This window comes from Streptococcus rupicaprae (assembly GCF_040545225.1).
Lineage (GTDB): Bacteria > Bacillota > Bacilli > Lactobacillales > Streptococcaceae > Streptococcus > Streptococcus rupicaprae.
Window position 1 is genome coordinate 1 of the sequence record NZ_JBEPLO010000018.1, and the last position, 56,310, is coordinate 56,310.

Annotated in this window: 51 protein-coding genes and 3 pseudogenes; 37 read left to right on the plus strand and 17 right to left on the minus strand. The window is 45.0% G+C overall.

Annotated elements, in window-relative coordinates; translation table 11 throughout:
• Positions 1-175: 175 nt before the first annotated feature.
• From ABID29_RS08100 to ABID29_RS08115, 4 genes are all read right to left on the minus strand, one after another.
• The gene (locus ABID29_RS08100) at positions 176-706 is read right to left on the minus strand and encodes a hypothetical protein (protein ID WP_354365655.1); all 531 of its coding nucleotides are present in this window, start codon (positions 704-706) and stop codon (positions 176-178) included.
• A 15-nt stretch (positions 707-721) separates the two neighbouring features.
• Positions 722-2,269: a colicin E5-related ribonuclease gene (locus ABID29_RS08105; RefSeq protein ID WP_354365656.1), complete on the minus strand. Its 1,548-nt coding sequence runs from the start codon at positions 2,267-2,269 to the stop codon at positions 722-724.
• A gap of 90 nt (positions 2,270-2,359) precedes the next feature.
• Positions 2,360-2,557, minus strand: coding sequence for a hypothetical protein (locus ABID29_RS08110; protein WP_354365657.1), 198 nt, complete (start codon positions 2,555-2,557; stop codon positions 2,360-2,362).
• 105 nt (positions 2,558-2,662) lie between these two features.
• On the minus strand, positions 2,663-2,872 hold the full coding sequence (locus ABID29_RS08115; RefSeq protein WP_354365658.1) for a hypothetical protein: 210 nt from the start codon (positions 2,870-2,872) through the stop codon (positions 2,663-2,665).
• A gap of 198 nt (positions 2,873-3,070) precedes the next feature.
• On the opposite strand from ABID29_RS08115, the gene ABID29_RS08120 reads away from it, so the two are divergent.
• The 8 genes from ABID29_RS08120 (at position 3,071) to adhE (ending at position 13,644) form a co-directional block, all read left to right on the plus strand.
• Complete coding sequence (locus tag ABID29_RS08120; RefSeq protein WP_354365659.1) at positions 3,071-3,532, plus strand: BlaI/MecI/CopY family transcriptional regulator; 462 nt, start codon at positions 3,071-3,073, stop codon at positions 3,530-3,532.
• A complete protein-coding gene (locus tag ABID29_RS08125) occupies positions 3,516-5,771 on the plus strand; it encodes a heavy metal translocating P-type ATPase (protein WP_435533161.1) in 2,256 nt (751 codons plus the stop codon). Before ABID29_RS08120 ends, ABID29_RS08125 begins: the two co-directional genes overlap by 17 nt.
• Before the next feature lie 255 nt (positions 5,772-6,026).
• On the plus strand, positions 6,027-6,353 hold the full coding sequence (locus ABID29_RS08130) for a hypothetical protein (protein WP_354365661.1): 327 nt from the start codon (positions 6,027-6,029) through the stop codon (positions 6,351-6,353).
• 3 nt (positions 6,354-6,356) lie between these two features.
• The gene (locus ABID29_RS08135; protein WP_354365662.1) at positions 6,357-6,608 is read left to right on the plus strand and encodes a hypothetical protein; all 252 of its coding nucleotides are present in this window, start codon (positions 6,357-6,359) and stop codon (positions 6,606-6,608) included.
• Positions 6,568-6,864: a hypothetical protein gene (locus ABID29_RS08140; protein WP_354365663.1), complete on the plus strand. Its 297-nt coding sequence runs from the start codon at positions 6,568-6,570 to the stop codon at positions 6,862-6,864. Before ABID29_RS08135 ends, ABID29_RS08140 begins: the two co-directional genes overlap by 41 nt.
• Positions 6,865-7,013: 149 nt before the next feature.
• Positions 7,014-8,036, plus strand: coding sequence for an alcohol dehydrogenase AdhP (gene adhP / locus ABID29_RS08145; RefSeq protein WP_168548942.1), 1,023 nt, complete (start codon positions 7,014-7,016; stop codon positions 8,034-8,036).
• Positions 8,037-8,444: 408 nt separating this feature from the next.
• Positions 8,445-10,607 carry a hypothetical protein gene (locus ABID29_RS08150; RefSeq protein WP_354365664.1) on the plus strand — a complete coding sequence of 721 codons (2,163 nt, stop codon included), beginning with the start codon at positions 8,445-8,447 and terminating at the stop codon, positions 10,605-10,607.
• 394 nt (positions 10,608-11,001) lie between these two features.
• Positions 11,002-13,644: a bifunctional acetaldehyde-CoA/alcohol dehydrogenase gene (gene adhE / locus ABID29_RS08155; RefSeq protein WP_354365665.1), complete on the plus strand. Its 2,643-nt coding sequence runs from the start codon at positions 11,002-11,004 to the stop codon at positions 13,642-13,644.
• A 239-nt stretch (positions 13,645-13,883) separates the two neighbouring features.
• Here the strand turns inward: adhE and ABID29_RS08160 are convergent, their stop codons facing one another.
• Positions 13,884-14,477 (minus strand): helix-turn-helix domain-containing protein, encoded by a 594-nt coding sequence (locus ABID29_RS08160; protein ID WP_354365666.1) that lies wholly within the window; start codon positions 14,475-14,477, stop codon positions 13,884-13,886.
• A 298-nt stretch (positions 14,478-14,775) separates the two neighbouring features.
• On the opposite strand from ABID29_RS08160, the gene hisS reads away from it, so the two are divergent.
• Genes hisS through ABID29_RS08175 form a run of 3 tightly spaced genes read left to right on the plus strand, consistent with a single transcriptional unit; the run spans position 14,776 to position 17,134 of the window.
• The gene (hisS, locus tag ABID29_RS08165; protein WP_354365667.1) at positions 14,776-16,053 is read left to right on the plus strand and encodes a histidine--tRNA ligase; all 1,278 of its coding nucleotides are present in this window, start codon (positions 14,776-14,778) and stop codon (positions 16,051-16,053) included.
• Positions 16,054-16,080: 27 nt separating this feature from the next.
• A complete protein-coding gene (locus ABID29_RS08170; protein WP_354365668.1) occupies positions 16,081-16,956 on the plus strand; it encodes a hypothetical protein in 876 nt (291 codons plus the stop codon).
• Positions 16,931-17,134, plus strand: coding sequence for a hypothetical protein (locus ABID29_RS08175; RefSeq protein WP_354365669.1), 204 nt, complete (start codon positions 16,931-16,933; stop codon positions 17,132-17,134). Before ABID29_RS08170 ends, ABID29_RS08175 begins: the two co-directional genes overlap by 26 nt.
• 156 nt (positions 17,135-17,290) lie before the next feature.
• On the opposite strand, the gene ABID29_RS08180 is transcribed toward ABID29_RS08175, so the two are convergent.
• The 4 genes from ABID29_RS08180 to ABID29_RS08195 form a co-directional block, all read right to left on the minus strand.
• Positions 17,291-18,289 carry an aldo/keto reductase gene (locus tag ABID29_RS08180; RefSeq protein ID WP_354365670.1) on the minus strand — a complete coding sequence of 333 codons (999 nt, stop codon included), beginning with the start codon at positions 18,287-18,289 and terminating at the stop codon, positions 17,291-17,293.
• Between the two features lie 6 nt (positions 18,290-18,295).
• Positions 18,296-19,453, minus strand: coding sequence for an MFS transporter (locus tag ABID29_RS08185; protein ID WP_354365671.1), 1,158 nt, complete (start codon positions 19,451-19,453; stop codon positions 18,296-18,298).
• Between the two features lie 183 nt (positions 19,454-19,636).
• On the minus strand, positions 19,637-21,064 hold the full coding sequence (locus tag ABID29_RS08190; RefSeq protein ID WP_354365703.1) for a 6-phospho-beta-glucosidase: 1,428 nt from the start codon (positions 21,062-21,064) through the stop codon (positions 19,637-19,639).
• 55 nt (positions 21,065-21,119) lie between these two features.
• Positions 21,120-22,976 carry a beta-glucoside-specific PTS transporter subunit IIABC gene (locus ABID29_RS08195; protein WP_354365672.1) on the minus strand — a complete coding sequence of 619 codons (1,857 nt, stop codon included), beginning with the start codon at positions 22,974-22,976 and terminating at the stop codon, positions 21,120-21,122.
• A 143-nt stretch (positions 22,977-23,119) separates the two neighbouring features.
• Here ABID29_RS08195 and ABID29_RS08200 point away from each other — a divergent pair, with 143 nt between their 5' ends.
• On the plus strand, positions 23,120-23,971 hold the full coding sequence (locus tag ABID29_RS08200) for a MurR/RpiR family transcriptional regulator (RefSeq protein ID WP_354365673.1): 852 nt from the start codon (positions 23,120-23,122) through the stop codon (positions 23,969-23,971).
• Between the two features lie 63 nt (positions 23,972-24,034).
• Here ABID29_RS08200 and ABID29_RS08205 read toward each other — a convergent pair whose 3' ends face one another.
• A complete protein-coding gene (locus ABID29_RS08205) occupies positions 24,035-24,829 on the minus strand; it encodes an MBL fold metallo-hydrolase (protein ID WP_354365674.1) in 795 nt (264 codons plus the stop codon).
• A gap of 272 nt (positions 24,830-25,101) precedes the next feature.
• Here ABID29_RS08205 and aspS point away from each other — a divergent pair, with 272 nt between their 5' ends.
• From aspS to galE, 5 genes are read left to right on the plus strand one after another with little or no spacing between them, the layout of a single operon-like run.
• Positions 25,102-26,859 carry an aspartate--tRNA ligase gene (gene aspS, locus ABID29_RS08210; protein WP_354365675.1) on the plus strand — a complete coding sequence of 586 codons (1,758 nt, stop codon included), beginning with the start codon at positions 25,102-25,104 and terminating at the stop codon, positions 26,857-26,859.
• On the plus strand, positions 26,846-27,787 hold the full coding sequence (locus tag ABID29_RS08215; RefSeq protein WP_354365676.1) for a YitT family protein: 942 nt from the start codon (positions 26,846-26,848) through the stop codon (positions 27,785-27,787). The genes aspS and ABID29_RS08215 overlap by 14 nt, the downstream gene beginning before the upstream one ends.
• 18 nt (positions 27,788-27,805) lie before the next feature.
• On the plus strand, positions 27,806-28,690 hold the full coding sequence (locus ABID29_RS08220) for a YitT family protein (protein ID WP_354365677.1): 885 nt from the start codon (positions 27,806-27,808) through the stop codon (positions 28,688-28,690).
• Positions 28,691-28,715: 25 nt separating this feature from the next.
• Positions 28,716-29,174, plus strand: a complete 459-nt coding sequence (nrdI, locus tag ABID29_RS08225; RefSeq protein ID WP_354365678.1) for a class Ib ribonucleoside-diphosphate reductase assembly flavoprotein NrdI — start codon at positions 28,716-28,718, stop codon at positions 29,172-29,174.
• Between the two features lie 52 nt (positions 29,175-29,226).
• Complete coding sequence (galE, locus tag ABID29_RS08230; protein WP_354365679.1) at positions 29,227-30,243, plus strand: UDP-glucose 4-epimerase GalE; 1,017 nt, start codon at positions 29,227-29,229, stop codon at positions 30,241-30,243.
• Between the two features lie 122 nt (positions 30,244-30,365).
• Here the strand turns inward: galE and ABID29_RS08235 are convergent, their stop codons facing one another.
• A complete protein-coding gene (locus ABID29_RS08235) occupies positions 30,366-32,771 on the minus strand; it encodes a YSIRK-type signal peptide-containing protein (RefSeq protein WP_354365680.1) in 2,406 nt (801 codons plus the stop codon).
• 214 nt (positions 32,772-32,985) lie between these two features.
• On the opposite strand from ABID29_RS08235, the pseudogene ABID29_RS08240 reads away from it, so the two are divergent.
• Positions 32,986-34,398: pseudogene (locus tag ABID29_RS08240) on the plus strand (IS3 family transposase).
• Between the two features lie 125 nt (positions 34,399-34,523).
• On the opposite strand, the gene argS reads toward ABID29_RS08240, so the two are convergent.
• A complete protein-coding gene (gene argS, locus ABID29_RS08245) occupies positions 34,524-36,212 on the minus strand; it encodes an arginine--tRNA ligase (RefSeq protein ID WP_354365681.1) in 1,689 nt (562 codons plus the stop codon).
• Between the two features lie 131 nt (positions 36,213-36,343).
• Here argS and argR point away from each other — a divergent pair, with 131 nt between their 5' ends.
• The 13 genes from argR to ABID29_RS08310 all read left to right on the plus strand — a co-directional run bounded on the left by argR (position 36,344) and on the right by ABID29_RS08310 (position 49,128).
• Entirely contained in the window at positions 36,344-36,805 is a 462-nt protein-coding gene (gene argR / locus ABID29_RS08250) for an arginine repressor (RefSeq protein WP_354365682.1), read from the plus strand.
• Position 36,806: 1 nt separating this feature from the next.
• On the plus strand, positions 36,807-39,362 hold the full coding sequence (mutS, locus tag ABID29_RS08255; RefSeq protein WP_354365683.1) for a DNA mismatch repair protein MutS: 2,556 nt from the start codon (positions 36,807-36,809) through the stop codon (positions 39,360-39,362).
• Between the two features lies 1 nt (position 39,363).
• Complete coding sequence (locus ABID29_RS08260; protein ID WP_354365684.1) at positions 39,364-39,783, plus strand: hypothetical protein; 420 nt, start codon at positions 39,364-39,366, stop codon at positions 39,781-39,783.
• A 130-nt stretch (positions 39,784-39,913) separates the two neighbouring features.
• Entirely contained in the window at positions 39,914-40,357 is a 444-nt protein-coding gene (locus ABID29_RS08265; RefSeq protein ID WP_354365685.1) for a LytTR family DNA-binding domain-containing protein, read from the plus strand.
• Complete coding sequence (locus tag ABID29_RS08270; protein ID WP_354365686.1) at positions 40,354-40,800, plus strand: DUF3021 domain-containing protein; 447 nt, start codon at positions 40,354-40,356, stop codon at positions 40,798-40,800. The genes ABID29_RS08265 and ABID29_RS08270 overlap by 4 nt, the downstream gene beginning before the upstream one ends.
• A gap of 230 nt (positions 40,801-41,030) precedes the next feature.
• Positions 41,031-43,001, plus strand: a complete 1,971-nt coding sequence (gene mutL, locus ABID29_RS08275; RefSeq protein ID WP_354365687.1) for a DNA mismatch repair endonuclease MutL — start codon at positions 41,031-41,033, stop codon at positions 42,999-43,001.
• 187 nt (positions 43,002-43,188) lie between these two features.
• Positions 43,189-43,563, plus strand: coding sequence for a helix-turn-helix domain-containing protein (locus tag ABID29_RS08280; RefSeq protein ID WP_354365688.1), 375 nt, complete (start codon positions 43,189-43,191; stop codon positions 43,561-43,563).
• Positions 43,564-43,573: 10 nt separating this feature from the next.
• Positions 43,574-44,224, plus strand: coding sequence for a CPBP family intramembrane glutamic endopeptidase (locus tag ABID29_RS08285; protein ID WP_354365689.1), 651 nt, complete (start codon positions 43,574-43,576; stop codon positions 44,222-44,224).
• Positions 44,225-44,360: 136 nt separating this feature from the next.
• Entirely contained in the window at positions 44,361-45,587 is a 1,227-nt protein-coding gene (locus tag ABID29_RS08290) for an MDR family MFS transporter (protein WP_354365690.1), read from the plus strand.
• Between the two features lie 12 nt (positions 45,588-45,599).
• Positions 45,600-46,199 (plus strand): Holliday junction branch migration protein RuvA, encoded by a 600-nt coding sequence (gene ruvA, locus ABID29_RS08295; protein WP_354365691.1) that lies wholly within the window; start codon positions 45,600-45,602, stop codon positions 46,197-46,199.
• A 228-nt stretch (positions 46,200-46,427) separates the two neighbouring features.
• A complete protein-coding gene (locus ABID29_RS08300) occupies positions 46,428-46,649 on the plus strand; it encodes a hypothetical protein (RefSeq protein ID WP_354365692.1) in 222 nt (73 codons plus the stop codon).
• A gap of 17 nt (positions 46,650-46,666) precedes the next feature.
• Positions 46,667-47,365: a hypothetical protein gene (locus ABID29_RS08305; protein ID WP_354365693.1), complete on the plus strand. Its 699-nt coding sequence runs from the start codon at positions 46,667-46,669 to the stop codon at positions 47,363-47,365.
• Positions 47,366-47,583: 218 nt separating this feature from the next.
• Positions 47,584-49,128: a BCCT family transporter gene (locus ABID29_RS08310; RefSeq protein WP_435533160.1), complete on the plus strand. Its 1,545-nt coding sequence runs from the start codon at positions 47,584-47,586 to the stop codon at positions 49,126-49,128.
• A gap of 94 nt (positions 49,129-49,222) precedes the next feature.
• Here the strand turns inward: ABID29_RS08310 and ABID29_RS08315 are convergent, their stop codons facing one another.
• Positions 49,223-50,419 (minus strand): LysM peptidoglycan-binding domain-containing protein, encoded by a 1,197-nt coding sequence (locus ABID29_RS08315; RefSeq protein ID WP_354365695.1) that lies wholly within the window; start codon positions 50,417-50,419, stop codon positions 49,223-49,225.
• A gap of 242 nt (positions 50,420-50,661) precedes the next feature.
• Here ABID29_RS08315 and ABID29_RS08320 point away from each other — a divergent pair, with 242 nt between their 5' ends.
• From ABID29_RS08320 to rpsI, 6 genes are all read left to right on the plus strand, one after another.
• The gene (locus ABID29_RS08320) at positions 50,662-51,252 is read left to right on the plus strand and encodes an SP0191 family lipoprotein (protein WP_354365696.1); all 591 of its coding nucleotides are present in this window, start codon (positions 50,662-50,664) and stop codon (positions 51,250-51,252) included.
• A gap of 76 nt (positions 51,253-51,328) precedes the next feature.
• Complete coding sequence (locus ABID29_RS08325; RefSeq protein WP_354365697.1) at positions 51,329-51,598, plus strand: IreB family regulatory phosphoprotein; 270 nt, start codon at positions 51,329-51,331, stop codon at positions 51,596-51,598.
• Complete coding sequence (gene ruvX, locus ABID29_RS08330; RefSeq protein WP_354365698.1) at positions 51,595-52,014, plus strand: Holliday junction resolvase RuvX; 420 nt, start codon at positions 51,595-51,597, stop codon at positions 52,012-52,014. Before ABID29_RS08325 ends, ruvX begins: the two co-directional genes overlap by 4 nt.
• 11 nt (positions 52,015-52,025) lie before the next feature.
• On the plus strand, positions 52,026-52,337 hold the full coding sequence (locus tag ABID29_RS08335; protein ID WP_354365699.1) for a DUF1292 domain-containing protein: 312 nt from the start codon (positions 52,026-52,028) through the stop codon (positions 52,335-52,337).
• A 320-nt stretch (positions 52,338-52,657) separates the two neighbouring features.
• Complete coding sequence (rplM, locus tag ABID29_RS08340; RefSeq protein ID WP_027972471.1) at positions 52,658-53,104, plus strand: 50S ribosomal protein L13; 447 nt, start codon at positions 52,658-52,660, stop codon at positions 53,102-53,104.
• A gap of 19 nt (positions 53,105-53,123) precedes the next feature.
• Complete coding sequence (gene rpsI, locus ABID29_RS08345) at positions 53,124-53,516, plus strand: 30S ribosomal protein S9 (protein WP_354365700.1); 393 nt, start codon at positions 53,124-53,126, stop codon at positions 53,514-53,516.
• Between the two features lie 138 nt (positions 53,517-53,654).
• On the opposite strand, the pseudogene ABID29_RS08350 reads toward rpsI, so the two are convergent.
• From ABID29_RS08350 to ABID29_RS08365, 4 genes and pseudogenes are all read right to left on the minus strand, one after another.
• Positions 53,655-53,903: pseudogene (locus ABID29_RS08350) on the minus strand (tyrosine-type recombinase/integrase); the annotation flags it as partial.
• Positions 53,904-54,246: 343 nt separating this feature from the next.
• A complete protein-coding gene (locus ABID29_RS08355; RefSeq protein ID WP_354365701.1) occupies positions 54,247-54,753 on the minus strand; it encodes a hypothetical protein in 507 nt (168 codons plus the stop codon).
• A gap of 10 nt (positions 54,754-54,763) precedes the next feature.
• Positions 54,764-55,270, minus strand: coding sequence for a hypothetical protein (locus tag ABID29_RS08360; RefSeq protein WP_354365702.1), 507 nt, complete (start codon positions 55,268-55,270; stop codon positions 54,764-54,766).
• A gap of 320 nt (positions 55,271-55,590) precedes the next feature.
• A pseudogene (locus ABID29_RS08365) lies at positions 55,591-56,310 on the minus strand (hypothetical protein); the annotation flags it as partial.

Sequence of the window (56,310 nt, forward strand, 5' to 3'; positions counted from 1 at the left end):
CATGAATCTCACAAAATTGGCCAAGAATCTAGGCTCAAAAACTTCAAAAACTCAAAAACCACACAGTGATTCTTTCATCTTGATTGTTTTCAAGATAGAAGTCACTGTGTGGTTTGATTTTGAGGCTAGTTTTTGCCCGGCCTCGAGGAGGTTGTTGTAACTGTTCATGTAATTTCTAATCACTATTTACTTCAAAGCAAAAGTATCCATAAGGTAAATCTTCGTCTTTCAAATCACAGAGTTCATATAACCACTTCATCATTTGAGGAATGCCTCGTTCCATCAAGAACTGTTTGTAGGTCAAAATAGCACTTCTAAAACTGTCAATATCGCCATATTGAACCAAGAAGTTACTTCTCTTTAAATCTTCATCAGTGACATAATTGTCTAAAAGATTATATTCCGCACCTGGCCAGCCCCAGAATTTATTTTCTAGCCAAAATTTCTCAGCTTCTTCATCCGAAACATTGTCTCGACACTCGATATAGAATCCTCCAAAATCAAATTCTTCTTGCCAACCATTGGTCTGTGCATTTTTATAAAACGGGATGATACTTATATACCTCGGCAATTCATCTTGTATAAGTAATTCATCAAGTAAGTTGAACAAAGAAAGCAAGGTAGGATAAAAACGATATTTTCCCTCATAATACACTGTATGTTTATAAACAATCTGATTAATTGATCCTTCTTTTTTTACAATCATAGTTCTCCTCCATAACTAATTTAGCCATTCCAAATCATTCAAGTCTGCGATTTGGATAACTTTTTTTGTAACATCATCAACAGCGACATAATGAATGTCATTTACATAGTAATTTGTTACTGTGTTACCTGTAGCTTTATTGATAGAAGTGCTTGTCTTTGTCGGATTATTAATTGTATCAGCAATTTTTTGATTCGTCCACCCTCTTTGTGCTGGCTGATTCTTATAGTTAGGTAACTTGAATTTGTCACTAAAAACAATATCATCAGCTTTGACTAGTTTTTTATTCTTGTCAATCGCATTAATGGGGCGACTGACATCTCCAACCTTATCCGCCGCCTTCCATCGACCATCAGCCTGTTTGATAAAGGTAGAGGCTGTTTTCAGTGTTCGTCCTGTGTCAAAAGCAACCTCTCCGCCTTTTGCAACCCAAGTGCCGACCGTTGCTCCCTTGGTGGATTTTGCAGCGGTAACAGCCGCATGGCTCGACTTGATGGTGCTGGTTGTGCGATTGATCGTTCCTACCGCTTTAGTGACATCATGAGCGGTATCCGCACCTTTTAAGAGCTTGCTCCCTGGAACAACACTAGCAGCCAACCAACCTGCCGCTGCGAGGCGGTTGGCCTTGTCTCCGGTGACGGGGTCTTTTCCAGCAATGACACGGTAAGCATCGTTTACGCCAAGGTATTCTAGGGCAAGTTGCTCCCCTACTTTAAGGGTGGAATCAATGCTATGTTTGTTATTAGCTTTGACATCTGGTTTCCCATGTTTGTAGTAAGACGAAGACACAATGGTCCCTATACCAGCGGCGCTGAAGTCTATCTGGTAGGTGTTGAGGGTTTGCCCCTTGACACCTGTTGGTGTACTAGAGATGAGTTCGCGAGTTGGTAGGTTTTTAGGGTCTTTGGCTTGCTTGATGAGCTTAGGGATAGCTGAAGTGTTTCCAGACGAGATGTCCCGAATGGTTTTGGACCCGTCTGTTTGACTGGTTGAAGGCTTCTTAGTGATTGAAGAACTCGGCCGCCTTACAGGCTTCGGAGTCGGTTTAGCAGCTGGTTTAGTTGCCGGAGTCGGATTGGACGCCGTAAAGGTCGGACTGCTCACTGGTGGGGTGTAGACCGGAGCTGCTGGACGTGCTTGTGCTGGTGGCGCATAAGGTAGCTTGATAGGAGTTGGTTGGGGGCTAGGTTTGGGTGCGGTCGGCTTTTTGCCAACGCCCCATCTTTCCACTTGAACCTTTTGGTAAAAGCTCGTCCCTGTCTGGACGAAGACTTCTTCAAGATTCCTCACCTCATCGTCTGCGCTTTTGTAGAAATAGTCCCTGAAGAACTTGTCCCGTTGTAGGGTTTGATAGAAGTAAGCCTTGAGCTTGCGATCTTCTACACTGGCCCGTTGATAGAAGACTTCTGGTAGGTCCAGCGCATCTTCGCTGGCAAAGTAGGTCTTGAGCAAGCTGTCGCTGGTCAGGTTCTTGTAAAAATACTCCTTTAAGCGCTCATCGCTCTCCAGCTTGGTGTAGAAATAGCGCTCCAGCTCAGCCAAGGTTTCGGGTTTCCCCGACAAAATCCAGTCAATCTCGTCCTGAAGAACGGTCGGCTCTGGTGCGAGGGCGTCCTCCCACTCGGCTGTTTCGACAGGGTTGCTAGGGTCTTCTTACTCGATCCAGTCTGTTGAGAAGTGAGGTAATAGATCCTCTGTTTCCTGTGCTTGAGTCTCCATGATATCTGTGTTAGCACTTGACTCAGTATCTGGTCGGCTCTCGCTATCTGAAGCGGATAGTGATTCTTTTTCGGTCGCTGGAGCCTTGTCGGTTGTCTGAGGATTATTTCCCGAAGAAAGATCTCTGCCCACAGGTGTCTCTATCTCTGCGTCTTTGGTAGTCCATTCGTCCTTGGTTGTAGAGGCGAGATTAGACGAGTTATCTTGGGCTACTGCTTGGTCAGAGAGCTGCGAGGCTCAGTCAATTTGAACTTCTGTTGGCTCCACAACACTTTTTTCAGAATGGCTGATTTTCTTGTCCTTAGCACTGACACTGGATGACAACTTTTCCCCCGTTATGGCATGGTCTAGCACAGGAGGGCTGGTCTCCTGGGCTTTTACGGGGGCAACTTGTCCCAGCAGGGCCAAGATTGGCAACAAAAGCATGAAACATTTCCCCTTGTTCATAGGCTTTTCCTTATTAATTGTTAGTCCTCAAACGCCTTTGAAGATTAAATGAACTATACTAAAAAGTTTTGAGATAAGCAAGTGATTGAACAAGATTATTCTCGTTTTTGAGTAAAAACCGATGGTTACCCTTGACAAACTTCGATGACAGTTGTAAACTATCTATAGTGATTACATTTGTCATCGAAAGGAGGAGCTATGGAAAAAGAAGTCATGTCTAAGGCAGAGTGGCAGGTCATGCGGGTGCTCTGGGCCAATCCTGGTGCAACAAGCTCAGCGGTGATTGCGCATCTGAGTTCAGCCTTTAATTGGCAGGGGGTGACGGTCAAGACCCTCCTGCGTAGGCTCAGGGACAAGGGTCTGCTGACAGCGGAAAAAGAGACTGGCAAGTACCGCTATAGGGCCTTGGTTAGCGAGCAGGATAAACTGGTGCAGGAGATTAAGACGCTCCAATCTAGCGTTTGCACGACCAAGCAGGTGGACCTGCTTAAGGTTTTGCTGGAATTAGGAGAGTTCAGCCGAGCAGACTTAGAAGAAGTCAGCCGATTGGCTCTGGCCAAGAGGGAACAGGCGCCAGATCGAGTGATTTGTCAGTGCATAGCAGGCCAATGTACCTGCGGTCAACATGGAGGAGGATGTCATGATGCAAGAGAGATATAAGGTTAATGGCATGAGTTGTGCTTCCTGCGCAGCTAGGGTAGAGCGAACGGTTAGTCAATTGGCCGATGTGGCCAGCGCCCAGGTCAATTTTGCGACGGAGTATTTGACCGTCGAAAGCCATCAAGCGGATTTTGACTGGCAGACTGTCGTAGATGCGGTCGCTGAGGCTGGTTATGAAGCCATTCCTAAGACAAAGAATCAGCGCCAAGCCTATCAAGCGGATCAAGGTTATCAGGAGAAACAGAGCAAGGCTTTGAAAAGCAAGACGATTTGGGCTATCGCCTTCGCTCTGCCCTTGCTCTATCTCTCGATGGGGAGTATGCTGGGCTTGCCAGTTCCAAACCAACTATCCCCAGATCAGGCTCCCATGGCTTTTGCGTTAGTGCAATTAGCTCTAACCATGCCTGTCATGTGGCTTGGACGCGATTTTTACCAGAGAGGCTTTCGTAATCTCCTCAAGGCCCACCCAAACATGGATAGCCTGATCGCTGTGGGGACTGGTGCGGCCTTTCTCTATGGGCTTTATGCTGTTTGGGCTATTGGCCAGGGGGAGAATCATTTTGCGCACCATCTCTATTTTGAGTCGGTAGGAGTGATTATCAGCTTGATTTTACTGGGAAAATTTTTGGAGCTGAGGGCCAAACGCCAGACCTCTCAGGCCATTGAGCGCCTAATGGACTTGTCTCCTAAGACAGCGACGGTGGTGCGTCGTGGACAGGCGGTCGAGATTGATACAGAGGATATTCGGTTGGGCGATGTGGTACGGGTCAAGCCTGGTGGCATCATCCCTGTGGATGGACGGGTGCTCGTGGGCGAAACGGCTGTGGATGAGTCCATGATTACGGGCGAGAGCATGCCAGTCAATAAGGCTGTAGGCGACACGGTAATCAGCGCGACCATCAATCAGCATGGCAGCATTGACTACGAAGCAACCAAGGTAGGGGAGGATACGACTCTCTCCAAAATCATTCAACTGGTCGAAGAAGCACAGGGGTCTAAGGCACCGATTGCAGCCTTGGCCGATAAGATTTCGCTTTATTTTGTTCCAGTGGTTATCGGTTTGGCGCTTCTAGCCAGTGTCTTCTGGTTTTTTGTTAAAGACGGGGACCTCAGTTTTGCTCTTCAAATCTTTGTGGCTGTCTTAGTCATCGCTTGTCCATGTGCGCTGGGCCTAGCAACGCCTACGGCCATCATGGTCGGGACCGGTAAGGGAGCGGAGCATGGGGTTCTGGTCAAGTCAGGTCAGGCCTTAGAGACAGCTCATCATGTGGATACCATCGTCTTAGACAAGACAGGAACCATTACAGAAGGCAAGCCCCAAGTAACAGATGTGCTTGCTATGGCACCATGGCAGGAAAGGGATATCTTAGCGCTAGCAGCTGCCTGCGAAGCCGGTTCAGAACATCCTGTGGCACGTGCGATTTTAAGCCACGCGGCAACTCTTTGGCAGGAAAAGGCAGAGCAGCCCCCTTTAACCGTGACAGATTTCCAGGCCATCCCAGGCAAGGGTATTGTCGGCCGCTACCATCAAGCTCCGGTAGCTTTTGGCAATGAAAAGCTTATGACCGAGCAAGCTGTAGCTATCGATGGTCTCAGCCAGATAGCGCAAAGTCTGGCCGAGGCAGGTAAGACACCGATTTACCTGGCTCTTGACCAGCAGGTGATTGGCCTGATTGCTGTCGCAGATCAAATCAAAGAAACCAGCCGAGCCGCTATCGCTGAAATGCAAGCCATGGGGCTGGAGGTGGTCATGTTGACAGGGGATCACGAGGCGACTGCTCAAGCTATCGCTAAAGAAGTCGGGATTGCCCAAGTATTCAGCCAAGTCTTGCCCAAGGATAAGGCACAGATTGTCAAAGACTTGCAGGCTTCTGGTCGCCAGGTCGCCATGGTCGGCGATGGGATCAACGATGCGCCTGCTCTGGTACAGGCCAATCTCGGCTTGGCTATCGGTTCGGGAACGGATGTTGCGATAGAGTCGGCAGACATGGTGCTGATGCGGGCCAACCTTCAAGACGTCTTGACAGCCCTCAAGTTGAGTCGGGTGACCTTAAGAACCATCAAAGAGAATCTTTTCTGGGCCTTTGCCTACAACTTGCTGGGGATTCCAGTAGCTATGGGCCTCCTCTACCTTTTCGGTGGTCCGCTGCTGGATCCTATGCTAGCCGGGCTTGCCATGAGTCTGAGTTCTGTCTCTGTCTTGGCCAATGCCCTCCGACTGAAGAGACGGAAACTGTAACCACTGCCTTAGCGGTCTGACTCTTAAACTAGAGATGAGGCTCTTGAGGTCTTTAATCAATTTTTGTTCCATTCCAGCGGGCACCAGATTTATTTTGGCGGTTATCCAGCAATCCAACTTTTCTGATCTTTTGCTGAAAAGTGGGGAAGAGTTGACAAAGGCTCCTTGCCTTGGTAAACTAGCTGACAAGACAAGGCGTTTGGTGTGACAGGTTAAGATGACTGGTTGGATGAACAATTTAGCGAGGTATTTTTAATGGTGGAGAAACAGGCTCAGTACCACAGACGATCAATCGGCGATTATGACCTCCTTGTCCATGAGGACTTGCGTTTGGCTAAGCAGGTTGGTGAACGGCAGGCTTGGCTGGTCTTCTCCCGAGATGGCCAGGCCCTTCATGCCTGTTTGTCCTACGACGCTGAGGCTCAGGCCTTGCAGATTGACCCCCGTTGGCAGGTCGGATTGACCTTCAAGGACAACTTGGTCTCTATTTATCCAGATTATGACCAGGAGCAGAGTCCTTTCGAGGACGATGGAACAGATCTTCCATATTCAAAAGCCCATTTTACTTATCGATTGGAGTAAGCTATGACAGAAAAAAACTATCATCAGATGGCGTTTTACGGAAAAAACATCTTTATAGACGAATCCTTTGGTTTTCACGTGGATGAAGAAGCAAAGACCTTGCTGGTTATTGAGAAGAACTACACAGACTTCAATGCCGTTCTGATCTATCAAGAAGAAGACCAGAGCATCAAGATTTTGCCACGTTGGCAGAGTCATTTCTTGCTCAAGGGAGATGCGATTTACATTTCTCGCGAGGGGCATGGCAATGGCTGAGCAGGCGAGCAAGCAAACCATTACGATTGGGGATTGGCAGGTCACTTTTCCGCAGGACATCACCATCTTTAGGGAGCAAGAGGAGTGGTTGGTCTTTACGGAACTCGTCAGGGTTCTTCATGCCAAGCTAACCTATGATACTAAGAATCAGGGCTTGTCCGTTCAGATCCTGACGAATGAATTTGCTTTTGTACTGGAAAATAGAACCCTTGGGATTGAACGACAAAATCCTCGTGGAAGCTTATTTAACTGTTAGAAGAGGTTGGGAATGACCACCTCTTTTTTGTTAAAAAGTTTGAACCATAGAACTTTTTTGATAAAAAAATCACAAAATAATTGAATTCGGTTCCAAAAAGTATTATAATAAATTTGAAAATGAAAACCATTCCAAAAGGAGGAAAGAAAATGAAAGCAGTAGTTGTAAATCCAGAAGGGACCTATGTGGAAGTTGCGGAGCACGCCATTCGTGCCCTAGAAGCAGGTGAAGCCCTTGTAGACATTGAGTATTGTGGGGTCTGCCATACAGACTTGCACGTAGCTCAAGGAGACTTTGGCAAGGTGCCTGGACGTGTTCTTGGTCACGAAGGGATTGGTGTTGTCCGCGAAGTAGCTCCAGATGTGACCAGCCTCAAGCCTGGCGACCGCGTATCTGTTGCCTGGTTCTTTGAAGGCTGTGGTCACTGCGAATACTGTACAACCGGTAATGAAACCCTTTGCCGTACCGTTAAAAACGCAGGTTACTCTGTTGACGGAGGCATGGCAGAGCAGTGTATCGTAACAGCTGACTATGCCGTTAAGGTGCCAGAGGGGCTTGATCCTGCTCAGGCAAGCTCCATCACTTGTGCTGGGGTAACCACTTACAAGGCCATCAAATGCGCTAAACCAACACCAGGCCAATGGGTAGCCATCTACGGAGCAGGTGGTCTTGGAAACTTAGCCATTCAATACGCTAAAAATGTCTTCAACTGCCACGTGGTAGCCATTGACATTAACCAAGACAAGTTAGACTTGGCTCTTGAAAGTGGAGCAGACTTTGTCGTTAACGGTCGTGAAGTAGAAGATGTTGCTGGCCTTATCCAAGAAAAGACTGGTGGTGTTCATATTGCAGTTGTTACCGCAGTTTCTAAGGTAGCCTTCAACCAAGCCATTGACTCTGTTCGTGCAGCTGGTAAGGTTGTCGCTGTCGGCTTACCATCAGAAACCATGGATGTTCCAATCGTCAAGACTGTCCTTGATGGCATCGAAATCATTGGTTCTTTGGTTGGTACCCGTAAGGATTTGGAAGAAGCCTTCCAATTTGGAGCAGAAGGTAAGGTTGTTCCAGTTGTTGAAAAACGCCCAGTAGAAGATGCTGTTGCGGTCTTTGATGAAATGGCTGCAGGCACGATCCAAGGTCGTATGGTATTGGACTTCACCCACTCACACTAATTTAAAATGTCAAAACCCGAGCAAGCAGTAAAAGGCTTGTTCGGGTTTTGTCTGTTCACTTTATTGGCACTAGTGGTTCTCTGCAAGGGAAAGAATCTACTTGGGAATGTGGTCTGGTCGTTTAAGGAATAAATAGTCAAAAAGCGATTGATTACGACTGGTATTGGATCAAGTCAGACCTTGATTGGGTGTAGGTATTCTTGCTTCAGGGATGAGTTGCGTTTAGGGGAAAATAGTAAAGACATGAAGGGGTATTTGAACATCTCTAAATACTGAAAAATTAATTAATTTAGTCTACAAGGATTTTTATCAATCTTGCATATATTTATTGATTGCACTAAATAAAGTTGGTATAATAAATAAAAATAGTAATTTCAAAGAAATTTAGATTTATCTAGGAGATTTATCATGAGAAAATCCTTAAAACATATACCTATTCTACTGATTTCGGCTAGTTTAGGTATCGCGGTACCGATGTTGTCTACAGACTTTCCAGTCAATAAAGTTTATGCTGAGGAAATCAGTGTTGCTGGAGAGCAAGAACAACGTCAAGAAGCAATAAGAGAAGTGCAAAATAAGCGAGATGAGGTTTTAGATAAGCTTCGGCAGCTGACTGGAAATGAAGAAGCGAAGTCTATCCTTGATCAGCGGTTTTATTGGTTGGCAGACTTGAATAATGATTCGGAGTTGGTGGCTCATTTGAATAAACGATTGAAACAGTTAGATACAGAATTGTTTAAGATAAGCCTACTTGAAGAAGTTTATAATCGCCTGAAAGCTTACAATGAACAAACTCAATCGGAACAGCGTTTCAATTTTTTAGACCTTTATCGGGGAGTACCTTACATTGAACAAGAACTGCCACGTTATTCTTTTGCAGAAGTAGGCATGTTGGACACAGAATTACTAGCTCAATTGAATTGGTTGGCTGTTCTTAACGATGAGACAAGCCTTATTCGTTATCAGCATAGTATCTTATCTCGTTTGACGACATTAGAGGCGTCCATTGAAGAGTTTAAGCCCGTTCGTGACAAGTATAATGAACTTATTCGTTATTTCAACAATCAACCTGAGGAGGTCCGCAAGCAACAGTATCATGACTTTATGGCAGATGCTGTACAGAAGTTAAGCTACACCGTAAGCTATAAAACGTCGTTTAGTCCAGCACATGCTGAGTCGGGCTATATTGGGGAACAAGCTGAAGTTTTAAATCGTCTCAATCGTTTGGAACATCGCATTAAAGGGCAGCTCCTCACTTCAGACCAACTTCAGCGGATTCAAGCTGAATTAGATCAGAAAAAAGCTGACAGTATAACTAAATTGCAAACACTCCCTCATATTAATTTTAAAGGGAAGCCTGAACTACTGGATGTGAACGATTACCGTTATACCACAGTGGGTTCTAGTAATGCTCAGCATTTGCCAGAAGAGATTACCGCAGAAGAGGCTGAAGCTTTTAAAGCTAATAAATTAGAGAATTGGGATAAGTTGCTATATCAAATGACGCTGATGAGTGATAGATTGGAAGCACTTAATCAATTAAATGACCGCTACCAATTAGGACATGAATATGACTTTACCTTTGTGACAGAAGTTCATGCATTCGAAGCTAAACCAGTGAGTCCAATGCCTAGTCGAGTATTGACGACAGATGAGTTTATTGCTGAACACATTTCAGTGAGTAAGCACTATCTTAGGGATATTGAGAAAGGTATTCATCTGATTGGTTATGAACCGTTCACGGATGAGTCTTACCTGAATCAGTTGGCAAACCTCGCTGATCAGAAACTGGCGTTTTGGACGAAAAAACTTGAGACTGAACAAGAATTGGTGACAATTTATAATAAAATTATAGATAAAATTAATCAACTCCCTAAAGAGCAACGTCACAAAGTTTGGTTGGAATTGATTTATCCCAAAAAACATCGTATTACCTACTTGGTTGATGCCATTGCTTTGGAATCGGTGACGGATGAGGCAAGTCTGACAGTTGAACGTTCAGAGATTTTAGAACTTTTGACGATATTTGAGTCTAGACTGGATGGTTTATTGAACAAATCAGAGCAACAACCTCATCAGACAACGCCTTCAGAAGATACAGAGACTGCTTCTAGCAAACAAACGAGTCCAAAACCTCAGAATTCCTCTGGAACAAATACTGTTAATCAGGGGAATTCTCAGAGTAATCAGGGGTTGACGTCATCACCAACTCGTGCAGAGAGCAGGAGAACCTCGGCGATCATTTCCACCGATTCAGCAAATTTAAGGACCAATTTAAATCAGCAAGCATCCTCAGGTTCGACGAATCTTGGCTTCATAAATCCTCGAAAGGGAGATATATCAGATGATAGACAGTATTCTTCGCAGTTATCTCCGAGGGAAATCTCAATTTCTTCTAGTCAGACAGAAGGTGGACAGTCAGCCCAGTCAGTTTTGTCTGACGCTAAAGTTAGTAACAAGAAAAAAACTCTACTTCCTAAAACCAGTGAAGACAAGAGTTGCTTGATTTTTGCCGGTATAGCCCTGCTCGTAGTTAGCCTTGGTCTGATAAAGCCCTCTTATCGACTATAGTATAGGATAATTTGCTAAACGATTGCTGTACTTGCCCTCAAAAATTGGATAATTTACTTAGTTAAAGGATTTAGTTCTGTATTGGGCAGGACTAAGTCCTTTTAGTCTTGTTCGGTTTTTGTCTGTTTATTTTATTGATAGAGATTCTCCAAAACCTCTTGAAACCATTTTCAAAAAATGTTAGAATTGAAAAAGAGACAAGAAATCGCTTCCAAAGATTGTGAAAATAAAAACTTTTGAAAAAGGAGGTGACCAAATAGAAAGGGGGAGTAAGGAGGAGAAAAAACCTCAAAAAAAGATTGTGAAACATGTTGAAAACTATTTACATTTTTTTGGAAATGTAGTACAATAATATTGTGAACAAATTAACAAACTCATAAAAAGGAGTCTATACATGAGTGATAAAGCAAAAAAAGTTGCTGTAGAAGATGTGAATCAAGCGATTGATACCTTGGTTCAAAAAGGGCTAGTTGCCTTGGACGAAATGCGCAAGCTCAATCAAGAGCAAGTGGACTATATTGTTGCGAAAGCTTCTGTAGCTGCCCTTGATGCCCATGGTGAATTAGCCATGCACGCCTATGAGGAAACAGGGCGCGGTGTTTTCGAAGATAAAGCAACTAAAAACCTCTTTGCCTGTGAGCACGTGGTGAACAACATGCGTCACCAAAAAACAGTGGGGATTATCGAAGAAGATGATGTTAAGGGTTTGACCTTGATTGCTGAACCTGTCGGAGTTATTTGTGGTATCACACCAACAACAAACCCTACTTCAACAGCGATTTTTAAGGCTTTGATTTCCCTTAAAACACGTAATCCAATCATCTTTGCTTTCCACCCATCGGCTCAAAAATCGTCAGCGCATGCTGCTCAAATCGTTCGTGACGCTGCCATTGCTGCCGGTGCTCCTGAAAACTGTGTGCAGTGGATTGAAACCCCATCTCTTGAGGCAACTAACGCCTTGATGAATCACCCAGGGATTGCCACTATTTTGGCAACTGGTGGTAATGCTATGGTTAAGGCGGCCTATTCTTGCGGTAAACCAGCTCTCGGTGTAGGTGCGGGTAACGTTCCAGCTTATGTTGAAAAATCAGCTAACATCCGTCAAGCGGCACATGACATCGTGATGTCTAAATCCTTTGATAATGGGATGGTGTGTGCGTCTGAGCAAGCAGTCATTATCGATAATGAGATTTATGATGAGTTTGTCACAGAATTCAAGTCTTACCACACTTACTTCGTCAACAAGAAGGAAAAAGCCCTTCTTGAAGAATTCTGTTTCGGTGCTAAAGCCAACAGCAAAAACTGTGCCGGTGCGAAACTCAATCCAGATATCGTTGGGAAGCCAGCAGCATGGATTGCGGAGCAGGCAGGTTTCTCTGTACCAGAAGGGACCAACATCCTTGCTGCAGAATGTAAAGAAGTTGGTGAAAACGAGCCATTGACACGTGAGAAATTATCGCCTGTTATCGCTGTTTTAAGAGCTGAAACACGTGAAGACGGTCTTGAAAAAGCGCGTCAAATGGTTGAATTCCATGGTCTTGGACACTCAGCTGCCATCCATACAAAAGACGAAGACCTCGCCAAAGAATTTGGTGGCATCGTGCGCGCTATCCGTGTTATTTGGAACTCTCCTTCTACCTTCGGTGGTATCGGTGACGTTTACAATGCCTTCTTACCTTCATTGACTCTGGGTTGTGGTTCATACGGCAGCAACTCAGTATCTGGTAACGTTAGTGCTGTAAATCTCTTGAACATCAAAAAAGTAGGAAGACGTAGAAATAATATGCAATGGTTTAAAGTTCCTTCAAAAACATATTTCGAGCGTGATTCGATCGAATACTTGCAAAAATGTCGTGACGTTGAACGCGTTATGATTGTGACTGACAAAGCCATGGTTGAACTTGGATTCTTGGATCGTATCTTGGAGCAACTTCATCTTCGTCGTAACAAGGTAACTTACCAAATCTTTGCTGAAGTGGAACCAGATCCAGATATCACCACCGTTTATAAAGGTACTGAGCTCATGCGTACCTTCAAACCTGACACAATTATTGCTCTTGGTGGTGGTTCTCCGATGGATGCAGCTAAGGTTATGTGGCTCTTCTACGAACAACCAGAAGTGGACTTCCATGACCTTGTTCAAAAATTCATGGATATCCGTAAACGTGCCTTCAAGTTCCCAGAACTCGGTAAGAAAACGAAGTTTATTGCCATCCCAACAACATCTGGTACTGGTTCTGAAGTGACCCCATTTGCGGTTATCTCAGATAAAGAAAACAACCGTAAGTATCCAATCGCTGACTACTCATTGACCCCAACCGTTGCTATTGTTGACCCAGCACTTGTCATGACCGTGCCTGGCTTCATCGCGGCAGATACTGGTATGGACGTCTTGACCCATGCGACAGAAGCTTATGTGTCTCAAATGGCTAATGACTTTACAGACGGTTTGGCTCTTCAAGCCATCAAGATTGTCTTTGAATACTTGGAGCGCTCTGTGAAAGAAGCGGACTTTGAGTCTCGTGAGAAAATGCATAATGCATCCACTATGGCTGGTATGGCCTTTGCCAATGCCTTCCTCGGTATTTCTCACTCCATGGCGCATAAGATCGGTGCTCGCTTCCACACGGTTCACGGCCGTACCAACGCCATTCTCTTGCCATACGTTATCCGCTACAATGGTACACGTCCTGCCAAGACTGCGACATGGCCTAAGTACAACTACTACCGTGCGGATGAGAAGTATCAAGATATTGCAAAATTGCTCGGACTTCCAGCATCAACACCAGAAGAAGCTGTGGAATCTTATGCTAAAGCGGTCTATGACCTTGGTTGCCGCCTCGGTATCGAGATGAACCTTAAGGCTCAAGGTGTGGATGAGGACGAACTGAAGAAATATTCTCGTGAATTGGCACTTCTTGCCTACGAGGACCAATGTTCTCCAGCCAACCCACGCTTGCCAATGGTTGACCATATGCAAGAAATCATCGAAGATGCTTACTACGGTTATGGTGAGCGTCCAGGCCGTCGCAAATAATACGTGACTCCAACCTAGCTAGAGAAATCTGGCTAGGTTTTCTTGGTGTGTGTAGGCCAAAAAATTGTTAGAAAGACAAGGTTGCTTGCAGCAAAGAAATTGCTCAAGGTTTATGAAACCATAAAAACCCTAGCGCTTGACTGTTGAAACAGCAACGCTAGAGTTTGGCTTAAAACTTGTCTGGCATTTGTTGTGTAGCTTCCATAGAAGCGATAGTCCTACTCGGAAGTTTAGATCATTTAGGGCAAAGGAAAGAGTTTAAGAGTGATGAAAGCTACGAGGACCACAATAGTTGCACTGATCAGGGCAAACATTAGGACAATGAGAGGTTTCTGATAAGGAGCCTTGGCTTTCTCTTCTCGTTTCTGGAGAGAGTCTAGCAGATGACCGTTAGAAACAGCCAGGATCTCCTTATAGGTTTGGACATCGTACTTATTTTTAAAACGCTCAATGCGGTTGGCAAAATAGATAGTTGGAAGGAACTGTAGGACGAGGATTAAGACTCCCCACCATTCTAAAAAATAGACAAGAGGAAAACCAGTGAGCATCATGCTAAGCATGCCAATTAGCATGAAGTAGGTATCTTTATCGAACTGCTTCGGTTCAGAGTGTTGAACGATGGTTTTCATTTCTTCAAGATCTCCTTTGATTAAGTCATCAAGGCTCACCTGAAAGATCTGACTGAGTAGGATTAGGCTTTGCACATCGGGATAGGTATGATTATTTTCCCAGTTGGAAATAGTCTGCCTTGTCACGTAAATCTGTTCAGCCAAATCTTCTTGGGAGAGCTTAGCAATTTTACGGTAATGGACTAGGTGTTGTCCGAGTTTCATGAGGCCTCCTTTCTGTTTCCAGTATAACGAATAGGACTAAAATCGGTCTATCAAATGTCTTTGACATTTGACAATTAGCTATATCAGATTATATCATAGCTTGACAGTTCCTTGACAACCTTGTCAAGGAACTGGTTGAGACTAATAAGAAAAGGGAAAAATTCCTTTTCTTACTAGTTTAAATCCCCTATTTTTTATGATAAAATAAGACAACACTGATCTTTTGAAAACCCATCTGTGGTTGAACTCAGAGAGCTGTTTGAACAGATAATAGATGTACTAGAGGAAAGGAATGCCAATGAAACTTCAAAAACCCAAAGGAACCCAAGATATTTTGCCAGGTCAGTCTGAACGTTGGCAATATGTCGAAACAGTGGCGCGTGAGACGTTTGCCAGCTACAATTATGCAGAGATCCGGACACCGCTTTTTGAGCATTACGAGGTTTTTGCCCGTTCGGTTGGCGATACGACTGATATCGTGACCAAGGAAATGTACGACTTTTACGACAAAGGCGACCGACACATCACCTTACGCCCAGAAGGCACCGCGGCGGTGGTTCGCTCTTACGTGGAGAACAAGCTCTTTGCACCAGAAGTGCCAAAGCCAGTCAAGGTCTATTACATGGGATCTATGTTCCGCTATGAACGCCCTCAGGCAGGACGTTTGCGTGAATTTCATCAGTTTGGGGTGGAGTGCTTTGGCTCCAGCAATCCTGCGACGGATGTAGAGACCATAGCCATGGCCTATCAATTTTTTAACCAGCTGGGAATCAAAGATGTGGTCCTCCACCTCAATACGCTAGGAACACCGGCCAGCCGTGCCAAGTACCGTCAGGCCTTGATTGATTACCTAACCCCTCTGAAGGACCAACTGTCCAAGGACAGCCAGCGCCGCTTGGAGGAAAATCCGCTGCGGGTTCTTGATAGCAAGGAAAAAGAAGACAAGGTGGCAGTGGAAAATGCGCCGTCCATCTTGGACTACTTGGACGAGGAGAGTCAGGCACATTTTGATGCGGTGCGTGAGATGTTGGAAGCTCTTGAGATTCCTTATGTCATCGACACCAACATGGTTCGTGGTTTGGATTACTACAACCACACGATTTTTGAGTTTATCACCAAGGTGAACGACAGCGAGCTGACCATTTGTGCTGGTGGCCGCTATGACGGTTTGGTGGCGCAGCTGGGGGGGCCAGAAACCCCAGGTTTTGGGTTTGGTCTCGGTCAGGAGCGCCTGCTCATGATTTTGGAGGCCCAAGGCTTGGAATTGCCGATAGAGCCAGCTTTGGACCTCTATGTCGCTGTTCTGGGGGATGTGGTCAATACGGCTGCGCTGGAAATCGTGCAGGCGATTCGCCGACAAGGCTTTAAGGTTGAGCGAGATGTCCTAGGACGCAAGCTCAAGTCACAGTTTAAATCGGCAGATCAGTTTGCAGCAAAAACCATCCTGACGCTAGGGGAAAGTGAGCTGGAAGCAGGTCAAGTCACTGTCAAAAATAACCAAACGCGTGCAGAAGTCACCGTCAGCTTAGAAGCCCTCAAAACCAATTTCGTAGCAGTTTTAGAAGAGTTGGGGTAGAAGATAAAGAATAGAAATCGGTAACCCATGAAAAAATCAACTTTCATAAGCTTACTCATCTTCTTAGGTTTCTTGGCTATTACTGTAGCTATTTTTAAACTCAGCCCATCTCAATCGTTTAAGGTTGAGAAAGAAGCGGCTATCTATCTGGTTAAAAATAAGGGCGTGGTCGCCTATAAGCTGTCTCCTGAAGGCTTATCCGAATTGTCTCATAGTCCTGTGACCGTTGCGAAGGAATGGGTCCGGGATATGGTGCAGCGAGCAGAGTTGGATCACCGCTACTTGATTTTTTCAGATGAAGACCACCCCAAGGATATGAATAGTGCTTTGGCGTCTCTGGATTTTGAGACAGGAGAGGTCAGGCGGCAAAAATCTGACAAAATCGCCTACACCTCATCTGGACGAACCGGACGGTATTACTATACCTCAGAAGCAAGCACTGAGGACATGCGTTTGACCGCTTTTGACGGTGAATTGAACGAACGGTTCACGCATACCTTGAAAGAGTCTGTGATGGGTGGTAATTTCTGGTCCATGGAGGATAAAATCTATCTTTCTGGTGCGAAAGCTTATGAGGGAGACTACGAAGACTTTCTGATGGTTTTTCAAGAAGGGAACGAGGGACTGACTCTGATTAAGGAGGACTTGCTCCATTATGATACAGACAAGCGTTATATGTTTGGGAATAGCTTTGTCATTGACGGGAAATTCTACAGTCCAGTCATCGCTTTCCACAACCGTCAAAACAAAGAAAAGTGGTGGACAAATCTGCTGATGCAACTAGATCTAGAAACGGGAGAAAAGAACTTCTTTGAACTTCCGCAACTGGCTCCCTATGCGTTATTTTACATTGGAAATGACTACTTGGCCTTCTCCCATGAGTATGGTACGGTCGGTGGCTAGTCTCCGCGAGGAGGACACTTACGTCCAAACCGTTAAATGTTGGAAAGACGACAAGGTTCTCATTCTAGTTGGCCAGTCCTTGCTGGCCTATGATTTGGTTACAGAGCAAGTCCTGTTTCAAGAACAGGTTATCGCTGATGGTGAATACGGCATTGAAATCTGGGTCAATGAGAGCTAATGGTTGACTTAAAGATTTTGATAGAATGTCATTAGAAATTTCTCTAAACGGACAACTCAAACCTAAAAATCACACTGTTTTACCTGGGTTTTAAACCAAGGTAAGGCAGTGTGATTTTCATTTGGAGTCACAACTTTTCTCAGGAAGAGTTATGGACTAATTTGGTTTTGGCAAGGCACCTACAATCTGATGTGGCTTGTAAGGTTCGTCTAAGTAAGCCATCTCTTCTGGGGTCAGGCTGACAGCAAAAGCGCCCATAAAGTCATCCAAATAGGCTTCTTTAGTGACACCGACAATAGGGGAATGAATCCCTTTTTGCCAGAGCCAAGCTAGGGCAACTTGACTGCGGGTGATGCCATGCCGCTCTGCTAGGGTAGCTACGCGTTCCACAATTGCCCGATCATCGTCTTCGGTGCTATCGTATTTGGCTTTAGCGACAGCATCGGTTTTACTACGAGCGGTATCTGCTGTCCAGTCACGAACCACACGGCCAGCTGCTAATGGGCTATAAGGGACCAAGGCGACCCCTGAATCTTGGCAAAATGGCATCATCTCCCGCTCATCCTCACGGTAGAGGAGATTGTAGTGATTTTGCATAACAGAAAATTTAGTCCAGCCATTTTTCTCCGCCACATACTGGGCTTTTTGGAACTGCCAAGCGTACATAGCTGACGCTCCCAAGTAATGAACTTTACCAGCTGCAACCAAATCATGAAGCGCAGCCATGGTCTCTTCAATCGGGGTATGGTAGTCCCACCGGTGAATGTAGAGCAGATCAATATAATCTGTACCCAAGCGTTTTAGGCTTGCTTCGACTTGGTGGAAAATAGCCTTACGTGACAGGCCTGTTGTATTGCGGCCATCGTCTTGTCCATCGCCAAAGAACAGTTTGGTCGCAATGACGACCTGCTCGCGTTTGGCAAAATCTCTCAAGGCCCGTCCCAAGTATTCCTCACTGGTCCCACCAGCATAGACGTTCGCCGTGTCAAAAAAGTTAATGCCTAGGTCCAAAGCCTTCTTGATCAGTTGACGACTCTGCTCTTCATCTAGGAGCCAGCCCGAATGAAACCCTTTGGCAGTATCTCCAAAGCTCATGCAACCAAGGCAGAGCTTTGAAACTTCTAAGCCTGTCTGACCTAATCTTGTATATTCCATAATAACCTACTTTCTATTTTTGTTTTTTAGCAATAGCAGAGCGACACTCCCTAGTGCCAGGAGGCATAAAAAGACACCTTCGACTAAGTAAATCGCTTTCACCTCTTTTAAGTATAACACATTTTGAAGGATTTTAATGCTGACAGGGGCAAAGGCGGAACCAATGTTAAAGCCCATCAATAGGAGGGCCGTCCGACGTTCGCCACTGCCATCTGAGACCTGATTGGCTAGATTCATCAAATAGGGAATAAAACTTCTAAAAGAGAGGCCAATCGTGATATTGCAAAGCATCACCAAAGCAAGGCTTTTAGTCAAGCCTAAGCTCAGTAAAGACAGTCCCATGCCTGCTAAAGCTAATGGCAGGAGCCAATGTTTGAATAGGAGGACCGCCTTTCCAAAGAGTAACCCAGCTGACATGGCTCCTAATCCCATAAGAGCTAGCGCCAGACTGGCGTCCTTAGCGGATCCAAAACCACCTTCTAAAAGCAGGGCCGTTAGTTTGACGGAGACGCTCATGTAAACGGTAATCAGAATCATCAGGAGGACAATGAACCCCCAAAAGGTTCGATCAATTTTCACCTTTGCCACTTGATTAGACTGCTCTGCTATTTTTCTTCCATTGATCTGAGGAACAAAGAGACTAAAGAGCAGCAAGACGGGTAAGATGATAAGGTAAACCCAAAGCGTCTGGCGCCATCCGCCTGCAATCAGAGAGGCCACTAAGAGCGAGGTCAAGATGCCACCAATCCCCTCAAAGGCTGACTGGAAACCAATCATGCTGGATAGTTCGTTCCCTTTATAAAGGCTGGATGAAAAGCTAAAGAGCAGAGGATTAAACAAACCAATACCGATGCCAAAGCTCACTCGGCTGATGAAGAGCCAGATAAAAGAACTTGTGACCATAGGAGCAAAGCCACTAACCAGGGTTATCGCCAATCCTAACTGGACCGTTTGTTTGTAACCCAGTTTTTCTGCCAAGCGTGGACTAAAGGAAACCGTCAACATGGTAAAGAGGGCAGGTAGAGTAGATAAAAGCTCTACTAGGGTACTGTTGATCTTACTGTATTCCTGGGTAATTTCAGGTAAAGAAGGTAAGAGTACGCCGGAAGAGAGCACGATCACAGAAACCAATAAAAGAGAGAGTTTTTGAAGTCTGGCAGTCATAATTTACATTCCTTTTTGAGATTCCATAGAGAATAGAACCATCCGCTGATGGATGCAGGCGAGAGAAAGTTTGGACTCTGTTGGAGGAGGGATAGCTCCATAGAGCTACTTGTGTCCTGAGGAAGTCTGGCTAGTGACTCTTTCCTGCTTTTTTTCTGTTATTTGACCTTTAGATAGCTTTTCTCAATCTAAGTCTTCACCATTACTTTTGATGACTTTCTGGTACCAGTAGAAGGATTTTTTAGGGGTTCGTTTAAGGCTTCCACGTCCTTCATCATCTCGGTCAACATAGATAAAGCCGTAGCGTTTGCTCATCTGGCCAGTTGATGCTGCTGTGATATCCAAAATTCCCCAGGTAGTATAGCCCATAAGCTCAACGCCATCAATCTCGACCGCATCTTTAAAAGCTTTGATGTGTTGGCGTGTATAGTCAATACGGTAATCATCAACTACATAACCATTCTCGTCTGGTTCGTCCTTAGCTCCAAGGCCATTTTCCACGATGAAGAGTGGCTTTTGATAGCGATTGTAGAGCATGTTAAGTGAACTTCGCAAGCCAATTGGGTCAATCTGCCATCCCCATTCTGTAGAGTTTAGATGAGGGTTTTTGATGGACTTGAATAAGTTTCCCGTTGTTGTGGCATAATCGTCTTCAAAGGCTGAGACTGTCCTTGAAGAATAGTAGGAAAAGGATACAAAATCAACGGGATTTTCTCTCAAATCCACCAAATCTTGCTCAGTCATCTGGATACGAAGTCCTTCACGCTCTATTTTTTTGAGAGCATAGCGGGGATAATAACCACGGGCTTGCACATCAATGAAGAAGTATTCCCCATTGTCACGATGGATGGCTTCTAAATAATCTTCTGGTCGACAGGTATAGGGATAATGGCTACCTCCGGCTAACATACACCCCACCTTATTTTCTGGGTCAATAAGGTGTGCTGCCTTAGTCGCAAGAGCTGATGCCACCAGCTGATAATGGGCTGCTTGGTAGGTTATTTCTGCTGTATTGTCGCCTTCAGAAAAGACAAGACCTCCTCCGACAAAGGGTTGGTGCAAGAGGATATTGATCTCATTGATGGTCAACCAATACTTGACCAACCCTTGATAACGTTCAAAGACAGTTTTGGCATAGTTAACATAGGCGTCTACCATGCGCCGGTCTCGCCATGCGCCGTATTTCTGGATGAGGGCAAGTGGAACGTCAAAGTGCGCCAAGGTCACCAGAGGCTCGATGCCACATGCCTTGAGTTTTTTAAAAATTGTTTCATAGAAGGCTAGTCCTTCTTCATTTGGCACGTCATCATCACCATTTGGGAAGATCCGTGTCCAAGAAATGGACATGCGGTACACTTTGAGGCCTATTTCCGCCAAGAGGTCGATATCATCCAAATAATGGGTGTACATATCAATTCCCTCTTCAGACGGGTAAAAATAAGTCTGTCGGCGTTCCAAATTGGACAGTTTCCCCTTGGCGATAGCCATACGATCTTCGCCCAAAGGCAATAAATCGATGTTATTGAGTCCGCGACCACCTGATCTCATGCCTCCTTCAGCTTGATTGGCAGCTGTCGCTCCGCCCCATAAAAAGTTATCTGGCAAATGTATTTTTTGAAGGCTCATAGAGAATTCTCCTTTCCTGATGTTCCGTTGTTTAGTGGCATTAAACCTGTGCAGTCAAGATTTCCTGGCCAGCTGCCGTAGCTCCCTGTGTCAAAAGCGAAATCTCTGTATAGTTAGTTGTGTTAGTGATAACGATGGGAATTTGTAAATGATAGCCTGCAGCCTTAATTTTATCTGCTTCAAAGCTGAGCAATTTTTGTCCAATCTGCACACGGTCCCCTTCTTGGACATAGGTTTCAAAAAACTGCCCATCTAGTTCAACGGTATTCAGGCCGACATGGATAAGCAATTCAAGTCCGGTGTCTGACAAGAGGCCGATAGCATGCTTTGTAGGAAAGACGGTGACGACTTGACCAGTAAAGGGAGCCACCACCAGTTCTTCGCTCGGCTCAACGGCAAAACCTTTGCCCAAGGCCTCAGAAGCAAACACTGGATCAACAACGGCTGACAAAGGCAGGATATGACCTGCAATCGGATTAGCTATGACTTCATCTGTGATGACAATGGTTTTCTCAGCAGGTGCCTTGGTGGCAGATTCCAGTGTTTCAAATTTTAGGGATAGGAAGTAAGTCAAAAGCGCTGTTGAAACAATTGTAATAACCATAGCTATAAGAATATTCCAGAAAAATCCCATGGTATTATCCCCAATATAGAGAACAACAGCGGGTAATCCAGATGATCCGGTCGCAAATCGACGGACTTGCATGAGACCGGCGTAAAGTCCTCCAAGTCCACCACCAACCATGGCAGCGTAGAGTGGGTATTTTTTAGGAAGGCTAATACCATAAAGAATAGGCTCGGTTATCCCCATATAGCCAGTGATAGCCCCTGAGGTTGCAATTTGTTTGGTTCGTTTATCCTTTGCCCGAATAGCCACAACGGCTGCCGCTGTCGCTTGGGCCATGTTAGACAACAAGGCTCCTGGACCAAAGATGGAGTCGTAGCCAACTTGAGCCATCTGCATAATCCCAAGCGGAGCGATTCCATTATGAATTCCAAACATCACCATTACTGGGAGAAGAGAGCCAATAAGGACAGCTGGTACCCAACTAGCATTGGCGGAGAGATAAGTAAAGATCGACGCTAATCCACTTCCTATAATAGCTCCGATAGGATCTAGTACAGAAAAGGCGAGTGTTCCCATTACCAAGAAGGTTAAAAGAGGGACAAATACAAGTTCAATGGATTTTGGAATAATCTTATTCAAAAACCTTTCCACATAAGATTGGACAAAGACCACCAAGATTGCTGGGATGACCGATGACGTGTATGTCGCTAATTTGAACGGGATCACCCCAAAGAAGTGGATGGGTTCACCAGCTGTGACGAAATTCGTCCAGTTGGGATGAAGCATCATGGCAACCACACCAACAGCTAATATGGGATTTGTTTTTAATTTTTGAGCGGAAGTGAAGGCCAAAATGAGGGGCAGGTAGTAGAAGACCCCATCAGCAAAGGTATTAAGCATGGTATAGGTTGGGCTAGTATTGTCAATTGCTTTAAATACCACAAGCAGGGCGAGCACCGCCTTGACCATCCCTGCTCCAGATAAGGCAGGAATAACAGGCTGAAAGGCAGCAGCAATAAAATCGATGACTTGCTGAGTAAGTGATGCTTTCTCTGTTTCCTGGCTCATTTCTGGAGAAAGTGCTATTAGTGGGATCACTTCTTCATAGACATCTTTAACGTGGGTTCCGATGACAACCTGATGTACACCTGCATTGACTAAATACATGGTTACCCCGTCCAGTTTTTCAATCTTTTCTTTTTGTACCAAACCTGCATCTTTTAGTTTAAAGCGCAAGCGTGTTTGACAATGGTAGACATCCGCAACATTGTCTTGACCACCAAGATAGGTCACAATCCATTGAGCAAGTTCAGTGTATCTTTCTGACATAAGAGCACTCCTTAGTTATTTTCCCTCTTATTATAGCCCCCTAACTAGACAAAATCATCACTTTTCGGTAAACTTGGTATGCGGTTTCATTTTTGGGGACCTAACCGTGGTAAATCTGAAACCAATTGAAACGGGGGAACTGTATGCTAGACAAGATTAAAGAATTAGCTGCCAATAGCCGATCTTCCAAGGGAGCTATTGCGGCCTACCTGATTGAACACCTCAAGGACATTGAGCACCAATCATTGGAAGAATTGGCCCAGGTCACCTACACCTCTAAGGCTAGTTTGGTGAGGTTTGCCCAAGGTCTGGGTTACAAGGGATGGACAGATTTTTTGCCTGATTTGATTGCGGAGCGCTATTATTCAGCGACTCATTATTCTGATGTGGACCACAGTCTGCCTTTCAGCCAAGACGATAGCAGCTCTGCCATTATTCAAAAAATCGCCACGATTCAAAAAGAGAGCCTGCAAGATACCGCAGACAGACTGGTTCCCGAAGATTTAGAACAGGCGGCAACTTGGCTGGCCAAGGCAAGACGAGTAGTCATTTTTGGGCTAAGCCCCAATGAGTATATCGGCCAACTCTTCAGACGGAAACTGCTGACGCTGGGCAAGGCCATTGAGGTTGCCCATGTGGGGGAATTTGGTTTGACGACAGCTTCTATGACCAAGGATGATTTGGCTATTTTGATTTCCTATTCGGGCAGTTCAGAGAGCATAGAGACGCTGCGCTTCATCCCACACCTCAAGGAAAAAGCCGTTCCTATTATCGGACTCACCAGTGAACAGGGTCAGATCTTGCGAGAGGCAGCTGACCTCAGCTTTACAATCTGCACGCGAGAAGATAAGTTCCGAAAAATTGGTAATTTTTCCACCGAAGAATCCATTCTCTTCATTCTCAACAGTCTCTATGCCGTCTACTTTAAACAAGACTATTTCTCCAACTATGTTCACAAAACTCTGCTTTCTAGGCAGTTGGAGGACAAGCGTTAGAGAGATCAGCGGATCATCAAAAAAGGCCAGCAGTCTTCAACCAGGAAGAACTGCGACCCTTTGTTATTTTCTGGTTAGGGGAAACGGTTGGCCAGCGGCTAAAACTTGGATGCGTTCTGGATTGACGACCTTATCCATCAACTCTTGTGGATCCATGTTAAAGGTGTTCATATTTGGGGCATCGACTGTTCCCCAATGCTGGCAAATCAGGTCTGCTTGAGGGTAGGTATTGGCCAGACGGACGGCATTAAGAAAACCAATATGCCAGAAATTGTCCGACCAATCAAAGAAAATAGCATCGGGTGCTGGCATCTCGTACTGTTCAGGCAGGGCTTTGGAATCGCTAGGAACGTAAATCGTCCCGTCAGGTGTTGTGATGTAAAAGCCACAAAGGTCTTCAACGGCATAAGTCCGACCGTACTTGGGATTGTCGCTCTTCCAGTTGTGCCAGGCTCTGGTCACTTCGATCGTTACATCAGCAATCGTAAATTGGTCACCGATGGCATGTCCTGTCGCTGGCAAGTCTTCCTGTTCAATCAGTCCAGCAACAAAGTGCGGTGCATGATACTGATCTACTCGACCACGGGTCAACTGGCGAAAACTCTTGCTAAAATGATCGTTGTCATCATGGGTGATCAGAACCGCATCCAGATGAGGGATTTTCTCCGATGTGATGGGCATTTCGATCAAAAGAGGCATATCAAAATCCTCAACTACAGGATCAATCATGAGATTAGTCCCTCGGCTGTTGATGTGAAGGCCAGAATTTCCCAGCCATCGCAAAACAGTTCCTTGGATTGGGTCAAAGGCTTCTGCACCGTAAGCTTGGGTTTTGGGTGGGGTGGCTTGTTTGGTCATGTTAGTCTCCTTTAATACGAAAGCTTTTCTTTCAGTTTATAGTAAATGGCCTTAGAAAGCAAGTCTTTGCTCAAAATCTGAAACCAGATTTCAAGATAGCGCAGCCAAATGAAACAAGTATGAAATGTCATGAACAATGAGAGCTCAGTTTTGATCTTGTTCATTCTAAGGCTTGCCTTGCCATAACTAGATTTTTATTGCCCTGTCCCGCCCAAAGTCAGGGCTTTTATGTTACAATAGATGAGACTATAAGATTTTTGGGAGAATAGTAAATGACACGTAGTATGTATGCAGGCCGTGTTCGTGCCGAACACATTGGACAGACGCTGACCCTGACGGGCTGGGTGGCTCGCCGCCGTGACTTGGGAGGCTTGATTTTCGTTGATTTGCGTGACCGTGAGGGCATCATGCAGTTGGTGGTTAACCCTGAGACAGCGTCTAGCGATGTGGTGGCTATCGCCAATGGCTTGCGCAGTGAGTTTGTCATCGAAGTGACAGGCGAGATTTTAGCCCGTGAGCAGGCGAATCAAAACCTGCCAACAGGCGAGGTAGAGATGGCAGTTGCCAGCCTTCGTGTGCTGAACGAGGCTAAGACGACCCCGTTTGAGATTAAAGACGGTGTTGAAGTCAGTGACGATACGCGCCTGCGCTACCGTTACCTTGACCTGCGCCGTCCAGAAATGCTGGACAATTTCAAACTCCGTGCCAAGACCACACACGCCATCCGCAATTATCTGGATGAGCTGGAATTTATTGATGTGGAAACGCCGATGTTGACCAAGTCAACGCCAGAAGGGGCGCGTGACTATCTGGTTCCGAGCCGTGTGCACGAGGGGCATTTCTACGCCCTGCCACAGAGTCCACAGATTAACAAGCAACTTCTGATGAACGCTGGCTTTGACCGCTACTATCAAATTGTCAAGTGTTTCCGTGACGAAGACCTGCGTGGGGATCGCCAGCCTGAATTTACCCAAGTGGACTTGGAGACCTCTTTCCTATCTGATCAGGAAATCCAAGACCTCGTTGAGGGGATGCTAGCGCGTGTCATGAAGGAGACCAAAGGTATCGACGTCAGCCTGCCTTTCCCACGCATGAGCTATGATGTCGCTATGAACCGCTATGGGTCAGACAAGCCCGACACCCGCTTTGACATGCTCTTGCAGGATGTATCAGAGCTAGCCAAAACCGTCGACTTCAAAGTCTTTTCAGAAGCAGAAGTGGTCAAGGCTATCGTGGTCAAGGGGGCAGCCGACCGTTATTCTCGTAAGGACATCGACAAGCTAACAGAGTTTGCCAAGCAATTTGGGGCCAAGGGGCTGGCTTGGGTCAAGTACACAGAAGCTAGTCTCAATGGACCAATCGCCAAGTTCTTGCCAGCTATTGAGAGTGACTTGGTCGCTCGTCTGGAGTTGGCTGAAAACGATTTGGCGCTCTTTGTTGCAGATAGTCTTGATGTTGCCAACAACACCCTTGGCGCTCTTCGTAGCCGTCTGGGTAAGGAGCTAGGTCTCATCAACCCAGACCAGTTCAACTTCCTTTGGGTCATCGACTGGCCGCTCTTTGAGTATTCGGAGGAAGAAGGGCGTTACATGTCTGCGCACCATCCGTTTACCCTGCCAACAGCTGAAACAGCAGGTCTCTTGAACGGTGGCGACCTCAGTCAAATCAAGGCTGTCGCCTATGACATCGTCTTGAACGGCTACGAGCTGGGCGGTGGCTCGCTACGGATCAATCGCCGTGACCTCCAGGAACAAATGTTTACGGCGCTTGGCTTCTCCAAAGAAGAAGCAGAGGAGCAATTCGGCTTCTTACTAGAGGCAATGGACTACGGCTTCCCGCCGCACGGTGGCCTGGCCATCGGTCTGGACCGTTTGGTCATGCTACTCGCTGGCAAGGATAACATCCGCGAAGTCATCGCCTTTCCGAAAAACAACAAGGCTTCAGACCCGATGACCCAAGCCCCAAGTCCAGTTGCAGCCAAGCAGTTGGATGAGTTGAATATCCATTTAAAGGAAGATGAAGAAAAATAAATATTATCGGTTTTTCCGAAAAAAATTATTTCGTCTGGCCAAAGACCATGAAATTTTAAAGGTCTTAATCAGTATTTCCAAGGAGAAGTACGCTGAACGTTTGTCAGGATCTGTCATCTATGGTCTTTTGTCTGCCATTGCGGTCAATGTCTTTTACGTGCCAAGCGGGATTTATTCGAGCGGTGCGACAGGGTTGGCACAGATCCTGTCCACGGTTTCGCAGCGCCTCTTTGGCTTTCATATTCCGATCGCGATTGGTTTTTATGCTATCAATGCGCCCTTGTTACTGATGGCATGGCGGAAGATAGGGCACAAGTTCACAGTCTTCACCTTTTTGACGGTTACCATGAGCGCCTTTTTCATCCAATTTATCCCCAAGATCAGTTTGACGGATGAACCCTTGATGAATGCTATTTTTGGGGCCATTTTCTTGGGGACAGGGATTGGCTATGCGCTCAAAAATAATGTTTCCAGTGGTGGGAGCGATATTGTCAGCATCCTGATTCGTCAAAAGACTGGCCGGCGGGTAGGGGTTATTTCCATCACCATCAATGTGATCATTATGATCATGGCGGGACTTTTGTTTGGCTGGGAGTACGCCCTTTATTCCATGATTGCTGTCTTTGTAACCGGGCGCGTGACGGATGCGATCTACGTCAAGCAAAAGAAAATGCAAGCGACCATCATTACCAATAAACCAGAGCGGGTCATTGCCCGCATCCACAAGAAGCTCCACCGAGGTGTGACTATTATCAATGAAGCAGAAGGTGCCTACCAGCATGAGAAAAAAGCTGTTTTAATCACCATCATCACCCAGGCAGAGTTCAATGACTTCAAGCACCAGATGCGTAAGGCGGATCCAGCTGCCTTCGTATCGGTGGCAGAAAATGTCCAGATTATCGGACGATTTATCGAAGATGAAAATTAGGAGAAGATTCAAAACTATATGAAAGTAAATTACCGCATTTCCCCTCTGAATATTATCATGATCACCATAGGGACAGCCCTGTATGCCTTTGGTTTTGTCAATTTTAATATGGAAAATCATCTGGCAGAAGGAGGTGTTAGCGGGATTACCTTGATTTTGCACTCTCTGTGGGGCTTGAATCCGGCCTACACCTCTCTGTTAATTAACATTCCGATTCTTTTGATGGGATGGAAATTTTTCGGGCGAAAGGCTTTGGTGCTGACGATTTATGGCACGGTTGCCCTGTCAATTTTTATCGAGATTTTCCAGCGGGTTGAGTTGCATATCAATGTCGGCCAGGACTTGCTGATTGCCGCCCTGTTGGCGGGGGTCTTTGCAGGGACTGGTCTGGGGCTTGTCTTCCGATATGGCGGAACGACGGGTGGATCGGATGTGATTGCCCGCATTATTGAACACAAAACAGGCAATCAGGTCGGCCAGAGCTTGCTGGTTTTGGATTTGTTTGTCATGCTTGCCTCTCTCAGCTACATTGATTTACGCCACATGATGTACACGGTTATCATGGCTTTTGTTATCAGCCAGATTATTGACTTGGTCCAAAATGGTGGCTATGCTGTCAGAGGGATGTTGATTATTACCAAGCACCCAGAAGGGGTTGCTCGAACGGTCCTTGAGGAATTGGGGCGTGGGGTGACCTATCTTCATGGCCAGGGGGGGTATTCCCAAAAAGATATGCGGTTACTCTATGTGGTGCTCAGCCCTCATGAGGTCAATACGGTCAAGGCAGCTCTCGGCCAGATCGATCCGCAGGCCTTTGTTTCTATTATCAATGTCCATGAGGTGATTGGCGAGGGCTTTACCTGGGATGTTCCCAAAAAAGCTAAATTACCTTGGCAGAAGTAAGATGTTTTAGAAAGGAGATGGGTCTATGACGATCTTTCGATTTGTCTATATCAGTCTCAGTGGTAATACTGCCTCGTTTGTGAGACGTTTGAGTCAGTATCTGAAGGAAAAATATCCAGAACTTGAAATTGAAGCGATTGACGTCAAGGAATTGGTCAAGGATGGGCGTCCTTTCTTTGAGATGGCCGGAAACTTCGTTGCTTTTTTGCCGACCTATTTAGAAGGTGGCAATGGGATTGACAATGGAGACCAAGAAATCTTGACGACTCCCTTAGGCGATTTTATCGCTTTTGAGGACAATGCTAGCAAGTGTTTGGGGATTATAGGCTCTGGAAATCGGAATTTTAACAATCAATACTGCTTGACCGCTAAACAGTATAGCCAGCGTTTCGGCTTCCCGGTTTTAGATGATTTTGAAATGCGGGGGATGTTGGGAGACATTAAGCGAATCGCTGAGAAAATCGAAAACTTGTATAATTTTTAGTAAACTTTACTAAAATATGTTATAATGAAGGAAAATGCTAAAGGAGACAAAAATGGCAATTCTGATTACAGGAGGGGCGGGCTACATTGGTAGCCATACCGTGGTAGAATTAGTTGCAGCTGGCCATTCTGTGGTGATTGTGGATGATTTTTCCAATTCCTCACCAGAGGTATTGAAGCGACTTAAGACTATCACAGGACAAGAGATTCCTTTCCACGAAGGGTCTATCTTAGATAAAGACTTTTTACGAGACGTTTTTCAGCAGTATGATATTGAGGCAGTTATTCATTTTGCGGCCTACAAAGCAGTCGGTGAATCGGTTGCCAAGCCGCTCATGTATTACCATAACAATATTTCAGGGACCATCGCTCTTTTAGAAGTTATGGTAGAAATGGGTGTAAAGCATATTGTCTTCTCTTCGTCAGCGACCGTTTACGGGATGAACAATACCGTTCCATTCTTAGAAGATATGCCGACCTCTGCGACCAATCCTTATGGTTACACCAAGGTGATGATGGAGCAGATTTTGAACGATGTGGCTACTTCTGATCCAGACTGGTCTGTGACCAATTTGCGCTACTTCAATCCCATCGGGGCTCACGAGTCTGGCTTGATTGGCGAAGCACCTAATGGCATTCCAAATAACCTGATGCCTTATATCTCGCAAGTAGCTGTCGGCAAGCGAGAGCAGTTATCTGTTTTTGGGGATGACTATGATACGCCAGATGGAACAGGTGTGCGAGATTATATCCACGTTGTGGACCTTGCTAAGGGGCATGTCCTTGCTCTGGAAAAAAACTTGGCTCAAAAGGGTGCTCAGGTTTACAACCTTGGAACAGGTATCGGTTACAGTGTCTTAGATTTGGTCAAGGCTTTTGAGGCAGAGAATGGTATTGCGATTCCTTATGTGATCAGCCCTCGTCGCCCAGGTGATATTGCAACTTGTTATGCTGACGCGCAAAAAGCCAAGAGCGATCTTGGTTGGGTGGCTGAAAAAGACCTAGCAGATATGGTACGCGATACCTGGCGCTGGCAAAAAAATAACCCGAATGGGTATGGAAATGCCTAAACATAAAGAAAAACTCCAGCAAGCGAAGCGTTTGCTGGAGTTTTTTAGGAGGTTGGTTTGACCTATAGTTCTGATAGCAGAATAGAGGGAGAACCAAACTGCTACAGTATCATAAGAATTTTTTAATCCTTATTTTTCTTGATGTGTGCAAGTCCTAATAATCCTAGCAGACCGCTACCTAATAAGCTTAAAACAGAAGGGAGATCGCCAGTTACTGGCAATTGTTTTGTGTTTTGCATAGCTGGTGTTGCCGTTGCCTTAGGTGTATGGGCTACACGGGAGACTTTTGTTTTACCGGTTTCCTTAAGTTTTTCGTTATTCACCGGCATATTGACTTCCGGCTTCATAGGTGCATCTGGTTTGGTAGATGTTTCCGGTTTGCTAGGCGCATCCGTTTTCTCAGGAAGTGTTGGTTTTTGCGGTTGTGGGAAAGATTTAGGATCTAGCGGATCGGTATTTGCATCGAGTTCCTGGCGGCTGGTGAAGCCATCGCCGTCATGATCCTTCTCTGGGTCAAAGAATGGTTTATCTTCATTGATTAGAGGAGCTACCTTACCAACCATTGGCTTTTCAGGTACAACTGGAGCAGGTTTCTTAGGAAGATCTGGTACCATTTTCTTAGGTGTTGTTTCCTTAGGTTGTTCCTTGGTTTGTGATTTTAGCTCAGGAGCTGATTTAGGCGCAGGAGTTGTTTTCTCTTTCTCCTTTGGCAGTTTTTGGGGATTTTCTGCTTGAGGTTTTTCTTTAGCCTCTGGAGTAGGAGCAGGCCGCATTTGTTTTTCCTCTTTTTGTGGTTGTGGGAAAGATTTAGGATCTAGCGGATCGGTATTTGCATCGAGTTCCTGACGACTGGTGAAGCCATCGCCGTCATGATCCTTCTCTGGGTCAAAGAATGGTTTATCTTCATTGATTAGAGGGGCTATTTTATCCACGGTTGGTTTTTCTGGTGCCGTTTTTCGTTTAGTCTGATCTTCTGGCATAGCTTCTGGTTTCGGCGTTTTTTCTGAATCTGGTTTTAGCTCAGGAACAGTCTTAGTCTGATCTTCTGGCATAACTTCTGGTTTCGGCTCAGGAACAGGTTTAGTCTCACCTTCTGGCTTAGTTTCTGGTTCCGGTGTTTTTTCTGAATCCGGTTTTGGTTTAGGGGTAGGCATAGTCTCACCTTCTGGCATAACTTCTGGTTTCGGCGTTTTTTCTGAATCCGGTTTTGGTGTAGGTTTAGGTACCGGAGAAGGGTTCTCTTCTGTTTTGGGTGATTTTAGTATAGGGGAAATGATTGTACCACCTCTGATTTTGCCAAAGTCCCTCTCGCTATCTTTTTGCTCGGCTTCTGATTTTTTCAGAAGTTCTTCTGCTTGTTTTCTTTTACGATTATCGTCAAATTTTTTCTTTTCAGCAGTATTGGGTACTTCACCTACAAATCTGTAGTAATAGGTAAACCAATCCAGCTGATTTATTCCCGCTAGAAATGGTAAATTATAGGGATCGATACTACCATCTGATGGGATTCCGACCTTTATTTTATAGGTCCATTGATGTGTATGATCTAATCCCCCCGAGACTTTTTTATTAATAAGCACTGTCTGGAAATCTTCAATAGACAACTTACCTTTTAGTCCGCTCGCGTATGATACATGGGTTTGCCATTCGCTTTCGAACTTATTCCTATTGGTGGTGTAATCTGATCTCCAACGGTAATTCGTTCCTTTAGTGTCAAAATCCGATAATTTTATGATTTGTTCTGCTTCTATTTTATCTCGAGCTTGTTCTTGTTCTGTAATGGTTTCTGGTAAAACAACTCCTTTTGGTAAAAATATTAATAAATTAGGTTTTGTCCAGCTATGCTGTTCTTTGTTGAATGTAATTACCCATTCAACATGAGTGGGAAGGCTAGTTCTATTCGTTTTATCATAGTGGTAGACCGTTTGATATTCAACACTCTTTCGAGTTTCTTGTTCATTTTCACGATATGCAAACCTAGCAGTAGTAGATTTTTTTGAGTTTTCTCCATTAGATTTTTGGAGTGATATTTCTTCAATTGCCTGTGTAGAACCTTCTGGTAATAATGTTGTGTCTGGCTTTGGCTTAGTTATTTCAGGTAAAGTAGCTTCAGCAGGTTGGGACCGGTCTACTTGAGACGAACTTGGTGTGCTATCGTCGTTACCTTCTCGCTCTAATGTAGCTACGGGCTCTGAGTCTGAATTAATTGTTTCGGTGGGTTTGGTTTCCAGTATGACATCAGCTGTTTCCGAAATCTCGCTTCCTTTGATTTTCGTATCATCAGTGTGATTCTCGGTTTTAGAGATTTCCGCATCCGAAACTATCGCCGGTTGCTCTTCTTTTAGTTGACTGGCTTCTGTATGAGAAAAAATCTCTGCACTGGGTGGTGAACTGATTGCTACTTCATCCTTACCATCAGCTTGAACGAATTGTGTCGGTAAGCCGATTATCAAAGTCCCAACCAGAACTGATCCTACTCCGACTTTGAGTTTCCGAATGCTATAGCATTTTTGGTTGTCAAATAACATAACATATCTCGCTTTCTACTTCTAAAATTAGAAGGTGCTTTATAGTTATCATTATAACCACCAAAAGGGAAATGGGGAATGGAGGTAATGTAATAGTTACCTAATTTTTGTGTATAGGCAAGGATTAAGAAAAAACAGTAACTAAAAAAGCCCTCCCTAAGTGAACCGCACCCCAAAAGTTAGACAGACAATCTAACGAATGGGGTGCTTTTTTATGAAATTGAGCTACGAAGATAAATTAAATCTCTATGAGCTAAGAAATAAAGGGCTGACGTGGTCCCAACTTAGCCAAGCTTACGATATTCAGATTTCCAACCTCAAATATATGGTAAAGCTTATGGATAGGTATGGAGTCGAGATTGTTAGAAAGGGTAAAAATACGTATTATCCTCCCGAGTTAAAACAAGAAATCTAGGTATGGAGTCGAGATTGTTAGAAAGGGTAAAAATACGTATTATCCTCCCGAGTTAAAACAAGAAATCATGGATAAAGTCCTTCTTGAAGGTCAGTCTCAACTGTCCGTCTCTCTTGAGTATGCTCTTCCGAACCGTGGGCTGCTTCCAAACTGGATAGCGCAATACAAGAAAAACGGGTATACTATTCTTGAGAAATCAAGAGGGAGACCGCCAAAGATGGGACGAAAGAAAACGAAAACTTGGGAAGAAATGACGGAGCTAGAACGTCTTCAAAAAGAACTGGAATACCTTAGAGCGGAGAACGCCGTGCTAAAAAAGTTGAGAGATTACTGCTTACGGGACGAGGCAAAACTCAAAAAGCAACAAGAGTCATCCAAGAACTAAAAGATGAGTTTGCCCTAACGCTATTACTTGATATTTTAGATTTAGCGCGATCAAGTTATTATTACCACATCAAACAACTGGCAAAAGAAGACAAGGATTCGGCACTTAAGACTGAAATCCAAGCCATTTATGACGAACACAAGGGCAACTATGGCTATCGTCGTATTCACTTGGAACTTCGCAATCGAGGCTTCTGTGTCAACCACAAGAAGGTACAACGTTTGATGACAGAGATGAAACTAGCTGCTCGTATTCGTCGGAAACGCAAGTATTCCTCTTACAAGGGCGAGGTAGGAAAGAAGGCTGACAACCTGATTCAACGTCAGTTTGAAGGAGCTAAATCTTATGAGAAGTGCTATACAGATGTAACGGAGTTTGCTTTAACGGAGGGAAAAGTGTACCTATCCCCTGTTATGGATGGTTATAATGGTGAAATTATTGACTTTACTTTATCTCGCTCACCGAACTTGAGACAGGTACATACCATGCTTGAAAAAACCTTTCCAGCTAACCGTTACGAGGGAACCATTCTCCATAGCGACCAAGGATGGCAATATCAACACTGGTCTTATCATCACTTTTTGGAATCTAAAGGGATTCGTCCTTCGATGTCTCGTAAGGGGAACAGTCCTGATAATGGCATGATGGAATCCTTCTTTGGCATCCTCAAGTCTGAGATGTTTTATGGATTTGAGAACACCTTCACATCACTAGAACAACTGGAACAAGCAATTAGCGATTATATTTTTTACTACAATAACAAACGAATCAAAACAAAATTAAAAGGACTTAGTCCTGTGCAATACAGAATTAAATCCTTTCAATAATATTTCTTGTCCAACTTTTGGGGGTCAGTACAAACAGAACTATTAGGAAGAGCTTTTGCTGTCTAATCGTGAAGAACTTGATCTCTAATAGCCTATTCCATGCTATATAAGAGAATCGTTGCACCTTACATTTTTTCCGGAGCAGCAACACCAAGCAAGCGCAGAGCTTCTTTGAGAACAATGCCTGTGGCATAGGCCAGTGCGAGGCGACTGTCGCGTTCTGGGCTTTCGTCCAAGATGCGGGTGTGTGCGTAATACTTGTTGAAGGCTTGTGCCAACTGAATCGCATACTTAGCTACGATAGACGGGTCGTACTTGACTGCGGCACGCTCAACAGTGGCTGTAAAGTTTTGCAGGTGTTTGATGATGTCCCAACTTTCAGCATCATTGAGGCTGTAAGTTGCGGAAGTATCTGCCTTGAAGGCAGCCTTTCTCAGGATAGACTGGATACGGGCGTAGGCATACTGGACGTATGGTCCTGTCTCGCCTTCAAAGGAAACCATGGCTTCTAGATCAAAGTCATAGCCATTGTCAGGGTCGGTCTTCAGGTCGTAGAATTTAACCGCACCGACGCCGACAGCGTGTGCTACGGCTTCCTTATTTTCAAGGTCAGGATTTTTGGCCTCGATTTGGCTAAGGGCACGAGCAACGGCTTCGTCAAGGGTTGGCTCTAAGCGGATAATGTTCCCCTTGCGGGTAGACAGTTTTTTCTTGTTTTTAGTGACAAGCCCAAAGCTGACGTGGATCATATCGTCTGACCAGTCAAAGCCCATTTCTTTCAGGACGCTCTTGAGTTGTTTGAAGTGGTGGGACTGCTCTTGGCCGACCACGTAGATATTTTTCTCGAAGTCAAACGTCCGCTTGCGGTACATGGCAGTTGCCATATCACGCGTGATGTAGAGGGTCGCACCGTCTGATTTTTTAATCAGAGCAGGGGGCAGATTGTATTTTTCAAGGTTGACGATTTTGGCTCCTTTTGACTCTTGCAAGAGGTTTTTGTCCTCCAAGATTTGGATACCTTCGTCCATCTTGTCGTTATAGAAGGCTTCGCCGTGGAAGTGGTCAAAGGAGACATCTAATTTGTCATAGATACGGTTGAACTCGACCAAGCTTTCGTCACGGAACCATTGCCACAATTCCCAAGCTTCTGGGTCGCCGTCTTCCAACTTCTTAAACCATTGGCGAGCCTGTTCGTCCAACTCAGGATTTTCTTCGGCTTCTGCGTTGATGCGAACGTAGAGTTTGAGCAGTTCATCGATAGGGTTGGCTTCGATGGTCTCTTTATCTCCCCAGAGCTTGTAAGCGACAATCAGCATCCCAAATTGCTTGCCCCAGTCGCCCAAGTGGTTGATACGGATAGAGTTATAACCGAGCTTGGAGTAGATATGGCCCAGAGCATCTGCAATGACAGTAGAGCGCAAGTGGCCGACAGAGAAAGGCTTAGCGATGTTTGGGCTGGACATGTCTAGGGTAACATTTTTGCCGTCTCCGATATGCTGTTGGCCGTAGGCTTCTTTTTCGGAGAGAACTTGCTTAAGGACATCGGCAGAGACCGTAGCCTTGTCTAGGAAGAAGTTGACGTAAGGGCCTGTGGCGACTACCTTGCTAAAGCCAGTTGTATCTATTTTTTCAGCGATGTCAGCCGCGATGGCTTGCGGCGCTTTGCGTTCTACCTTGGCTAGAGAAAAGGTGGGGAAGGCAATATCCCCAAGGTCGGTTGATTTTGGTTTTTCCAGCAATTGGCTGATGGTTTCTTGGTCTAGGCTAGGAATGACTGCAGCTAGACTTTTTGCAGCAATAGATTTGTAATCCATAGATGGGCCTCCTTCACAAATAATCTATGCCTCTATTCTAACATAAATTAGATCAAAAATACTTAATAATCCTGAAAAAAATCCGTTTTTTTGGTATAATCTTCCATGAGAAAAAAACATGGAGTTTTATCATGAGAAAAAGGGAACGTTTAGAGTTGATTAAGGAGCTGGTAAGGACCAGCCGTTTAAGGACACAAAGAGATGTCCAACTGGGCTTAGAAGCTAGAGGGATTGAAGTGACGCAGACAACCCTATCGCGAGATTTGAGGCAATTGGGTCTGATCAAGGTGCGTGAAAAAGAAGGTTCTTTCTATACCTTGCCAAAATCAGACGATACAGATGATTTTATCGTTGTACTGGCACCGTTTATTCAGAAGGTGGAACGGGCTAGTTTTATTCTGGTTTTGCACACGCAATTGGGTGAAACAGGTGTCAGTTCCAACATTATTGACAAGGCTAAGCCTGAGCAAATCCTGGGGACTGTAGCGGGTGCGGACACGCTTTTGGTCATCTGTCGTGACGAGCGTGCGGCTATGGAGGTGGAGAAAAGCCTCAAAACCCAACAGGTCCTCTTAGGCATGGAGATTGATTAAGATGGTGGCAGAAAAAATTTCACCCGGCATGCAGCAGTATCTGGATATCAAAGCTAACTATCCAGATGCCTTTTTGCTGTTTAGGATGGGAGATTTTTATGAGTTATTTTATGAGGATGCAGTTGAAGCAGCTCAGATTTTAGAATTAACCTTAACGAGCCGTAATCGCAATGCAGACAATCCGATTCCTATGGCTGGTATGCCGTATCACTCTGCGCAGGCCTATATTGATACTTTGGTGGAATTAGGGCACAAGGTGGCCATTGCTGAGCAGATGGAGGATCCCAAGCAGGCAGTTGGCGTTGTTAAGCGCGAGGTGGTTCAAGTCATCACCCCAGGAACTGTGGCTGATTCGGGCAAAGGCGACCATGCCAATAACTTTTTGATTGCCATCGATTGCCAGGATGAGAATTATGGCCTGGCCTACATGGATGTGGTAACAGGTGACTTTTTTGTGACCGAGCTGACGGACTTCCAAGCGGTTACCAGTGAAATCCGTAATTTGCGGACGCGTGAAGTGGTTATCGGTTATGGCTTATCAGAGGATGAAGAGCAGCTCTTATCAGGTCAGATGAATCTCTTGCTATCACAGCAGGAGGAAGCCCTGCTCGATAGCCCTTTGATCGCTTCGGGTCTGTCCGCACTTGAGGCCAGTGCGTCTGGGAAATTATTGGCCTATGTAGCGCGGACCCAGTTGAGAGAGCTCAATCATCTGAAGCCTGTTCGGCCTTATCAGATCAAGGATGTCCTGCAGATGGATTACGCTACAAAGGCCAGTCTGGACCTGCTAGAAAATGCACGAACAGGTAAGAAACATGGCAGCCTCTTTTGGCTACTGGATGAGACCAAGACTGCCATGGGGATGCGACTGCTGCGAGCTTGGTTGGATAGGCCGTTGATTAAGCAAGGTCAGATTGAGGCTCGCCAAGAAGTCGTTCAGATCTTTATGGATGCTTTTTTTGAGCGGGCGGATCTGGTTGAAGCGTTAAAAGGTGTCTACGATATTGAACGCTTGGCTAGTCGAGTGTCCTTTGGCAAGTCTACCCCTAAGGATCTCTTGCAATTGGGGCAGACCCTGGGACATGTGCCTCAGATTCGATCGATTTTGGAGGGACTCAATCAGTCTGCCTTAAAGCCTTTGATGGAGCGTTTGGATCCTTTGCCAGAACTTTATGCATTGATTAGCTCTGCCATTGACCCTCAAGCGCCAGCAGTCATTACAGAAGGTGGCATTATCCGAGATGGGTTTGATGAGACCTTGGACAAGTACCGCGTGGTGCTTCGCGATGGGGCGGCTTGGATAGCAGAGCTGGAAGCGAGGGAGCGTGAGGCGACCGGCATTACCAACTTAAAGATTGACTATAACCGCAAGGATGGCTACTACTTCCATGTGACCAACTCGCAACTTGGCCATGTGCCTAGCCATTTCTTCCGTAAGGCTACGCTGAAGAATTCGGAGCGCTACGGCACAGAAGAATTGACCAAGCTCGAACGGGATATCTTAGAGGCTAGGGAGCAGTCATCGACCTTAGAGTATGAGATCTTCATGCGTATCCGCCAGGAGATAGCCAAGTATATCAAGCGTCTCCAAGGTTTGGCTCAGACCATTGCGACGGTGGACGTCTTGCAGAGTTTTGCACAAGTGTCCGAACAGTACCACCTCATTCGTCCTGAATTCACTGACCAATCCAGTCTAGATATTGTCAACGGGCGTCATGCGGTGGTCGAAAAGGTGATGGGGAGCCAGCGCTATGTGCCCAATCATATCCAGATGGGGCCAGAGACAGCCATTCAGCTGATCACTGGGCCTAACATGAGTGGTAAATCAACCTACATGCGCCAGTTGGCGGTCATTGTGATCATGGCCCAAGTTGGGGCTTATGTGCCTGCTGACTCAGCTAGGTTACCGATTTTTGATGCGATTTTCACACGGATTGGGGCGGCAGATGACTTGGTTGGCGGTCAGTCGACCTTTATGGTGGAAATGATGGAGGCCAACAAGGCTATTCGCTTGGCAACAGAAAACTCCCTGATTCTCTTTGATGAATTGGGCCGTGGAACTGCGACTTACGATGGGATGGCTCTTGCTCAGGCGATCATTGAGCATATCCACAACCATGTCGGAGCCAAGACCCTTTTTGCCACCCATTACCATGAACTGACAGAATTGAGCCAGGAACTTGGTCAGTTGGTCAATGTCCACGTAGCTACCCTGGAACAAGATGGTCAGGTGACCTTCCTCCATAAGATTACTCAAGGACCAGCTGACAAGTCTTACGGGATTCATGTGGCCAAGATTGCAGGCTTGCCAGAAAGTTTACTAGAGCGGGCGGATGGGATTTTGCAACACTTAGAAAGCCAATCCAGTCAACTAATTAGCCAATCTCAGATAATGACTGCGTCCGCGAGTGAGCAGCCAGAAGCTATTCAGCAAGATCTTTTTGCCCCTGCTGAAGCCCATCCGGTGGTAGAAGCCCTCAAAGATTTGGACCTCAACAGCATGACCCCGCTTGAAGCCATGAACCTTCTCGCGCAATGGAAAAAAGAGGTGAGATGATATGGAGGAGACTATCCAAAAACAAGAAGCCATAGCTGCTTGTCAGGAAGCCCTAGAAACACTTGAGAAGGCTAAGTCTAGCCTATCCGAGGCGATGACCAGTAGCTGGTTTGACCTCCTAGGCGGAGGCGTTTTGGCCAGTCTTGTCAAGAATGCTCAGATAGATGCTCTAAACGAAGAGCTTAAGGTCCTGCAGAGTCAACTAGAGATAGCCCAAAAAGAGTTGGGAGATGTCACACAGGCCTTAGAGAGTGACTTCTTGTTCTCGGAGAAGCGTTTTCTCTTCGATGTGGTCTTGGACAATGTCTTTACAGATGTCCTAGTCCATGACCAGCTCAAGGAACTTGGTCAGACCTTGGAAAAGGTAGACAATGAACTGAAGAATTACTTGGCTCAACTGCTTGAAGAAGGCTCCGCTTAGTGCGGGGCTTTTGCCGTTTAGATCAGACTTTCGACCACATAGCCAACACCTCTTGAAATCCCTGCTTGAATGAGGTTTAATAGACTTATGAAAGCTAGCGATCATTTAAAACATAAAGGAGAGGATATCGTTGAAAATAGAAGTAAAGATTGCAGACCATCTCAAGGAGGAGACAGTCAGGGTGGAAGGACCGGTCTATAGCCAAAGGATTAGCCAAGTGGTTGATTTTGTCAAGGGCTTAGACCAGGTCAGGAATCGCCTGAAAGCCAAAAAGGGCCAGGAGGTTCATCTCTTAGAGATAGATCGGATTTATCGGCTAGTTATTGAAGACAAGGTTGTCCATATCAAGACAGCGACTCAAGACTTTACCAGCTCTGACAGGTTATACCAGTTCAAAGGCACTCTGCCAGTTCATTTTCTTCAGATTTCCCAGTCTGAAATCATCAATCTCAATCAGTTGGACCATCTCCAGCTGACCCCTAATGGTCTGGTAAAACTGATTCTCAAAAATGGAGAAGTGACTTATTCTTCTAGAAGATACTTATCAAGCATTAAGGAGGCATTGGCATTATGAAAAAATATCTAACCGCAGGAACTTTGGGAATCGCGATTGGCATTGCCATTTCCATCATCATGTCACTGATCTTTGGTGACGGGGCCTATCTGCCAGTCAACCCCGTCTCAACTATGGGGATTTATTATAGCGAACGGTTTACACCTGTTGTGGTCATGAGCATAGCAGTGGTGGTATGGTTTTTGATTGGTTTGCTCTTTCAAGCGGCAGACCTCTGTTTTGAGCAGGAATGGAGCCTCTTGCGAATGAGCGCGACCCACTTTATAGTGGTCAGTATCGGTTTTACGGGATTAGCGATTTTAGCGGGTTGGTTCCCTCTAACTGTTGCTGGGTTGCTCTTTTTCTGGTTGCTTTACGTGGTCATTTACGCGATTGTTTACTGGATGCATTACCGCCAAATGAAGGCCCATGTTGAAAGCATTAATCAGGCTATTGGGTCTTAGATTGGTAAGGAGATTCTATACAACACTAAAATCAATTGAAAGAACAGCTAAATCCCTTTGGACACAAGGGTCTAGCTGTTCTTTTGTCATTTTTAGGTGATAAAGTCTGGCGACTCTTTTGGGTTAGTGACATAGCCCCTGCCCTATCTATTTTATGGTATAATGGTTAAAAAATCACTGGATGCAATGAATTAGGAAATAGATCAAAAGGAAGTGAAAGGAGTTTTACCATGTCAGAAACAAAAATTATCGAACTACCTGAGGTCTTGGCTAACCAGATCGCAGCAGGAGAGGTGGTTGAACGACCAGCCAGTGTCGTCAAAGAGTTGGTAGAGAATGCCATCGATGCAGGAGCTAGTCAGATTGAAATTAAGATAGAAGAAGCAGGGCTCAGCCTCATACAGGTGACAGACAATGGCGAGGGGATGTCTGAGCAAGATGCGGTCCTGAGTTTACGCCGCCATGCGACCTCCAAGATCAAAAATCAGTCAGACCTCTTTCGGATTCGGACATTAGGCTTTAGAGGAGAAGCTCTTCCATCTATCGCCTCTGTTAGCCAGTTGACGCTTGAAACAGCTCGTCCAGAAGCAGGATTAGGGACGCTCTTAGTGACCAAGGCGGGCCAAATGGAGAGCCAAGAAACCACCAGTCGACCTCAAGGAACAACCATTAAAGTTGAAAATCTTTTCTTCAATACGCCAGCTCGTCTCAAATACGTCAAGAGTCAGCAGGCAGAAGTATCCCATATTGTCGATGTCATCAACCGCCTCAGTTTGGCCCATCCAGAGGTGGCCTTTACCCTGATAAATGATGGCAACACTCTTACTCAGACAGCTGGGACAGGCCAGTTGAAACAGGCCTTAGCCGGGGTTTACGGCCTCATGACAGCTAGGAAAATGGTTGAGATAGAGGCTTCTGACTTGGATTTTGAGGTATCTGGCTATGTTTCTTTACCAGAGTTGACCCGTGCTAACCGCAACTATATCAGCATTTTCATCAATGGACGTTATATCAAAAATTTTTTGCTTAACCGAGCCATTCTGGAAGGCTATGGCAGTAAACTCATGGTAGGACGATTTCCCATTGCAGTTATTGATATTCAAATAGACCCTTACTTGGCTGATGTCAATGTTCACCCGACTAAGCAGGAAGTTAGAATCTCCAAAGAGGCAGAGCTTATGAAACTGATTAGTAAAGCTATTGCAGAAAGTTTAAAGGCTCAGGACTTGATTCCAGATGCGCTAGAAAATTTAGCAAAAAAGACCACCCGATCGATTGAAAAACCTGTTCAGACCAGTCTGCCGTTAAAAACGACAAATCTTTACTACGATGCCCAGAAGCAGGACTTTTACTTGAAACCTCAGGAGACTTCTCCACAAATTGCAGAGGATCAGGCTTCTTTACAGGAAGTTGACAGGGGTGTCAACGACGTTGTAAAACAAGTCCAAGAACCTGAGAAGCCGCGTATCAAGATAGCTCAGCGATCAGAGGATATTCCAGGAGACCAAGAACATCCAGATTTATCGAGAACGGAGTTGTCCAAGGCTTTGAAACGTCTGGAGAACGAAGAAACATCAACCTTCCCTGAGCTAGACTACTTTGGTCAAATGCATGGGACCTATCTGTTTGCCCAAGGAAAAGGGGGACTCTATATCATTGACCAGCATGCTGCTCAGGAGCGGGTCAAGTATGAGTACTACCGTGACAAGATTGCAGAGGTGGACGCTAGCCAGCAGCAACTTCTTGTGCCCTATCTCTTTGAATTTCCGGCCAACGATGTGCTTTTACTCAAAGAGCGGATGGAGAGTCTGCGTCAAGTTGGTGTCAACCTTGAGGAATATGGTGTCAACCAGTTCATCCTTCGGGAACACCCGATTTGGATGAAGGAGGAGGAAATCGAGAGCGGTGTCTACGAGATGTGCGACATGTTGCTCCTAACAAAGGAAGTTTCTATCAAGCGTTACCGAGCAGAATTAGCCATTATGATGTCCTGCAAACGCAGCATCAAGGCCAATCATGCCTTGGACGACTATTCAGCCAGAAATCTGTTGGTCCAGCTAGCCCAGTGTGACAACCCCTACAACTGTCCGCACGGTCGCCCGGTTCTTGTCAACTTTACCAAGTCCGACATGGAAAAGATGTTCCGCAGGATCCAGGAAAACCATACCAGCCTGAGAGAATTGGGCAAATACGGGGAGTAAATTTCAGCGTGCCACTTAGCAACTGAACTTAGTAGGAAGATGGTATGTGCACCTACTTGTCAGACAACTTAGTAAGGCAGTGGATTTTTCTAGTAAAATCTGTTTAACCATCAAAAACAATAGCATGTCAAAGGATTTTGGCTAGTCACTTGTATCAATCTCGTGTAAACTTTAGGAGGATAAACCAATGACCATTGGTCAACGATTAAAAACGCTTCGTCAGGAGAAGGGCTATACTCAGGATTATCTGGCTCAGCAACTCTTCTTGTCTCGTCAGACTATCATCAATTGGGAGAAGGATAAGACGATGCCTGACAGTGACAACTTGACACGGCTGTCAACCTTCTATCAGGTCTCCGTCGATGACTTATTAGGGTTGGCACGTTCCAATGAGGTGCTGATGCCATCCAGTCATCGTCACTTGAAACACTACGTCATTTTGTTAGTGGTGCTTGTGCTGGGTTGTTTAATCGCCGTTAAAGGCATACCGCTTATTCCCCTGATTTTACTTGGACTTTTAATTGTCTACATTTGGTCGGAGGTTTGTCACACTAAATCATAGAGGTGACTTTATGCTCCAAAAAACGCAACGTGCACAATTTTTCTATCTTTTGCTCTACCTGCTATTTGTCCAATTGGACCTCTTTCGTGAAGAACTAGGCTATGTTGGGTTTGGGCTATTTGTCTATATCGCATTAGCTGGGCTAGGACTGATCTTATTTGGATCAACCTTGAAACGAGATGGGTCATTTGTTGTCTCTCGTCCCAAAACGTTTGGATTGTATATGATTCTAGGCCTGGTATCTATCCTTCTATTAGATACAATCTTTGGTTATTTGGGGGATATGCTTTTATCCTTCGTTGGGAAGCTGGACTACCAACTGATGAATGATCAACACCTCTCCGCATTAGCAGCTAGTAAGATACCAGCTGGTTTGATTCCTTTTGTAGTCATCCTGTGTGGTCCTTTGGTGGAAGAATTGATTTACCGCATGATACTCTTTGGTTGGTTGGAAGATCATCTGCCAGTGGCTCTTGCAATTGCTCTTCAAGGTCTGGTTTTTGGCATGATTCACATGCACGCTTGGACCTGGCCTGAATTTTTTAGTATTTTACCCCACATGAGTACAGGTTTGGTCCTAGGTTATAGCTACCATACAAGCGGTAGTTTGTGGGTACCTATAGGGCTGCATATTTTGACCAATAGCTTGGGAGTTTTCTAGACGACCCACGATACCCTCATTGTGTTTGGTATCTGGCGGATAGGCTACTTGTCTAGCTTCTAATTTTCCTCCCTTGCCCCGGCCTTTCTTTTATGGTAAAATAAACGAATTGTTTTCCAGGAAAGGGAGTGTAAGTTTGAAAGAATTTTTGGCCCTGCCCAAGCAGTTGCAGTGGCGAGAGGGCTTGATGTTTTTAGCCATTATATTGGGGTCGGCCATTTTCCCTTTTATGTCCATGTACTATGTCCAGTATTTTGGGGCCTTTGTGACGGGGCTTTTGGTCATCCTGACCCAGGCCGCTAGTTTTATGGCCATCTTGTACGGCGGCCACTTATCGGACTCGGTCGGCCGAAAAAAGGTCACTGATTGGGGGAATCTAGGGGTCGTCATTGGCTACCTGATTACATTATTTGCCAATGTTCCTGGCTATGTTCAACCTATTCTGACTTTTATTGGGATTTTTACGGTGGAAGTGGCTTCCAACTTTTCGCATCCGGCCTATGATGCCATGATTATTGACCTGACCGATGAGACCAACCGCCGCTTTGTCTATGCTATCAGCTACTGGATCATCAATGTGGCGGTCATGCTGGGGGCTGGGATTGCTGGTGCCTTTTACGACCAACACTTCTTTGAGCTTCTCTTAGCTATGACGGCTGTTGCCATCTTTACCTATCTGGTCATGCTGTGGAAGTTTGAGGAGACTAGACCAGCGGATTTTGTGTTTGAGCATGGTCAAGGGATCTTGTCGCCCTTTCGCAACTACCGGGATGTGGTTCGTGATCGGGCTTTCATGGTCTACACTTTGGGTGTCGTCCTCTTTTCAGCCGTCTGGACCCAGATTGACAACTATATCCCTGTCCACTATAAGACCATTTACCAGCCGACGGTAGCTTTTGGCTTTGAGGTGACAGGGGCCAAACTCCTTAGTCTGGCTGTTCTGATTAATACGACCATGATCGTCTTTCTCATGACCACGGTCAATCGCCTGACTAAGCCCATGCAACTGATCCCTCAACTCTTGATTGGGGGAAGCATCTTTGCGTTGGGTATTTTCTCCGCCTTTACCTTCAAAAGTCTCTGGCTGATCCTATTATCAGCAGTCGTCTACACAGTTGGGGAGATGATCAATATCCCTGCTAGCCAATTGCTACGAGCGGAGATGATGGACGAAAATAAGATCGGTTCCTACTCAGGCTTTATCTCCATGGCTCAACCGCTGGGTTATATCATTGCAGGTGTCATGGTGTCCATGAGCCAGTTTACAGGCACCTTAGGTGTTCAGATTGTCTTTATTCTCATCGCCTTTTTTGGCCTCTTTTTCACTGTGAAGGGTGCTCAGTTAAAGGGGATTGAACTCTAGAAAGGACCTACTATGTACGACTATATCAAAGGAATCTTAACCAAAATCACCGCCAAAACCATTGTGGTCGAAACCCACGGCATCGGCTACGCCCTCCAGGTGGCCAACCCCTACCGCTTTTCAGATAAGGTGGGGACTGACGTCCAGTTCTACCTCCACCAAGTGGTGCGCGAGGACGCCCATCTCCTCTTTGGCTTTGCTACCGAGGAAGAAAAAAATGTCTTTCTTAACCTGATTTCCGTGACCGGCATTGGCCCAACGACGGCACTAGCCATCATCGCCGTGGATGATAACGACGGCCTGGTCGCTGCCATCGACAGCAGCAACATCACCTACCTGACCAAGTTCCCCAAGGTCGGTAAAAAGACAGCCCAGCAGATGGTGCTGGACTTGGCTGGTAAGTTTGAGCCTAGTGCTACTTCGGCTGACGAGGGTGGCAGAGCTGATAAACCAGTATCTCAAGGCAACCCAGCCCTGGACGAAGCCATCGAAGCCCTCCTGGCTCTTGGCTACAAGGCCACCGAGCTCAAGAAAATCAAGACTTTCTTTGAGGGCACGACAGATACGACTGAGAACTACATCAAGTCGGCTCTTAAGATGTTGATGAAGTAAGGCGTAGGGATTTTCTGATGCGATTGGTCTGAAAATCTGCCAAGGAACCGATGAAAAAATCAGGATAGTCGGCAAGATCTCAGACAAACTAATCAAGAAAATGGCCTGCGGGGCGAAGTCATAGCTGGACACATAATTCATAAAATCCAGGTAAAATAGGGTATCCCCCAAACTAGATACCCAATTATTGATAGTAATCTGGCGATAAATCCGATTTCTAAAGAAAATGTGGTTCTTAGGCTAGCCTTTCAGAAACTCAACTACAAGCAGATGTTGTCGTTAATCGTACTAATTTCAGCGACCAAGATTGTCCTTTATAGTTTGGTTACCCTATTGCTGATTGGTTGGGATTTTTCACTCATCATCGTGTTTTTAGTGTCCTCGCTTAATCTGATTTCCGATACACTCGTCTCTTTCGGCGGTGCCATGACAAGCCCCATATCTATGTGAAAGTCATCGAGGACGATATGGCGGAAGCTATCGGCTTTGTTCAGGCGACTAGTTCACTCGTGTCCATCATCGGTAACCTTAGTGGAGCAGTCTTGCTCGATTTTATTAGTTTTCAAGCCTTACCACTCCTCAATGTACTGACCTTTATCTTTGCTTTTATTGGCGGTCTGTCCATTCGTCGAGGGATGGAGGTGTTTGAGAGGCAGTTGACGGTGCAAGAATCCTTTAGTGTGTCCAACTACAAGAACCATATGCTGGCTTCTATCAAGCAACTGTTGGCCATGACCACCGTCATGAAGGTTCTTTTGACCTCAATCGTAGATAATGTTGTCATCAATTCCACCATGTCGATTCTTGTTTTGCTCTTGATTGAGCAACCTGTGTTGAGTTTGACTACTGGTCAGACCTTCTCTATTTACAGTACGCTGTTTATGCTGGCCATGATCGCTGGTAATTTTTTGACAAGCAAGATTTTAAAAAATGTTGGCCTCAAAACCTTTATCCTCTGGTCTCAGGCCACAGCTTATGTGGTCTTGCTAGGCTATGTGACCAATCAGGTGCTTTTAGTTTGTTTGAGTGCTATTGCCTGTGCCTTTATCAATGGGCTGATGAGTCCACGCTTGCAAGGTAGCGTATGGAAACAGATTCATGAGGGGTCGATGGGAGCTATTCGGTCAGCCATTAGTATGGTCGATGTGGTCTTGCGAGCTTTTTGACCATGCTGACGGTTTGGTTGGCGACTAGTGTCAATATCCCTGTTGCCTCAATCTTCTTACTGGTCTTGCTCTTTATTTCAACGATTTTGACCCTAAAAACAAGAACTTATTGACCAGTCTGAGACAAAACCCTATGTCTCAGGCTTTTTTTGTTATCTGTTCGTAATATTTCTTTGCTAGACTATAAGAGTTAGACTTTTAGAGAATGGAGGATGATGATGTTACATCAAAAAAACAGAGTATATGCCCTGGCTTTGGGGATTTCACTGGCCTTGGTCCTATTAGGAATCGTTATTCCAGGCCCTTTTCAGATGGGGACAGATGCGCTTAGACAGGCGATTACGACAAATTTTGGTTGGTTCTATCTCTTGTTGGTGACAGGGATTTTGCTCTTTTGCTTGTTCTTGATTGTTAGCCCAATTGGTCAGATTCGTCTGGGGAATCCCAATTCCCAGACAGAGCATTCGACAACCTCTTGGATTGCCATGATGTTCTCAGCCGGGATGGGAATTGGCTTGGTCTTCTACGGGGCGGCTGAACCGCTCAGCCACTACGCGAGCTCAACGCCAAGTGCCCCTGCTGGCAGTCAAGAAGCCCTAGCGGATGCCTTTCGCTTTACCTTTTTCCACTGGGGAATCCATGCCTGGGCTGTCTATGCCCTGATTGGCCTAGCCTTGGCTTATTTTGGTTTCCGAAAACAGGAGAAGTATCTCCTATCGGTGACCTTCAAACCTTTGCTGGGTGAGGGTTCAGAAGGTTGGATGGGGCAAGTGATTGATACCCTGACCGTTGTTGCGACGGTAATTGGGGTAGCGACGACACTTGGTTTTGGTGCGGCCCAAATCAATGGTGGCCTGTCCTTCTTATTCGGTATTCCTAATAATCTGTTGGTGCAGACCGTGATTATCATCATCACGACAGCTCTCTTTATCCTATCGGCCCTCTCTGGTTTGGGTAAAGGGGTTAAAATTCTTTCCAATACCAACCTGATTTTGGCCATCGGCCTCTTGGTCTTGGCCATCCTCTTAGGGCCGACTGTCCAGATCTTTGATACCCTGACTGATTCGATCGGGAATTATATCCAGCAATTTTTCCGCATGAGTTTTCGATCGGCAGCCTTTGATGAGACTAAGCGGGATTGGATCAACACTTGGACCATCTTTTACTGGGCATGGTGGATTTCCTGGTCACCTTTTGTGGGGGTCTTTATCGCCCGGATCTCAAAAGGCCGGACCATTCGGGAATTTTTGACGGTTGTGCTCTTGATACCAACCTTACTTAGCTTCCTATGGTTTTCGACCTTTGGAACCTTGTCAACAGCTGTCCAGGCTTCTGGGAATGATTTGACAGGCTTTGCGACAGAAGAAGTCCTCTTTGCGACCTTTAGCCACTATCCGCTAGGGGTTGTCCTGTCGATTGTAGCACTGATCCTTATCAGTACCTTCTTTATCACATCAGCAGATTCAGCTACCTATGTCTTAGCCATGCTGTCTGAGAATGGTAGGCTCAATCCTTCCAATCGTAAGAAGGTCATCTGGGGTGTGCTTCTAGCAGTGATTGCCATCGTCTTGCTCTTTTCAGGTGGGTTAGATGCTTTACAGAACACATTGATTATCGTTGCTCTGCCATTTTCCTTTGTGATCATCGTCATGATGGTGTCGCTCTTGAAAGAGCTCTATCATGAAAAAGATGAGATGGGCCTCAGCATTAGCCCGGATCGTTATCCAAAGAAAAATCAACCCTTTAAGTCGTACGAAGACTAAGGTTCGGTTTAACAACGCTTTAGGGACTTGATGATAAAAAAACACAAGCTTGAAGTTCTGGGAAAATCCCGTCTTCAAGCTTGTGTTTTATGATTTATGGATTGAGTGAGACATGGACGTGGTCGTAGTGGTTTTCTGTGATGCTACCACGATCTGGCATCAGGTTCCAGGTATAGGCAGGTCCATAGATGCTCGGATAAGGCGAGTAGAAGCGCTGCTTCCAGATGATGTAGGAAATGCCTTTAGCAGACATATTGGCAGCGGCGTAATCTGCAATAGAATCTCCAAGCGCGGAGCTCTCAGGAACCATAAAGTCAACTGCTAAACCTTTGCCATGATCACCACTGTCCCCTGGACGGTACAGACTGAAAGAGCTAATACCGTAGAGGCTTGCTACTTCATCTTTAAAGGCGATGGTTTGTGGTTGAAGCCCAGTATTGTCGCCGTATGATGTGGAAGCGACTACAGCTGGTGTAACAGGTGCAACAGCTGTTTCGACAACAGGAGCTACTTCTGTAACTGGTGTTGGTTCGACTGCCGGAGCTGGTTGGGCTGGGGTTGTCTCTGCAACAGGCTGAGTCACTTCAATGGCTGATACCACTTCGGTGGTAGGTTGTGTCACTTCAGTGGCTGGGGCAGTTTCAAGGGCAGGCTGAGTCACCTCAGCTGGAGTGTTGGTTTCTGTTGTAGTTAGGGGAGAACTTGTCACCGGTTCAGCGACCGGAGTTACAGTTGGTACTTCTGAGGTTGTTACAGCTGGTTCGGCAATGGCCTCGCTACTTGTCGTAGTCTCAGCAGTGGCATGCTCAGTAACCGGAGAGACAGGTTGGGTGATATCCTCGACAAGAACTGTTTGATCGTCCACTTTGACTTCGTTGGTTGTCAAATCAGCGCTAGCCACGACCTGTTGGTCTGGGTTTTCAGGAAGAGGCGCCTGGATTTCAACATTTGTCAGATTGTTGGATTGATCGTAGGTTGTTTTTAAAACCGTATCTGGGAAAATCAAATCTAAGTTAGCGATTTGGTTGATGTTGGCCAAGACCATCATGTCGATGCCCATGGCTTCAGCGATGGTGCTCAGCGTGTCCCCGTACTTAACAGTGTAGGTCTGGGTCTCAGTGAGTGATTGGACATCGTTTGGATTGGCTGCGCTCGGTTGAGGCGTTAGTTCAGCTTTAATCTCTTCAATGGATCGCGGTGTCCAGTTGAGTGCCTGAAGACTAGTCGTGGAGATGAAGCTCGCAAGAAGTGTTGATGTCGCGAGCATTTTTTTCGTTAATGATTGTTTCATTGCTATTCCTTTCTTTTCGTATAGCTGACATCCATCTTACCATAAAAATGGCAGTTACAGAGGAATAATGGGCCCTTTTAACTAAAATGATGTGAAGCTGTCATAAAGGTCTTGTTCTGTAACAAACGGTAATAATTGGTAATATAAGACTGGCCTTGGGAAGAGTCTATGAATCGTCTATCCTATCTTGAAAAATAAGCTTAAAAATGCTATACTAACACTAGGAAAGAAGAGGATTGACCATGAAAAAATACAGGTGGCTGTGGCTTGCTATGATCGCCATTTGCTTGGGTGCCTGCGGGACCAAGGAAACGAAACCAGTCAAAGAGGAAACGACTCAATCAAGCGAGGAAGCGGTTCTGAAAACGCAAGTTTTTGATTTGAGTTTGACTAACGGTAAAACGCAACGCCAGACCGTGCTTTATAAGGGAAACACCATCCAGAAGATCATTTTGCGCAATCCTATGGAGGTTACTGAGGAAATCAAGCAAGCGATCGGTGAAATTGGTCTTGACGAAACCAAGCGCTTATTGCTTGAATCAATGAACAAGGATGAGGTTTATCAGCGATTAGCTGATATTTCAGGCTTGAGCTATGAAATAGACTTTCCAGATGAAAACCAGCTTTTTATCACCTTTACCTTAGATGTTCCTAACTTGGAGGCTAATAAATTAGCGCAATCGCCCATGTTTAAGGGATCTGGTCTGGAGGATGTTTCAAAACTCACTGCTGAGCAATACCTGGAGCGTTTAGCAGCTTACGGAGCACAGCCAGTGATTGCTGGTCAAGAGGAAACGGAGGATAGTCCTCTCTTTACCTTGGAAGATGAATAAAAATACTTGTAGAAGCTGTCAAAATCGGTTACAATAAATAAAGAAAGATTTTTTACGAAAAGAGGGAGGGTGTCTTATGGGATTTACAGATGAAACTGTCCGATTCAATCTCGATGATATCAATAAAAAAGAGATCGACGAAACGCTGACGACCGTCTATCATTCCTTGAATGAAAAAGGCTACAATCCAATTAATCAGATCGTGGGCTATGTACTAAGTGGAGACCCTGCTTACATCCCTCGCTACAATGATGCGCGTAATCATATTCGAAAATATGAGCGTGATGAGATTGTGGAAGAGTTGGTTCGCTTTTACTTAAAGGGTCATGGGATTGATTTATCATGAGAATCATGGGACTTGATGTCGGTTCAAAGACCGTCGGTGTAGCAGTATCGGACCCCTTAGGCTTTACAGCGCAGGGACTTGAAATTATCCCTATTGATGAAGCTAAGAGTGAGTTTGGTCTGGAGCGTTTAGCTGAATTAATCAAACAGTATCAGGTGACTAAAATCGTCATCGGTCTTCCCAAGAACATGAACAACACGGAAGGGCCTCGTGTAGAGGCTTCACGGGCTTACGGAGATATGGTTGCAGAACGGTTTGGATTGGCGGTTGATTATCAGGATGAACGTCTGACGACTGTTGCTGCGGAGCGCATGCTGGTTGAACAGGCTGATTTGAGCCGGAACAAACGCAAGAAAGTGATTGATAAGTTGGCTGCTCAGCTTATTTTGCAAAATTATTTAGAGAGAACATTTTAAAAGGAGGCCTTATGGCACACGAACACAACCACGATCATAATGAGGAGCGCGAGCTTATCACACTTGTCGATGAAAATGGCAATGAAACGCTTTTTGAGATTTTGCTAACCATTGATGGTCAAGAAGAATTCGGCAAGAACTATGTTCTTTTGATTCCAGCTTCTGCTGAAGAAGATGAAAATGGCGAAGTTGAGATTCAGGCTTACTCATTCACTGAAAATGAAGATGGAACAGAAGGAGATCTCCAGCCGATTCCTGAAGATTCCGAAGCGGAGTGGGACATGATCGAAGAAGTTTTCAACAGCTTCTTGGACGAAGAATAAAAATAAATGAGTCAGCCTAGGCTGGCTTTTTTAGGTTCTCAGTGGAAAGAGAGTCGCTTCTACACAAACTAGTGCAACTTTAGCTAAACTTTTGACTTTAAACACCTGCTCTAGCCTATTTTTAATTTTCAACAGCTGAACTGCTTAGAAACTTAAAATTAATACTCAAATCGCTTGACTTTACGCTGGTTTTTTTGGTATTATATAAAACGGTATTGTTTACCCCATTTGAAAGGCCCCGGAACCTTCCAAATACTTTTAGGTGGGCCGGAACACCCACCATCTGTAAACAAATATTACGAATTCGTATAGGAGAAATCATGAACAAAACAACTTTTATGGCTAAACCAGGCCAAGTTGAGCGCAAATGGTACGTAGTAGATGCTACTGATGTACCTCTTGGACGTCTTTCTGCAGTAGTTGCTAGCGTACTTCGCGGAAAAAACAAACCAACTTTCACACCACACACTGATACAGGTGATTTTGTCATCGTTATCAATGCTGAAAAAGTGAAATTGACTGGTAAAAAAGCAACGGATAAAGTTTACTACACTCACTCACTGCACCCAGGTGGTTTGAAGTCTATCACAGCAGGTGAATTGCGTTCTAAAAATGCAGTGCGCTTGATCGAAAAATCAGTAAAAGGCATGCTTCCACACAACACTCTTGGACGTGCACAAGGCATGAAATTGAAAGTCTTTGTTGGAGCTGAGCACACCCATGCTGCACAACAACCAGAAGTACTTGACATTTCAGGTTTGATCTAAGGGAAAGGAGCAATAAATAATGGCACAAGCACAATATGCAGGTACTGGCCGTCGTAAAAACGCTGTTGCACGCGTTCGTTTGGTTCCAGGTACTGGTAAAATCACAGTTAACAAAAAAGATGTAGAAGAGTACATCCCACACGCTGACTTACGTCTTGTTATCAACCAACCATTCGCAGTGACTTCAACTGAAGGTGCTTACGATGTATTCGTAAACGTAAATGGTGGTGGTTACGGTGGTCAATCAGGTGCGATCCGTCACGGTATCGCGCGTGCACTTCTTCAAGTAGATCCAGACTTCCGCGATGCATTGAAGCGCGCTGGCCTTCTGACTCGTGATGCACGTATGGTTGAACGTAAGAAACCAGGTCTTAAGAAAGCTCGTAAAGCTTCACAATTCTCAAAACGTTAATATCAGCGATATATCAACGTTTACAGGCACTTTGCAAGTCACTTGCAAGGTGCCTTTTTTGTGGAAAAGTGGGCTTGGTAATCCTTTTGGTAATCTCTTAAGACCTGGTTAAATTTGGTTGGAAAAAGAAAGCTAGGGTTAGTTAGCTTTATTGAGGTATTCAGCGAATTTGGTAATGGAATGTTTTTCACCAGCTTTTGTGGCATGGCTATAGGTGTCTAGAGTCATTTGACTACTGGTATGTCCTAAACGTTTGGCAGTATTGACAGAGTCTATTCCCATCTCAATCATCAGTGTTGCATGAGTATGCCTAAAACCATGTGGACTGATTTTCTTTAGTTTATACTGGCGAATAATTCGTTTTAGAATGTTGTTGATGTAGTCAGCTTGGTGACTCGATTGATGGAGGCGGTGGAGAAAGAAATTTCAGTCATACCCCAAAAGAAGTCCCGCAAAAAGTGACTAAAACTGTTGGCAGTAGCCAGCGGTTTTATGGTGTTCTTTTGAAATTCAGTTGCCTAGCAATGTCACCCCCGTATTTAACCCGGGACAATGAGAAAGGACTGAGAAACTTGAGTTTAGGTCTTTGCGAGCTCAGATAGTGTATACACACTATCGAAAAAACAAACCATCAGGAACAAGTCTGAGAGCCCCTTTCCTGATGGTTTATATAATCTAAAGATTGATATGAATTATTTTTCTAAAATTTAATTGGTATGTGTACGATTTTTTAATTAAACTGTTTATAGTATTTCTCGTTAAACAGTTTTTGAAGATTGATGTTTGGTTTGGGTTGTGCTTCTAGGATAGGAGTGATGATTTTGTTCAGAAGTACTTCAGCTTCTTTTTGATATTGTTTATCAGAACTTGCTTTATCAATATCATCAGTGTAGTAATAAGAAAATTGGCCATTAATATCATTAAAGACATAGCTTATATTTGTATCTGTATTCCAAAGATCTATATCTAATCCCTGAGTTAGTACTATATTATTATCTAATAAAATTGCACCGTTGCCTTTTAAATTATAGGAGACTCCATTTATTTCTGGACGTTCAATATCATCTAGGTAGGTCAATATAATGACTAATTCAGGATTAGTTCCTTCTTTCCGAGGCAGGTGTTGGACATAATAGCCTGCGTAATAAGATAGATTGTAGGCGATATAAAGTTTTCCAAGACCCCAAAGGATGAGGGTAGAACATGCTAGGGTGAGTGTGATAAGCAGTTTTTTCATAGATTTTTCGTTAGTTAAACTGTTTATAGTATTTCTCGTTAAACAGTTTTTGAAGATTGATATTTGGTTTGGGTTGTGCTTCTAGGATAGGAGTGATAATCTTGTCCAGAAGTACCTCAGCTTCTTCTTGATATTGTGAATCAAAATTTTTACTATCTATGTCATTTGTATAATGATATGAGTAGCTACCAAATTTATCGAAGATATATTTCTTATCTTCCGTATGATTCCAGAGATGAATATATGTTTTGAGACTTAATATTACAGAATTGTCCTGTATAATGGTACCGTTATCGTTGATTTTGTAGGTCAATTGATGTGTATTCGGTCTTTCAATATCATCTAGATGGGTCAATACAATAACTAATTCAGGGTTGGTTCCTTCTTTTCGAGGCAAGTGTTGGACATAATAGCCTGCATAATGAGACAGATTGTAGGCCATATAAAGTTTTCCAAGGCCCCAAATGATGAGGATTGAGCATACTAGGGTGAGTAGGAGTAATAGATTTTTTTTCATCATCGTTTTCCTTTTGATTTTAATTTCGGCTTAGGTGTGGCTTTCGGCTTAGGTGCGGCTTTCGGCTTAGGTGTGGCTTTCGGCTTAGGTGCGGCTTTCGGCTTAGGTGTGGCTTTCGGCTTAGGTGTGGCTTTCGGCTTAGGTGTGGCTTTCGGCTTAGGTGTGGCTTTCAGCTTAGGCGTAGCTTTAGGTTTAGGCGTAGCTTTAGGTTTAGGCGTAGCTTTCGGCTTAGGCGTAGTTTTAGGTTTAGGAGTTACTTTTTGAATGATGGATCGTATTGGTTTTGCAATTACATTCACAATAGAAGAAATCGGTTTTAGTTATTTTGCAGGAGAGCTTTTCTTAGATTTAGAGGAAGAGTCTTTTTTCTCAGGGATGATAAGATTTATCATTTTCTTGAGATTTTCCTGAGTCGATTTTAACATCTTCTTCCCTGTGTCAATAACTGGCTTAGTAATGGCTTTGACCTTATTGACAACTTTTTCAGCATAGATACCAGAAATATCTTTAACAGCCTCGAAGGGTTTTTTACTCCATCGTTCCATGGTTCCCCCAAGAGCAGTTTTATCTGTGATGGCAATATTTTGAGCGATATCCTTAAGTCGTCTTCCTCTTAATAGAGCGTAACCCAAAGCTACGACACCTCCAGTGGTAAAGCTTGCTTCAAGTATGTCCAGAGAGGCTTTGGCCTCGGCTTTTTTCTTATCTTTGTCGTAACTTTCTAAAAATAGGTTCTGACGTTTTTCATTTAAATCACTTTGACCATAATAAGCCTTAATCCTTTCTGCCAAAGGTAGGTTCTTATATTTGGGATGGCTGCTTAAGATGATAGCATCCATATCTGAGTGAACATCTTTAAGAGAGTTATAGGTGTAAATATCTCCGACAAAGGAGTTGAGTTGCAAGATTGTTTCTTTATTATATCTACCAACGACTACTTTTCCCAATTCGATATTGGTTGGTATTTCTAATGCTCTAGATTTGTGCCAAATGGCATTGTCCATTACTAAAACAATATAGTCATTAGGGTAAGCTAAGGA

What these genes read in the sequence shown, in the direction of transcription:
- adhE (WP_354365665.1), top strand. Translation starts at nt 11,002, where the DNA reads ATGAGTGATAAAGCAAAAAAAGTTGCTGTAGAAGATGTGAATCAAGCG.
- mutS (WP_354365683.1), top strand. Translation starts at nt 36,807, where the DNA reads ATGGTGGCAGAAAAAATTTCACCCGGCATGCAGCAGTATCTGGATATC.
- ABID29_RS08325 (WP_354365697.1), top strand. Translation starts at nt 51,329, where the DNA reads ATGGGATTTACAGATGAAACTGTCCGATTCAATCTCGATGATATCAAT.
- argR (WP_354365682.1), top strand. Translation starts at nt 36,344, where the DNA reads ATGAGAAAAAGGGAACGTTTAGAGTTGATTAAGGAGCTGGTAAGGACC.
- ABID29_RS08285 (WP_354365689.1), top strand. Translation starts at nt 43,574, where the DNA reads ATGCTCCAAAAAACGCAACGTGCACAATTTTTCTATCTTTTGCTCTAC.
- ABID29_RS08160 (WP_354365666.1), bottom strand. Translation starts at nt 14,477, where the DNA reads ATGAAACTCGGACAACACCTAGTCCATTACCGTAAAATTGCTAAGCTC.
- ABID29_RS08140 (WP_354365663.1), top strand. Translation starts at nt 6,568, where the DNA reads ATGCGATTTACATTTCTCGCGAGGGGCATGGCAATGGCTGAGCAGGCG.
- rpsI (WP_354365700.1), top strand. Translation starts at nt 53,124, where the DNA reads ATGGCACAAGCACAATATGCAGGTACTGGCCGTCGTAAAAACGCTGTT.
- ABID29_RS08135 (WP_354365662.1), top strand. Translation starts at nt 6,357, where the DNA reads ATGACAGAAAAAAACTATCATCAGATGGCGTTTTACGGAAAAAACATC.
- ABID29_RS08320 (WP_354365696.1), top strand. Translation starts at nt 50,662, where the DNA reads ATGAAAAAATACAGGTGGCTGTGGCTTGCTATGATCGCCATTTGCTTG.
- hisS (WP_354365667.1), top strand. Translation starts at nt 14,776, where the DNA reads ATGAAACTTCAAAAACCCAAAGGAACCCAAGATATTTTGCCAGGTCAG.
- ABID29_RS08260 (WP_354365684.1), top strand. Translation starts at nt 39,364, where the DNA reads ATGGAGGAGACTATCCAAAAACAAGAAGCCATAGCTGCTTGTCAGGAA.
- ABID29_RS08120 (WP_354365659.1), top strand. Translation starts at nt 3,071, where the DNA reads ATGGAAAAAGAAGTCATGTCTAAGGCAGAGTGGCAGGTCATGCGGGTG.
- ABID29_RS08125 (WP_435533161.1), top strand. Translation starts at nt 3,516, where the DNA reads ATGCAAGAGAGATATAAGGTTAATGGCATGAGTTGTGCTTCCTGCGCA.
- ABID29_RS08270 (WP_354365686.1), top strand. Translation starts at nt 40,354, where the DNA reads ATGAAAAAATATCTAACCGCAGGAACTTTGGGAATCGCGATTGGCATT.
- ABID29_RS08355 (WP_354365701.1), bottom strand. Translation starts at nt 54,753, where the DNA reads ATGAAAAAACTGCTTATCACACTCACCCTAGCATGTTCTACCCTCATC.
- ABID29_RS08150 (WP_354365664.1), top strand. Translation starts at nt 8,445, where the DNA reads ATGAGAAAATCCTTAAAACATATACCTATTCTACTGATTTCGGCTAGT.
- ABID29_RS08175 (WP_354365669.1), top strand. Translation starts at nt 16,931, where the DNA reads ATGAGTATGGTACGGTCGGTGGCTAGTCTCCGCGAGGAGGACACTTAC.
- ruvX (WP_354365698.1), top strand. Translation starts at nt 51,595, where the DNA reads ATGAGAATCATGGGACTTGATGTCGGTTCAAAGACCGTCGGTGTAGCA.
- ABID29_RS08360 (WP_354365702.1), bottom strand. Translation starts at nt 55,270, where the DNA reads ATGAAAAAAAATCTATTACTCCTACTCACCCTAGTATGCTCAATCCTC.
- rplM (WP_027972471.1), top strand. Translation starts at nt 52,658, where the DNA reads ATGAACAAAACAACTTTTATGGCTAAACCAGGCCAAGTTGAGCGCAAA.
- ABID29_RS08235 (WP_354365680.1), bottom strand. Translation starts at nt 32,771, where the DNA reads ATGTTATTTGACAACCAAAAATGCTATAGCATTCGGAAACTCAAAGTC.
- ABID29_RS08195 (WP_354365672.1), bottom strand. Translation starts at nt 22,976, where the DNA reads ATGTCAGAAAGATACACTGAACTTGCTCAATGGATTGTGACCTATCTT.
- ABID29_RS08280 (WP_354365688.1), top strand. Translation starts at nt 43,189, where the DNA reads ATGACCATTGGTCAACGATTAAAAACGCTTCGTCAGGAGAAGGGCTAT.
- ABID29_RS08180 (WP_354365670.1), bottom strand. Translation starts at nt 18,289, where the DNA reads ATGGAATATACAAGATTAGGTCAGACAGGCTTAGAAGTTTCAAAGCTC.
- ABID29_RS08130 (WP_354365661.1), top strand. Translation starts at nt 6,027, where the DNA reads ATGGTGGAGAAACAGGCTCAGTACCACAGACGATCAATCGGCGATTAT.
- nrdI (WP_354365678.1), top strand. Translation starts at nt 28,716, where the DNA reads ATGACGATCTTTCGATTTGTCTATATCAGTCTCAGTGGTAATACTGCC.
- aspS (WP_354365675.1), top strand. Translation starts at nt 25,102, where the DNA reads ATGACACGTAGTATGTATGCAGGCCGTGTTCGTGCCGAACACATTGGA.
- ABID29_RS08220 (WP_354365677.1), top strand. Translation starts at nt 27,806, where the DNA reads ATGAAAGTAAATTACCGCATTTCCCCTCTGAATATTATCATGATCACC.
- ABID29_RS08205 (WP_354365674.1), bottom strand. Translation starts at nt 24,829, where the DNA reads ATGACCAAACAAGCCACCCCACCCAAAACCCAAGCTTACGGTGCAGAA.
- ruvA (WP_354365691.1), top strand. Translation starts at nt 45,600, where the DNA reads ATGTACGACTATATCAAAGGAATCTTAACCAAAATCACCGCCAAAACC.
- ABID29_RS08315 (WP_354365695.1), bottom strand. Translation starts at nt 50,419, where the DNA reads ATGAAACAATCATTAACGAAAAAAATGCTCGCGACATCAACACTTCTT.
- galE (WP_354365679.1), top strand. Translation starts at nt 29,227, where the DNA reads ATGGCAATTCTGATTACAGGAGGGGCGGGCTACATTGGTAGCCATACC.
- ABID29_RS08185 (WP_354365671.1), bottom strand. Translation starts at nt 19,453, where the DNA reads ATGACTGCCAGACTTCAAAAACTCTCTCTTTTATTGGTTTCTGTGATC.
- ABID29_RS08200 (WP_354365673.1), top strand. Translation starts at nt 23,120, where the DNA reads ATGCTAGACAAGATTAAAGAATTAGCTGCCAATAGCCGATCTTCCAAG.
- ABID29_RS08305 (WP_354365693.1), top strand. Translation starts at nt 46,667, where the DNA reads ATGGCGGAAGCTATCGGCTTTGTTCAGGCGACTAGTTCACTCGTGTCC.
- ABID29_RS08115 (WP_354365658.1), bottom strand. Translation starts at nt 2,872, where the DNA reads ATGAACAAGGGGAAATGTTTCATGCTTTTGTTGCCAATCTTGGCCCTG.
- ABID29_RS08170 (WP_354365668.1), top strand. Translation starts at nt 16,081, where the DNA reads ATGAAAAAATCAACTTTCATAAGCTTACTCATCTTCTTAGGTTTCTTG.
- ABID29_RS08215 (WP_354365676.1), top strand. Translation starts at nt 26,846, where the DNA reads ATGAAGAAAAATAAATATTATCGGTTTTTCCGAAAAAAATTATTTCGT.
- ABID29_RS08100 (WP_354365655.1), bottom strand. Translation starts at nt 706, where the DNA reads ATGATTGTAAAAAAAGAAGGATCAATTAATCAGATTGTTTATAAACAT.
- argS (WP_354365681.1), bottom strand. Translation starts at nt 36,212, where the DNA reads ATGGATTACAAATCTATTGCTGCAAAAAGTCTAGCTGCAGTCATTCCT.
- ABID29_RS08335 (WP_354365699.1), top strand. Translation starts at nt 52,026, where the DNA reads ATGGCACACGAACACAACCACGATCATAATGAGGAGCGCGAGCTTATC.
- adhP (WP_168548942.1), top strand. Translation starts at nt 7,014, where the DNA reads ATGAAAGCAGTAGTTGTAAATCCAGAAGGGACCTATGTGGAAGTTGCG.
- ABID29_RS08310 (WP_435533160.1), top strand. Translation starts at nt 47,584, where the DNA reads ATGTTACATCAAAAAAACAGAGTATATGCCCTGGCTTTGGGGATTTCA.
- mutL (WP_354365687.1), top strand. Translation starts at nt 41,031, where the DNA reads ATGTCAGAAACAAAAATTATCGAACTACCTGAGGTCTTGGCTAACCAG.